The organism is Flavobacterium sp. FG139, from assembly GCF_057809695.1.
In genome coordinates this window covers 1-57,671 of the sequence record NZ_JBMDKL010000014.1, presented here as the reverse complement: position 1 = coordinate 57,671, position 57,671 = coordinate 1, and the positions used below count along the sequence as shown (strand labels likewise).

At 34.9% G+C, this 57,671-nt stretch carries 43 protein-coding genes (1 of these 43 running past the window's edge); 22 read left to right on the top strand and 21 right to left on the bottom strand.

Features of this window, described 5'->3' with window-relative positions; genetic code table 11:
• The 4 genes in view from ccoG to ACODSI_RS12215 are tightly spaced (at most 26 nt apart) and all read left to right on the top strand, a layout consistent with a single transcriptional unit that may run on beyond the window.
• A protein-coding gene (gene ccoG, locus ACODSI_RS12230; RefSeq protein WP_488917142.1) for a cytochrome c oxidase accessory protein CcoG crosses the window boundary here: on the top strand, positions 1 to 803 show its 3' portion. Its footprint begins 616 nt before the window's first position; 803 of the gene's 1,419 nt are visible here — the last part of the coding sequence; its start codon lies beyond the left edge, outside the window; it ends in the stop codon at positions 801 to 803.
• Between the two features lie 13 nt (positions 804 to 816).
• Positions 817 to 1,269: a FixH family protein gene (locus ACODSI_RS12225; RefSeq protein ID WP_488917141.1), complete on the top strand. Its 453-nt coding sequence runs from the start codon at positions 817 to 819 to the stop codon at positions 1,267 to 1,269.
• Positions 1,270 to 1,283: 14 nt separating this feature from the next.
• Positions 1,284 to 1,985, top strand: coding sequence for a sulfite exporter TauE/SafE family protein (locus tag ACODSI_RS12220; protein ID WP_488917140.1), 702 nt, complete (start codon positions 1,284 to 1,286; stop codon positions 1,983 to 1,985).
• 26 nt (positions 1,986 to 2,011) lie between these two features.
• Entirely contained in the window at positions 2,012 to 2,245 is a 234-nt protein-coding gene (locus ACODSI_RS12215) for an HP1242/YdcH family protein (RefSeq protein WP_488917139.1), read from the top strand.
• A 97-nt stretch (positions 2,246 to 2,342) separates the two neighbouring features.
• Here ACODSI_RS12215 and hemN read toward each other — a convergent pair whose 3' ends face one another.
• The 6 genes from hemN to ACODSI_RS12185 all read right to left on the bottom strand — a co-directional run bounded on the left by hemN (position 2,343) and on the right by ACODSI_RS12185 (position 11,345).
• Complete coding sequence (gene hemN / locus ACODSI_RS12210) at positions 2,343 to 3,707, bottom strand: oxygen-independent coproporphyrinogen III oxidase (protein WP_488917138.1); 1,365 nt, start codon at positions 3,705 to 3,707, stop codon at positions 2,343 to 2,345.
• 100 nt (positions 3,708 to 3,807) lie between these two features.
• Positions 3,808 to 5,961, bottom strand: a complete 2,154-nt coding sequence (locus tag ACODSI_RS12205; RefSeq protein WP_488917137.1) for a DUF349 domain-containing protein — start codon at positions 5,959 to 5,961, stop codon at positions 3,808 to 3,810.
• Between the two features lie 148 nt (positions 5,962 to 6,109).
• Positions 6,110 to 6,892: a shikimate dehydrogenase family protein gene (locus tag ACODSI_RS12200; RefSeq protein ID WP_488917136.1), complete on the bottom strand. Its 783-nt coding sequence runs from the start codon at positions 6,890 to 6,892 to the stop codon at positions 6,110 to 6,112.
• Positions 6,893 to 6,978: 86 nt separating this feature from the next.
• Positions 6,979 to 8,373, bottom strand: a complete 1,395-nt coding sequence (locus ACODSI_RS12195; RefSeq protein ID WP_488917135.1) for a tetratricopeptide repeat protein — start codon at positions 8,371 to 8,373, stop codon at positions 6,979 to 6,981.
• A gap of 105 nt (positions 8,374 to 8,478) precedes the next feature.
• On the bottom strand, positions 8,479 to 9,678 hold the full coding sequence (locus tag ACODSI_RS12190) for an aspartate aminotransferase family protein (protein ID WP_488917134.1): 1,200 nt from the start codon (positions 9,676 to 9,678) through the stop codon (positions 8,479 to 8,481).
• A 35-nt stretch (positions 9,679 to 9,713) separates the two neighbouring features.
• Positions 9,714 to 11,345 carry an OstA-like protein gene (locus ACODSI_RS12185; RefSeq protein ID WP_488917133.1) on the bottom strand — a complete coding sequence of 544 codons (1,632 nt, stop codon included), beginning with the start codon at positions 11,343 to 11,345 and terminating at the stop codon, positions 9,714 to 9,716.
• Positions 11,346 to 11,476: 131 nt separating this feature from the next.
• On the opposite strand from ACODSI_RS12185, the gene ACODSI_RS12180 reads away from it, so the two are divergent.
• Complete coding sequence (locus ACODSI_RS12180; RefSeq protein WP_488917132.1) at positions 11,477 to 13,345, top strand: alpha-amylase family protein; 1,869 nt, start codon at positions 11,477 to 11,479, stop codon at positions 13,343 to 13,345.
• A 45-nt stretch (positions 13,346 to 13,390) separates the two neighbouring features.
• On the opposite strand, the gene ACODSI_RS12175 is transcribed toward ACODSI_RS12180, so the two are convergent.
• From ACODSI_RS12175 to ACODSI_RS12145, 7 genes are all read right to left on the bottom strand, one after another.
• Positions 13,391 to 14,113, bottom strand: coding sequence for a PA3715 family protein (locus tag ACODSI_RS12175; protein WP_488917131.1), 723 nt, complete (start codon positions 14,111 to 14,113; stop codon positions 13,391 to 13,393).
• 45 nt (positions 14,114 to 14,158) lie between these two features.
• Complete coding sequence (locus tag ACODSI_RS12170) at positions 14,159 to 15,430, bottom strand: adenylosuccinate synthase (RefSeq protein ID WP_488917130.1); 1,272 nt, start codon at positions 15,428 to 15,430, stop codon at positions 14,159 to 14,161.
• Between the two features lie 27 nt (positions 15,431 to 15,457).
• On the bottom strand, positions 15,458 to 15,913 hold the full coding sequence (locus tag ACODSI_RS12165; RefSeq protein ID WP_488917129.1) for a Fur family transcriptional regulator: 456 nt from the start codon (positions 15,911 to 15,913) through the stop codon (positions 15,458 to 15,460).
• A 107-nt stretch (positions 15,914 to 16,020) separates the two neighbouring features.
• Positions 16,021 to 18,240 (bottom strand): RelA/SpoT family protein, encoded by a 2,220-nt coding sequence (locus ACODSI_RS12160; protein WP_488917128.1) that lies wholly within the window; start codon positions 18,238 to 18,240, stop codon positions 16,021 to 16,023.
• A gap of 117 nt (positions 18,241 to 18,357) precedes the next feature.
• The gene (locus ACODSI_RS12155; RefSeq protein WP_488917127.1) at positions 18,358 to 19,911 is read right to left on the bottom strand and encodes a serine hydrolase; all 1,554 of its coding nucleotides are present in this window, start codon (positions 19,909 to 19,911) and stop codon (positions 18,358 to 18,360) included.
• A 19-nt stretch (positions 19,912 to 19,930) separates the two neighbouring features.
• On the bottom strand, positions 19,931 to 20,719 hold the full coding sequence (locus tag ACODSI_RS12150; RefSeq protein WP_488917126.1) for a TrmH family RNA methyltransferase: 789 nt from the start codon (positions 20,717 to 20,719) through the stop codon (positions 19,931 to 19,933).
• 53 nt (positions 20,720 to 20,772) lie between these two features.
• Positions 20,773 to 22,584, bottom strand: coding sequence for a T9SS type B sorting domain-containing protein (locus ACODSI_RS12145; RefSeq protein WP_488917125.1), 1,812 nt, complete (start codon positions 22,582 to 22,584; stop codon positions 20,773 to 20,775).
• A gap of 114 nt (positions 22,585 to 22,698) precedes the next feature.
• Here ACODSI_RS12145 and ACODSI_RS12140 point away from each other — a divergent pair, with 114 nt between their 5' ends.
• Genes ACODSI_RS12140 through ACODSI_RS12130 form a run of 3 tightly spaced genes read left to right on the top strand, consistent with a single transcriptional unit; the run spans position 22,699 to position 26,044 of the window.
• Complete coding sequence (locus ACODSI_RS12140; RefSeq protein ID WP_488917124.1) at positions 22,699 to 23,667, top strand: GNAT family N-acetyltransferase; 969 nt, start codon at positions 22,699 to 22,701, stop codon at positions 23,665 to 23,667.
• A 1-nt stretch (position 23,668) separates the two neighbouring features.
• Positions 23,669 to 24,769, top strand: a complete 1,101-nt coding sequence (locus ACODSI_RS12135) for a DegT/DnrJ/EryC1/StrS family aminotransferase (RefSeq protein WP_488917123.1) — start codon at positions 23,669 to 23,671, stop codon at positions 24,767 to 24,769.
• Positions 24,770 to 26,044, top strand: a complete 1,275-nt coding sequence (locus tag ACODSI_RS12130) for an O-antigen translocase (protein WP_488917122.1) — start codon at positions 24,770 to 24,772, stop codon at positions 26,042 to 26,044. It abuts the gene before it with no gap.
• An 8-nt stretch (positions 26,045 to 26,052) separates the two neighbouring features.
• Here the strand turns inward: ACODSI_RS12130 and ACODSI_RS12125 are convergent, their stop codons facing one another.
• Together ACODSI_RS12125 and ACODSI_RS12120 are read right to left on the bottom strand one after the other, a co-directional pair.
• Positions 26,053 to 27,468 (bottom strand): DUF6056 family protein, encoded by a 1,416-nt coding sequence (locus tag ACODSI_RS12125; protein WP_488917121.1) that lies wholly within the window; start codon positions 27,466 to 27,468, stop codon positions 26,053 to 26,055.
• An 8-nt stretch (positions 27,469 to 27,476) separates the two neighbouring features.
• Positions 27,477 to 28,616, bottom strand: coding sequence for a glycosyltransferase (locus ACODSI_RS12120; protein WP_488917120.1), 1,140 nt, complete (start codon positions 28,614 to 28,616; stop codon positions 27,477 to 27,479).
• Between the two features lie 37 nt (positions 28,617 to 28,653).
• Here ACODSI_RS12120 and ACODSI_RS12115 point away from each other — a divergent pair, with 37 nt between their 5' ends.
• The 4 genes from ACODSI_RS12115 to ACODSI_RS12100 are packed head-to-tail and all read left to right on the top strand — an operon-like array spanning position 28,654 to position 32,203.
• Positions 28,654 to 29,766, top strand: coding sequence for a glycosyltransferase (locus ACODSI_RS12115; RefSeq protein WP_488917119.1), 1,113 nt, complete (start codon positions 28,654 to 28,656; stop codon positions 29,764 to 29,766).
• On the top strand, positions 29,756 to 30,148 hold the full coding sequence (locus ACODSI_RS12110) for a sugar 3,4-ketoisomerase (protein ID WP_488917118.1): 393 nt from the start codon (positions 29,756 to 29,758) through the stop codon (positions 30,146 to 30,148). Before ACODSI_RS12115 ends, ACODSI_RS12110 begins: the two co-directional genes overlap by 11 nt.
• Complete coding sequence (locus ACODSI_RS12105; protein ID WP_488917117.1) at positions 30,145 to 31,224, top strand: glycosyltransferase family 4 protein; 1,080 nt, start codon at positions 30,145 to 30,147, stop codon at positions 31,222 to 31,224. Before ACODSI_RS12110 ends, ACODSI_RS12105 begins: the two co-directional genes overlap by 4 nt.
• A gap of 1 nt (position 31,225) precedes the next feature.
• A complete protein-coding gene (locus tag ACODSI_RS12100; protein ID WP_488917116.1) occupies positions 31,226 to 32,203 on the top strand; it encodes a class I SAM-dependent methyltransferase in 978 nt (325 codons plus the stop codon).
• A 1-nt stretch (position 32,204) separates the two neighbouring features.
• Here ACODSI_RS12100 and ACODSI_RS12095 read toward each other — a convergent pair whose 3' ends face one another.
• Both ACODSI_RS12095 and ACODSI_RS12090 read right to left on the bottom strand, forming a co-directional pair.
• The gene (locus tag ACODSI_RS12095; protein ID WP_488917115.1) at positions 32,205 to 33,098 is read right to left on the bottom strand and encodes a glycosyltransferase family 2 protein; all 894 of its coding nucleotides are present in this window, start codon (positions 33,096 to 33,098) and stop codon (positions 32,205 to 32,207) included.
• The gene (locus ACODSI_RS12090) at positions 33,098 to 33,781 is read right to left on the bottom strand and encodes a cell division ATP-binding protein FtsE (protein WP_488917114.1); all 684 of its coding nucleotides are present in this window, start codon (positions 33,779 to 33,781) and stop codon (positions 33,098 to 33,100) included. The genes ACODSI_RS12095 and ACODSI_RS12090 overlap by 1 nt, the downstream gene beginning before the upstream one ends.
• Before the next feature lie 257 nt (positions 33,782 to 34,038).
• Between ACODSI_RS12090 and ACODSI_RS12085 the strand changes: the two genes are divergently transcribed.
• The 9 genes from ACODSI_RS12085 to secDF all read left to right on the top strand — a co-directional run bounded on the left by ACODSI_RS12085 (position 34,039) and on the right by secDF (position 49,108).
• Positions 34,039 to 37,053: a tetratricopeptide repeat protein gene (locus tag ACODSI_RS12085; RefSeq protein ID WP_488917113.1), complete on the top strand. Its 3,015-nt coding sequence runs from the start codon at positions 34,039 to 34,041 to the stop codon at positions 37,051 to 37,053.
• A 56-nt stretch (positions 37,054 to 37,109) separates the two neighbouring features.
• Complete coding sequence (locus tag ACODSI_RS12080) at positions 37,110 to 37,472, top strand: four helix bundle protein (protein ID WP_488917112.1); 363 nt, start codon at positions 37,110 to 37,112, stop codon at positions 37,470 to 37,472.
• 6 nt (positions 37,473 to 37,478) lie between these two features.
• The gene (locus ACODSI_RS12075) at positions 37,479 to 39,296 is read left to right on the top strand and encodes a TonB-dependent receptor (RefSeq protein ID WP_488917111.1); all 1,818 of its coding nucleotides are present in this window, start codon (positions 37,479 to 37,481) and stop codon (positions 39,294 to 39,296) included.
• Between the two features lie 67 nt (positions 39,297 to 39,363).
• Complete coding sequence (locus ACODSI_RS12070; RefSeq protein WP_488917110.1) at positions 39,364 to 39,807, top strand: hypothetical protein; 444 nt, start codon at positions 39,364 to 39,366, stop codon at positions 39,805 to 39,807.
• Between the two features lie 185 nt (positions 39,808 to 39,992).
• Entirely contained in the window at positions 39,993 to 41,666 is a 1,674-nt protein-coding gene (gene asnB, locus ACODSI_RS12065; RefSeq protein WP_488917109.1) for an asparagine synthase B, read from the top strand.
• A 320-nt stretch (positions 41,667 to 41,986) separates the two neighbouring features.
• Entirely contained in the window at positions 41,987 to 43,927 is a 1,941-nt protein-coding gene (gene gyrB / locus ACODSI_RS12060; RefSeq protein ID WP_488917108.1) for a DNA topoisomerase (ATP-hydrolyzing) subunit B, read from the top strand.
• Positions 43,908 to 44,930, top strand: coding sequence for a DUF6588 family protein (locus ACODSI_RS12055; RefSeq protein ID WP_488917107.1), 1,023 nt, complete (start codon positions 43,908 to 43,910; stop codon positions 44,928 to 44,930). Before gyrB ends, ACODSI_RS12055 begins: the two co-directional genes overlap by 20 nt.
• A 27-nt stretch (positions 44,931 to 44,957) precedes the next feature.
• Entirely contained in the window at positions 44,958 to 45,893 is a 936-nt protein-coding gene (mdh, locus tag ACODSI_RS12050) for a malate dehydrogenase (RefSeq protein WP_488917106.1), read from the top strand.
• Positions 45,894 to 46,114: 221 nt separating this feature from the next.
• On the top strand, positions 46,115 to 49,108 hold the full coding sequence (gene secDF, locus ACODSI_RS12045; protein WP_488917105.1) for a protein translocase subunit SecDF: 2,994 nt from the start codon (positions 46,115 to 46,117) through the stop codon (positions 49,106 to 49,108).
• 339 nt (positions 49,109 to 49,447) lie between these two features.
• Here the strand turns inward: secDF and lgt are convergent, their stop codons facing one another.
• The 4 genes from lgt to folE all read right to left on the bottom strand — a co-directional run bounded on the left by lgt (position 49,448) and on the right by folE (position 52,880).
• Positions 49,448 to 50,371, bottom strand: a complete 924-nt coding sequence (gene lgt / locus ACODSI_RS12040) for a prolipoprotein diacylglyceryl transferase (RefSeq protein WP_488917104.1) — start codon at positions 50,369 to 50,371, stop codon at positions 49,448 to 49,450.
• A 72-nt stretch (positions 50,372 to 50,443) separates the two neighbouring features.
• Positions 50,444 to 50,689 (bottom strand): membrane protein insertion efficiency factor YidD, encoded by a 246-nt coding sequence (gene yidD / locus ACODSI_RS12035; protein WP_488917103.1) that lies wholly within the window; start codon positions 50,687 to 50,689, stop codon positions 50,444 to 50,446.
• Between the two features lie 10 nt (positions 50,690 to 50,699).
• Entirely contained in the window at positions 50,700 to 52,181 is a 1,482-nt protein-coding gene (gene cysS / locus ACODSI_RS12030; RefSeq protein ID WP_488917102.1) for a cysteine--tRNA ligase, read from the bottom strand.
• A gap of 27 nt (positions 52,182 to 52,208) precedes the next feature.
• Complete coding sequence (gene folE / locus ACODSI_RS12025; RefSeq protein ID WP_488917101.1) at positions 52,209 to 52,880, bottom strand: GTP cyclohydrolase I FolE; 672 nt, start codon at positions 52,878 to 52,880, stop codon at positions 52,209 to 52,211.
• A gap of 158 nt (positions 52,881 to 53,038) precedes the next feature.
• Between folE and ACODSI_RS12020 the strand changes: the two genes are divergently transcribed.
• On the top strand, positions 53,039 to 57,671 hold a 4,633-nt coding region (locus ACODSI_RS12020), incomplete at its 3' end, for a beta strand repeat-containing protein (RefSeq protein ID WP_488917100.1).

Here is a 57,671-nt window from a genome sequence, read left to right as displayed (position 1 = left end):
TATTCTATTTTATATATGCATGGTTTAGAGAACAAGTGTGTATAATAGCTTGCCCTTACGGAAGAATGCAAGGAGTGTTGTTGGATAATAAAACCATCAATGTTGCCTACGATTATGTTAGAGGTGAAAAAGAATTGGGTCGCGCTAAATTCAACAAACAAGAAGACAGAGCCGCTTCAGGTAAAGGCGATTGCATCGATTGTAAGTTGTGCGTTCATGTTTGTCCAACCGGAATTGACATTCGAAATGGTGTTCAATTAGAATGTGTTAATTGTACCGCCTGTATCGATGAATGCGATTCTATAATGGAAAGTGTTGGGTTGCCAAAAGGATTGATTCGTTATGCTAGTGAAGATGAGATTGCCAAAAAAGAAAAATTTGTTTTCACAACCAGAATGAAAGGTTATGCTTCTGTTTTATTAATCCTGACAGGTGTATTTATCGGAATGTTATTTTTAAGAAATGATGTAGAAACCACTATTTTACATCTTCCTGGGCAATTGTTTGAGCATAAAGGCAATAAAATCAGTAACGTTTATACTTTTAAAGTAGTCAATAAAACATCAAAAGATTTTGATAATCTGCATTTCAAATTAGTTTCACCTCAAGGAGAAATCAAGTTGGTGGGTGAAAAATTTGTCAAAGTAAAAAAAGATGCTTTGTCGGAAGGAACTATGTTTGTTGAAATCAATTCTTCACAAGTTGAAGGCGATAAAATCAAATTGAAAATTGAAGTTTATAACGGCAACGAATTAATCGATACCGAAACAACCAACTTTTTAGGACCAATACGTTTTAACTAAAAAAAATACTATTATGAAAATTAATTGGGGAACAGGAATTGTAATTGCGTTTACACTATTTATGAGTTTTATTTTATACTTCATCATAAGAGTGCAAACCAATACTAAATACGATAACGAATTTGTAGTGACCGAATATTACAAAAAAGAATTGCTGGCACAACAAGATTTAGATAAAGAACAAAATGCTTACGATTTAACAAATAAAGTCGTTGTTAAAGCCGTTGCAGAAGGAATCACGATAGATTTTCCATCTGATTTTGATTGTAAAAATATAAAAGGAATAGTGTCCCTATATAGACCGTCCAACCAGAAGTTAGATTTTGAAGTCCCTATTTCATTGTCTAACCCACATTTGCTCATACCTAAAAGTAACCTGGTTGGCGGTCGTTGGGGCATTACTATCGATTGGAACTATCAAGGGAAAAAATACCTGAACAAAGAAGAAGTTTATTTTAACCAATAAATTACAACTTTAAAATGCTTTATTCTGCTTTTATATTTGGCTTGATTAGTAGTTTGCACTGCATTGGTATGTGCGGACCCATTGCTATGATGTTGCCTGTAGATAGAAGCAATCCAGCTAAAAAAGTGATCCAGATTTTGTTGTACCATTTGGGTAGATTGTCTGCTTATGCTTCGTTAGGATTGGTATTTGGTATTTTAGGAAGAGGATTTTTTATGGCTGGAATGCAACAGCAACTTTCCATTATCGTCGGAATTTTGATGATTATCATTGCTATTGTTCCCGAAAAAATCTTTATGAAATACAATTTTTCTAAACCAGTATATAAAGCCATTTCTAAAGTGAAAAGTAGTTTGGGAAGCCAATTCAAACGCAAATCTCCTGATGCTTTGTTTACCATTGGTTTGCTTAATGGGTTTTTACCTTGCGGATTGGTTTATGCCGCTTTGTTTGGCGCTATTGCGATGCAAAACATTACTTTGAGTGTAACGTATATGGTGTTGTACGGATTAGGAACCATTCCGATGATGAGTGCTGTGGTGTATATTTCCAATGTATTGTCCCTTCCTATTCGAAGTAAATTGCAAAAAATGATACCAGTTGTGGCCGTTTTTATTGGAGTTCTCTTTATTATCCGCGGACTCGGATTGGGCATTCCGTATCTGTCTCCGAACACAATGAGCTTATTTGTAAAAGCCAATGCCACTTGTCATTAAATTTAATTAATCAAAAACTAAATAGCATGGAAAAACACAATTTACTCCACGAGTTTCCTGAATATCAGGAAAAAATAGCTTATCTAAAACAACACGATGCTCATTTTAAATTATTAGTTGACGATTACCATCAAACAGAACAACATGTTCATAAAATTAATTCGGGTGTAGAGGTAGTTATAGACGAATTTGCTCACGAGTTGAAAGCAAAATTACTTCATTTAAAAGATGCCATTTATACCTATTTGAATAAGGAGTAATTTTAATTTTGGGTTTAGAGAAAAGCACGTTTTTAAACGTGCTTTTTTGTATTAAAAAAACCAACTAAAGTAAGTCGGGATTATGTTTGATCGTGTTTTATACGGTCATCGAAAACAGTTCGGTTTGTGGTGCATTGCGTTTCAATCGCAAGTCAAATGCCATGCACAAATTGCGCACAAACGGTTTTCCTTTCTCGGTTACTTTAATTTTCGTACTCGAAATTTCTAGTAAACCATCGACTTCCATTTCGTGTAATTGATTGATAATATCGGGTAATTCTTTGAAAAATTGAGTATCATTTTCCCAAGATGTTTCAAATTGGCACATCAAATTTAGAATGTGTTTTCTGATGATTAAATCTTCATCGGTTAATATATGCCCACGAAAAACAGGCAATTCATTTTGTTCTAATTTTTTATAATAAGCTTCGATGGTTTTTTCATTTTGAGCAAAACTGTACCAGCTATCGCTAATGGATGAAACCCCTAAACCAATCATCAATTGCGTTTTAGATGCCGTATATCCCATAAAGTTGCGGTGTAATGTACCTTTTTTAAATGCATCATACATACTATCAGTTTCTAAGGCAAAATGATCCATACCAATTTCATGATACTGGTTGGCCGCTAAACGTTTTTTGCCTTCTTCATATAATTTTCGTTTTTCATCATCTTTAGGCACATCTTCACCTTTAAATCCGCGTTGTCCGTTGCCCTTGATCCAAGGTACATGGGCATAACTGTAAAATGCCAATCGGTCGGGTTGTAGCGAATTGGTTTTGTCGATAGTATCAAAAACATCTTCTAACGTTTGAAACGGCAATCCGAAGATTAAATCGTGTCCAACTGATGTGTAGCCAATTTCTTTAGCCCAAAACGTTACTTTCGCCACATTGTGAAACGGCTGAATGCGATGAATGGCGGTTTGTACCTTTTCTGAATAATCTTGAACACCAAAACTGACGCGTCTAAATCCTAAGTCGAATAGCGTTTGTAAATGTCTTCGGGATGTATTATTCGGATGCCCTTCAAAACTAAATTCGTGTTCTTTGGCTTTTGTGGCTCGAGTAAAAATTCCGTTGATTAATCGTTCTAAGTTTTCAGGTGAAAAGAAGGTTGGCGTACCACCACCTAAATGGATTTCTTTAATTATGGGTGTATCTGGAAAAGCATCACAATACAAATTCCATTCTTTCAAAACGGCATTGATATAGGGATGCTCTACTTCGTGGTTTTTGGTAATGCGTTTGTTGCATCCGCAAAAAGTACACATACTTTCGCAAAAAGGCAAATGAATGTACACACTAATTCCTTCGGAAGCATTACTTTCATTGAAGGATTGAACAAAGGTTTGTTTCCATTTTTCGACAGAAAATAAATCTTCTTCCCAATAAGGTACGGTTGGATAACTCGTGTATCTTGGACCGGGAACATTGTATTTTTGAATTAATGAAAGTGACATGACAATATATCTTTAAGTTCCAAAAGTAGTTTGTGATACTTGTAAAAAAAATGATAATTATCATAATTAAAAAAGCCTACGGTTAAGTAGGCTTTTGTATTTATTTATTCAGATTTCGAATCTGTTTAAGCTTTTCTTTCCAAGAAATTAATTCTTCTTTATGTCGCTCGATAGTTTTTCTAACTTCGGTTACAATAGAATTTTCTTTCTTAGCATTTTTGGTGTTTTGGAAAAACTGAATGTTGTTTTCTAATTGGAAAATTTCATTTTGAACTTCATCAATCTTGCGCATGATAAAGATTTTCTCGTTGTCTAATTTTCTACTGTCTTCAGAGCCAGCTAGATTATCTAACTTGTTGGCAAATCGCAATTGCTCGCTTTCTTTTTTGCTAGAACTTAATTTTTCAAACAAGGCATCCAAAATTTTATTGAATTTACCTTCAATATGTCTTCTGTTAAAAGGAACTTTGCCAATGGCTTTCCACGCTTCAATATGCGCTTTTATAGCGTCTAAGTCGGTTTTGTGTTCTCCAATTAATTCAAAAGAGCGCAACGTTTCTAAATATTCTTTTTTCTTTTCAAAAGCAGCAACTTCTTCTGAGTTTTCTTCTTTTTTACTGTCTTTTAAACGCTCAAAATAATGATTACAAGCGGCTTTAAATTCTTTCCACAATTCGTCTGAAAATTTTCTTGGCACATGACCTACCAATTTCCAATCTTCCTGAATTTGCTTCATTAATGGAGTAGTGGCAGCAAAGTCTTCGCTTTCTTTCAACTCGTTTGCTTTTGCTACTAACGCTTGTTTTTTACTTAAATTATCGTTTTGATCTTTCTTAATTTCTTTGTAAAAAGAGTTTTTAAGTACATTAAAGTTTCTTACGGCTGATTTAAAAGCGGCCCATGTTGCTTCGTTTACGTCATTCGGAACTTTGCCTGTAGCAAAGAATTCGTTACGTAATGCTTCCACTTTGGTAATCTGATTCAACCACGCTTGGTGTGCATCTACTTTCTGTTGAGCTAATACTTCAAGTTGTGCAATAATGTTGTGTTTCTTTTCAAGATTTTCAGATTCTTTGGCTCTAAATCCTTCGTAAAACGATTCGCGTTTGTCGTGTAATTGTTTGGTCAATTCACTAAATTGTTTCCAAAGTTCTTCACGGTGTTCTCTTGAAACCGGACCAATATCTTCTTTCCAGATTTTATGTAAATCTTGCAATTCACGGAACGCTTTATTGATGTCTGATTCGTTTACCAATTCGGCAACACGTGCTATAATTTTTTGTTTGTGTTCTAGATTATTTTTGAACTCAATATCACGCGCTTCTCTGTCTAAATGCAAGAAATCGTAGAAGTTTTCGATGTGAAAATGATAATTGTTCCATACGTGATTGTATTTGTCTTTCGGAATTGGGCCTGCATTTTTCCAACGCTCACGAATGTCGTTCAACTGTTTTAAAGCATTGGCGATATTAGCACCTGGATTGTGAACCAAATTTTTCAATTCTTCCACAATAGCCATTCGGTTTTCTAAATTCGCTTTTAAACTATTTTGAAGCGATTTAAAGTGTGTATTTTTCTTATCTCGATATTGATTGTATAAGGTGTCAAATTTTGTTTTTAATGGAAAACTGTAATGAAAATCTTCGGTTGTATCTGGATTTTCAGCATGAAATTCGTCTTTTTTCTCATCCAAAAAATGATAAAATTTAGACAAAAAGGCTTTTTTAATTTCTTCAACATGTTCTCTAACCGACATGACTTGCTCAGTAGCCACAAGAGTTTCTAGTTCGGCAACCAATTGTTCCATAGGTAACGCTTCATAATCTTGAAGCGGAATATCATGTCGTCCTTTAAGGGTTTCGTCTTCGCTTTCTTCGGCATTGGCATCAGCAATGGCATTCATAGCAACATCACTTTCTGTAGCAATTACAGGACTTTCATCAGCCACTTGTGCATCAGTAAGTTCAATTACATTCTCTGATTCAACGGTTTCATCATCAGTTTCAACAACATTCACTTCCGTTTCAGGAGCTTCATTGGAAATTTCTTCACCCACTAAATCTTCTACTTCCAATACTTTTTCTTGTTCGGCTTCAGCTACTAATGGCGCTTCTACTTCCGTATCAGGCACTAAATCAGTTACGGCTTCAACTTCTTGACTTTCAGCTTGAACCGCTTCTTGCGATTCGTTGTTTACGTTTCCATCTGCCGCGTTTTCGTTAACTGACAGGTTATCATTCAATTCTTCTGACATTTTTAAATGTGTAAGGTTATACAATTTTGAGGGCGAAAGATACTAAAGTACAGCCAAAAAACCAAGAAAATCAATGGTTTCTGTTAATTTTATTTACCTAAAAAGAATTGAAAATATATTGTTGGAAAAAGTTTAGGAAAGAAATGATTTATTTATTCCAAATTTTCCAAGCCTTTTCCGCTTGAAAAACCAGCATTTCATAACCGTTTTTAATCACAGCACCTTTTTTCTTTGCTTTTTTCAAAAATTGGGTTTCTTCAGGATTGTAAATCAAATCGAAAGCGATATGTTTTGGAGTAAAAAATGCATACGGAATAGGCGGAAATTCTTTTATATTTGGGCTTGTACCCAATGGAGTACAGTTGATTATAATTTGAAAATTATCAAAAGTAGTTGCGTTAATTCGATGGTAATCAATACTATTTTGTTTCGCCTGTTCGCTATCGCTCGGGTCAGTAGCTTCTCTAGAAACATAAGTATAAAAAATACCCAATTGTTCTAAGGCAAATGCTACTGCTTTGGCGGCACCACCAGTTCCTAAAATTAATGCTTTTTTGTGATGTGATTGCAGTAAGGGTTCGAGTGCTTTTTTAAATCCGTACCAATCGGAATTGTACCCTTTTAAATTCCCTTTTTTAGTAAAACGAATCACATTAACAGCACCAATTCGATAGGCTTTATCCGACAAAGTATCCATGTAGGGTATGATGGCTTCTTTGAAGGGAATTGTAACGTTTAGTCCTTTTAAATCGGGATTATTTTTTAAAATAGTTGGAAATTCTTCAATGTTTTGAATGTCAAAATTTTCATAAACACAATCGTCGAATAAATCTTGAGAGAATTTTTCAGTGAAATATTTTTTAGAAAACGAATAGGAAATATTTTTACCTATTAAGCCGTATTTTTTTTGTGATTCCAATGTGGTATTCATTTAAAAAACCATTAAGATACGGATTAAATTAAGATAATTCTTAATGTATCACAGGTCTTAATGGTTTATTTTATTTAATAAAAATGTTATTTTTTGTGTTTTGCAATGAATTTTTGAACGTTAGGTTTTTCCCAAACGGTAGGAAAAAATTCTTGAATTAAAGTGTGGTGTTTAAAGTTCAATCGCAAGCCATTGCTTAAATGAAATGTTCCTTTTTCTTCTTCATTTAAAGTGAAATACAAACCTGCTAAACGGTATTCTACTTCATATTCTTCTGGGAAATATTCGGCTGCTTGTAATAAGGTCATAATAGCATTGTCAAATTCTCCTAAGAATTGTAAAATATCTACCCAAAACAACCAAGTATCCAATTGATAGTCACCAAATTCAACGGCTTTTCTATAACCTTGTTCTGCCTCTTCATAGAAGTTCATGGCTTTGTTAATGGTAGCATAACGTTTCCAATAGGCGCGATTTTGATTGTCTATGGCTAAGGCGCGGTTAACATAATACAACGCTTTTTGGTAGTTTTTTAAGCGAACATAAAAATCGGTTATGGCGATCCATCCTTTATCCAATAACGGATCTTCATGAACCGTTTTGTTGAAATATTTTAAGGCCTCGGCTTTGTTGCCTAGTTTTTCATGACATTTACCAATGCGCAACAACGCATACGAGGTTGGATCATCCAATTCGATGGTTCTTTGATAACTTTCTATAGCATCTTCATAACGTTTTAAACGCTCTAATGCTTTTCCTTTTTCCATAAAGGCACCTACAAAATCATCGTCAATATAAGTAGCAAATTCAAAGGCTCGAACAGCATTTTCATAATCTTTCAACCCATAATATAAACGCCCTTTTTGGTGCCATGCAATTTCACTGTATGGGTTTTTATCAATATAGGTTTTTAAAAATTCAATAGCATCGGCATTTTGATCTAAAAATTCATAACAATAGACCACATTATAGAGTGCCGATTGATCTTCAATTTCTTCTTCCAAACATTTGATGAAGTTTTCTTTGGCTTTTTCTAAATTGTCCATGAAAAGATATTCCATGCCAATTAAGTTGTAAACATCACTATAATCTTCGGTATATTGAAGAGCTTCTTCTAGTAGTTGAACCGCTTTTTCGTGGTTGTCTCGTTTGGAGTAAATATTTGCTTTTTGGATAAAAATTTCTTCGTTGGTAGGCTCTAAGTCATACAGCTCATTGAGCATTTTTTCGGCAATCTCCAACTTGTCTTCATAAATCAACATCTCCACCTGAACTAGTTTTAAACCAATAGATTTAGGATGTTGTTCTAATCCTAGTTTTAAAGCTTTTTTGGCCAAACTTGCCTTGCCCATATCAAGGTAATGAAGAATGATTTCTTCAAATTCCTCTGAATCGAAAAAGAAAACTTTATTGGTTTTTAGCATCGATTCAAATTTTGATAAGGATAAATTGTAGTCTTCTTCGTCGTGTTCCAAATGCATAGCTTTTTATTTAAAATTATCCTTAATAAAAGTAATTAACTCTTATCGAATTGAGAGGAATTTCGTTTTTTGTTTTGAACAATTTAATTAACAGAAAATCAATTGTTATTTTGAATTACGCATTGTCATTTGTACTTCGTCCATTACGTCGAGTATAATTTGACAGCCTTCACGAATTTCATCTTCGGAAATCGTTAATGGTGGTGTAATTCGAATGGCTTTTCCTTCAAATAAGAGCCAAAACAAGATTAATCCTTTCTCTTGACAACGCAAAATAACTTCATTTGTTATTTCGGCATCTGCTGTCATGGCAGCAAGCATCAATCCTTTTCCTCTAATTTCATGTATCAAAGGATGTACCAAAAGTTCGCGGAATAATTTTTCTTTTACTAAAGATTGAGAAGCGTAGTCTTTTTCTAACACTTCTTGTAGTGTCGCTAAACATGCTGCCGCAATGACAGGATGTCCGCCAAAAGTTGTGATGTGTCCTAATTTAGGATCGTGACTCAATAAATCCATGTACTTTTCATTGGCAATGAATCCACCAACTGGCATTCCGCCAGCCATTCCTTTACCAATAATCACCACATCGGGAACCACATTGTAGTTTTCAAATCCGAATAATTTTCCAGTTCTACCAAAGCCTGGTTGTATTTCATCTACAATCAATAAAGCACCTACTGCTTCACAACGCTTTTTTACTTTGGCTAAAAAATCGTTTTGTGGTTGAATAAAACCAGCACCACCTTGAATACTTTCCAAAATGATTCCGGCTGTTTTAGTCGTGATTTTTTGAATGTCTTCTTCGTTGTTAAACGTAATGAAATCGACATCTGGAATTAATGGGCGAAAGATTTGCTTCCGTTCTTCAAATCCCATGACGCTCATCGAACCCATCGTATTACCGTGGTAGGCATTATGACACGAGATCAACTGACTTCTTCCAGTAACGCGTCGCACTAATTTTAAGGCACCTTCACAAGCTTCGGTACCCGAATTAACCAAGTAAACTTTGTTCAATTCTTTAGGTAGGTTTTCCACTAATAATTTACAATATTGAACCGCCGGACTTTGCGAATATTCGCCATACACCATCACATGGGAATACTTGTCTAATTGGTCTTTAATCGCTTGATTTACTCTGGGATGTTGATGCCCAAGCGAACAAGCCGAAACACCAGCTACAAAATCGAGGTATTTTTTGTTATTAGTGTCGTATATGTAAGAACCAATAGCATGTGACACCTCCATTCCGAGTGGGTAAGGAGAAGTTTGCGCTTGGTATTTTATAAAATCGTTATTCATTGTTTGGTCAATTGTTTGTACTTCGTACTTTCAATTTATTTCTTTCCTCTTTTCTTTTTATCGTAATTCAGTGTTTCTTTCCTAACTTTCATAGGAACGTTAGGTTTGGCATTATCGATTTTAGTTTGTTCCTGAATTTTTTGTTCTTCGGCTTCTTCTTCTGGTGGAAAAATTTCTTCTTTCGATTTTATTCGTTCGTCACCACGCCAAACAAAGCCTCTGAGTTTCCGAGCGTTTTCGGGTAAATCTTTGTCAGGATAGATATCACCATCCACTTCATTAAAAAAAGTTATGGTGTCAATTTTACTTTTATCATCCATCAACATGTTAATGCGACTGCTTACATTTTTGTTAATTCCGATGAGTTCGTTTTTGTCATTCCGCATGTAATACACTACTTCTGTGTTTTTTACAACATCGGCTTCATACATTTTGTTATCCTTAAATTTACCATACAAATTGAGTCCTTTAACTTGATTGTAACCTGTTCCGATGGTGTCTTTTGAGATGATAAATGTATTGTTGAGTACTTTTAAAGAATCGAGTTTTTCGGTGGTATTATTGCCAATAAGATGCATCACATCTCCAGTAATTTGGTTTTCGAAATTCCACAGTATGGGTTTGCCGATGAGTTGTGTGAGTGCTTTCTTTTGGTCCGAATGAATCGAATCACATTTGCCACTCATATCACTTTTAAAAAACCTCACGTTTGGAAAACCACGAACTATTCGTTCTCCTTGCTTACCTGTTACAATTAGTTTTTTGGCATGAACAAACATCGAATCTTTTTCCATCATGTAGCGAACCGAAGCGCGTTTGGTAATAAAAAGCGAGTCTTTTGCTTTATACACTTCGCCATAATGCCCACGAATAATGGCTTTATTTACAGAATCGGTGATTTTGACATTTCGAGTTCCTGATGAGAATTCTTTTTTTCGATCAAAATACAAACTGTCGCCTTCTATGAGTCGATCTTTGTATTTGATGTAGGATTTTTTGAGAAAATGGCCTACATTGTTTTTGGTGTTGTAAAATCCGTTTTCGGTATAAATAAAATTGTCTTTTCCTACAATGGTTGACGGTCCGAATAAATAGGAATGTCCCGAATTGGTATAATAATCTAAATGATTCGATTTAATGGTATATTCAGGATTGGTCAATACTACAGAAGTCAAAAATTGATATTTTTTTTGTTGTACAAAATAACGTCCCGATTTACTTTTTAGGGTATTGTCTCTATTGGTAATGGTTCCACCCGAATTGTAATAGGCTTCTTGTTTGACGCGATCAAAATAAATAGTATCGGTTACCATATTGGATTCTGGCGAACGCATCACCACATTTCCAGTGGCAAAAGCTTGCTTTACATTGCCATTGTACTCGGCATATTTGCTATTCAAATACAACGTGTCGCCTTGAACCATTTGTACATCACCAAAAGCTTTGATGTAATTTTCAGTTTTAAAATAATAGGCTTTATTGCACGTCATGATTACACCGTCATGATTAACACGAACGTTACCAGTAAGCAATAAAGCACCGGGAAGTTCGTATTCATTTACGTCTTGATAATCGGCGTGTTCAACAAAAATTTTACTTGTTTTCTGGCCGAAAGACGATGTGAAACTCAACAATAATAAAAGGATATAAAAACTATATTTTTTCAAGGATTGTAATTTTGAAGCAAATTTATGAAAATAGAACCAACACAAATCTTTATTAAGATTTTTTTATTACATAAGAAAAATGACAGTCAAATTTTTATATTTGTTGACTCGTGTTATTAAACATACTCATCATGAAAAAAGTACTACTACTTGCAGTTCTAGGATTGTCATTAACGGCATCTGCTCAGGTCAAAAAACATAAGTCTAACGCCAAAAATAAAAAAGTTACCGTTGTGGAAAAGAAGAAAGTGGTTTATCAAGTTTTTACCAGATTGTTTGGAAATACAAATACAACGAATAAACCTTGGGGAACCATCGCCGAAAATGGAGTAGGGAAGTTTAACGATTTTACGGATAAAGCTTTAACTGAAATAAAAAAATTAGGCGTTACTCACATTTGGTATACTGGTGTTCCACATCATGCTTTGGTGAATGATTATACGAAATACGGAATTTCTAATGACGATCCAGAAGTGGTTAAAGGTCGCGCTGGTTCACCATATGCTGTAAAAGATTATTACAATGTAAATCCCGATTTAGCGGTTGATCCAACCAAGCGTTTGGAAGAATTTGAAGCGCTTATTGCTCGAACACACAAAAACGGATTGAAAGTAATAATTGATATTGTTCCCAATCATATTGCTCGAAAGTATGTGAGTTTGTCAAATCCTAAAGGCGTTCGTGATTTTGGAGCTGACGATAATGTTAATGTAGAATATGACCGAAATAATAATTTCTATTACATTCCGGGACAACGTTTTGAAGTACCAACATCCGATAGTTACAAACCCTTAAATGGAGAAGCAAATCCTTTAATCGACGGTAAATTTGATGAATATCCTGCAAAATGGACAGGAAATGGGTCGCGATTAGCAAAGCCAGACATCAACGATTGGTATGAAACGGTAAAAGTAAATTACGGAATTAGACCAGATGGTTCTAAAGATTTTCCGGAGCTACCAGAAGATTTCGGACACAAATCGTATCAAGAGCATTTTGCTTTTTGGAAAGATAAGAACGTACCAAGTTCGTGGGTAAAATTCAGAGATATTGCCTTGTATTGGACGGCCAAAGGTGTGGATGGTTTTCGTTATGATATGGCCGAAATGGTACCTTACGAATTTTGGAGTTATATGAATTCGGCTATCAAAATGAAAAATCCAGATGCGTTTTTGATGGCAGAAGTGTATAATCCAAACGAATATAGAAACTATATTTTTAAAGGTAAAATGGATTATTTGTATGATAAAGTTGAAACGTATGACCATTTAAAAGCGGTAATACAAGGAAAAACAGTGCCCGATGGACTATCTGATATTCAATACAGAAATGCCGATATTTCTAAAAATATGCTTCACTTTTTAGACAATCACGACGAACAACGTTTGGCTAGTCCAGAATTTGCAGGAAGCGGTGAAAAAGGAAAACCCTTAATGGTTGTTTCTACCACCATTAGTGCGGCACCAACGATGGTTTATTTCGGACAAGAAGTTGGTGAAGCTGGAAATGAAGACGCTGGTTTTGGTAGACGTTCTAGAACCTCAATTTTCGATTATGTGGGCGTGCCCAATCACCAACGCTGGATGAATGGAGGCAAATTTGACGGCGGTCAATTGTCGCAAAGCGAAAAAGAATTGCGTGATTTCTACCAACGTTTGTTGAATTTTTCATTGAAAAGTGATGCGTTGATGGGACAATTTCAAGAAATTCAAGGCATTAACCGACACGAAACCGCTAATTATGATGAGAAAGTATATTCGTATGTACGTTGGTCGGATACTGAAAAACTAGTAATTGTAGCTAATTTTTCACCCGATCACAATAGCACTTTCGATTTGAAATTACCCTCCGATTTAATTGCAAAATGGCATTTAAAAGAGGGTGTCTATACCGTTAAAGATAAATTGTATGGAAGCACTACCCAATTACGAGTTGAACATGGAGTTGGTTTCATGAAAGTGAGTATCAAAGGAAGTGAGAGTTTTATTTTTAAATTATAATGCATAAAAAAAAGCCCTTTCATGACGAAAGGGCTTTTTTTTATTCTATTTTTTTATACTGTATTTTCCGTTTTTATAAATCAATGTTTTATAGGTTGGCTTTAGTTCTGTTTTAGTTTCTATACAATCATCTTCATCTGTTTTAGAAGGCACCGATTTAATAATGGTTACTTTTGTTTTAACCGAAATATTATAAAATTCATTGGTTTTTTCTTTTTGTAACATGAATACCGAATTAGATTCTCTAGTATTAGAGTGGCATCTTAAATCAGTTTCACCATTATTTAATTTTGCTTCAAAATTGTCTAATATTTTTTCAATATGATTATTTTGAATCATGAATAGTGAGAGATTCTCAGATTCATAGGGATTAACTGCTGAACTTCCTATATAGTGACTTCTAATTCCAAAAGCTCTAATTCCTTCTTTTAGTTTATAGTTTGCCATATCTAAAGATACATTTGTAAGTGTAATGGCATCTGACCCATATTCATTTTTAAATACCATTTTTTGAAGTGTTTTACCAGATGAAACTTCAACTAATAGTAAAATTAGATCACAATCAAAACCATCACTTTCATGAACACCATTATATTTTACAAGTGCAACAATGGCATTTGAAGGATTATTTGGTAGTGTTTTGATTTCAAAACTAAAATAATCATCTTCGTTGTATTTGATTTCTTTTTTAATTTTTTCTTCTAATTGATTTTCTTGTGAAAAGACCGATGCAGTTAAGAACAGGAAAATAAAAATAAGGTATTTCATAATGCGGTTAAATAGAAAAGGCTGTCGTTACGACAGCCTTAATTTTTATCTTGTTATCGTCTGTTTTCGATCAGGACCAACAGAAACAATTTGTATCGGAACTTCGACTTCTTTTTCGATGAATTCGATGTACTCTTTCAATTCTATTGGCAAACTATCAAAAGTGGTTAAACCTGTTAAATCGGCTTTCCAACCTTTAAATTCGGTATAAATTGGTGTTACATTTTCCTCTTCAATGTTGTAAGGTAAATGATGAATAACTTCTCCTTTGTAGTTGTAAGCGGTGCACACTTTTAATGTTTCAAATCCAGACAAAACATCACCTTTCATCATCATCAATTGCGTAACCCCATTCACTTGGATAGCATATTTCAAGGCCACTAAATCCAACCACCCACAACGTCTTTTACGTCCAGTTACCGAACCAAATTCGTTGCCAACTTTGGCCATAACATCGCCATCATTTCCAAAATCTTCCGTAGGAAACGGACCTGAGCCTACACGAGTAGTGTACGCTTTGAAAATCCCTAAAACTTCTTTAATTTTGTTAGGTGCAATTCCTAATCCAGTACAAGCACCAGCAGCAGTGGTGTTAGAAGAAGTTACAAAAGGATATGTTCCGAAATCAACATCCAATAAAGAACCTTGAGCGCCTTCGCAAAGAATTGATTTTCCTGCTTTTTGGGCTTGTGCCAAATATTCTTCACTGTCGATAAAAGTCAATTTTTTCAAATCTTCAATAGCATCAAAGAATTCTTTTTCCAATTCGGATAGATTGTATTGAATATCAACATTGTAAAAAGCAATCATCGCTTCATGTTTGTCGGCTAGTGAGCGGTAACGTTCTTTAAAATCAGCTAATTCAATGTCGCCTACACGAAGACCATTTCTACCGGTTTTGTCCATGTAAGTTGGGCCAATTCCCTTTAACGTTGAACCAATTTTGGCTTTTCCTTTTGAGGCTTCTGAAGCTGCATCCAACAATCGATGTGTTGGTAAAATTAGATGTGCTTTTCTAGAGATGATCAATTTCGATTTGATATCCAAGTTGAATTTGGCCAAACCATCAATTTCGCTTTTAAAAACAACCGGGTCAATTACGACTCCATTTCCAATAATATTGATGTTGTTTTTGTGAAAAATTCCAGAAGGAATAGTTCTTAAAACGTGCTTGATTCCGTCAAATTCTAAAGTATGTCCTGCGTTTGGGCCGCCTTGAAAACGAGCGATGATGTCGTATTTTGAAGTAAGAACATCTACAATTTTTCCTTTTCCTTCGTCACCCCATTGTAATCCGAGTAGTAAATCTACGGTCATTGTGTTGTTGTTTATAGTGTAGTTAGTTTATTCTTTTTTCTTATTGGCATAAAAATACAAGGAGTGATTGCTGATTTCAATTCCGAAGATTTCTTCCATGGTTTTTTTGATGGTTTGTATTCTTGGATCACAAAATTCAATTACTTCGCCAGTATCGGTCATGATGATATGGTCGTGTTGCTTATCGAAATACGACTTTTCATAATGTGCTTGATTTTGACCAAATTGATGTTTACGCACCAATCCGCAATCTAAAAGCAATTCAATCGTATTGTAAAGTGTAGCACGAGAAACACGGTAGTTTTTGTTTTTCATTTTGATATACAAGTTTTCAATATCAAAATGCTCTTGACTGTCATAGATTTCCTGAAGTATAGCATAGCGTTCAGGGGTTTTACGATGTCCTTTATTTTCAAGATACGCAGTAAAAACACCTTTTACAGTTTCTTGATTTTTAGTATTATCTGATGCGATTTGTGTCATAAGGTGCAAAGATAATTTTTTTGTTTAAGGTTTAAAAGTTTATAGACAAAACTTCCCTATAAAGTTATAAACCCGATGTTAATAATCTCGATTTCAAATCAATACTGTTAATTAGTATACACGCGAGATACTTTCTCAATACCATCAATTTTTTTGATGTTGTCCATTAGTTTTTTCAAAATGGTATTGTTTTGCACAATTACGGCAACTTGTCCGTTAAAAATTCCGGCATCACCACTCAATGAAATGCTCTGAATGTTAACGTGCATTTGGTTGGAAATAACTTTGGTAAGTTCGTTAGTAAGTCCCAAAGTATCCATTCCTGTGATTTTTAAAATGGCTTTAAATTCTTGTTGTGACGAATCAATCCATTTGGCTTGCATAATTCGGTAGGCGTAGTTGGATTGCAATGAAATGGCATTCGGGCAGTCTTTTTTATGCACTTTAATACCTTCGTTGATGGTTACAAAACCAAAAACGTCATCTCCAGGAATAGGGTTGCAGCAAGTGGACAATTTGTAATCCAATCGGTCTTGTTCTTTTCCAAAAACTAATAGATCGTAATTGCTGGTTAATTCTTGTTTGTGAATATCATCAGGTGCTGAACTCGGCGAACGTTTGATCTTATTCTTGAAGAAATTAATCAGCGTATTGCTTTTTTGAGCCGCATAATCTTTCAATTGTTGGTTTTCAATGGCTCCAATTCCGATTCTGTAAAACAAATCCAAACTGGTTTTAAGTTTGAAGAAAATAACCAATTCGTTTACAACACTTTCATTTAACGTAATTTTTAAATGTTTTAGCTTTCTGGTAAGCAATTCTTTTCCTTCTTCGGCTATTTTCTTGGTATCTTCGTTAAGAACATTTCTAATTTTATTTTTAGCACGAGAAGTTGTTACGTAATCGAGCCAATGCATGGTTGGTTTTTGATTGGGAGACGTTATCACTTCAATTTGATCACCACTTTTCAATTCGTGATTCAACTGGACTAACTTTCCGTTTACTCGAGTTCCACGGGTTTTAATGCCGATTTCTGAGTGAATGCTAAAAGCAAAATCTAAGGATGTAGCGCCTTTGGGCAACGATTTAATTTCGCCTTTTGGGGTAAAAACAAAGATTTCTTTGGCATACAAATTCATTTTGAAATCTTCTACGAAATCAACGGCATTGGTTTCCGAGTTTTCTAAAGCTTCTTTCAGAAGATTCAACCATACGTCTAAACCATTTTCTTCCGTGGCACCTTGTTTGTATTTGTAGTGCGCAGCATAGCCTTTTTCGGCAATTTCATCCATGCGTTCACTGCGAACTTGAATTTCTACCCAGCGTCCTTTGGGTCCCATTACAGTAATGTGTAGCGCTTCATATCCAGTAGATTTTGGTGATGAAATCCAATCGCGCAAACGACTCGGACTCGGGCGGTAATGATCGGTTACAATCGAATAGATTTTCCAAGCTAAAAATTTCTCATCATGCATGTTGGATTTGTAGATGATGCGCAAGGCAAATTTGTCGTACACTTCATCAAAACTTACATTTTGAGCCAACATTTTTCTTCGAATGGAATAAATAGATTTTGGACGCCCTTTTATAGTATATTCAACACTTTCATCATCAAGCGATTTTTTCAAAACATCCGAAACCAGTTTGATGTAGGCGTCTTGTTCTTCTTTTGTTTCTTTTATCTTACTTACAATGTCATTGTAAACCGCCGGTTCGGTATATTTTAAACCTAAATCTTCTAATTTAGTTTTGATATTGTACAACCCCAATCGATGGGCGAGTGGTGCATAAATGTATAAGGTTTCGGATGCAATTTTTACTTGTTTGTAATCGGGCATCGAATCCATGGTTTGCATGTTATGCAAACGATCGGCTATTTTGATCAAAATTACACGAACATCATCGTTTAACGTCAACAGCATTTTACGGAAATTTTCCGCTTGCATGGAGATGTTCATGTCTTTTTTAACTTGAGAGATTTTTGTTAAACCTTCTACCAGTTGGGCAATTTTTGGATTGAATTGTTTTTCTAAATCTTCCACCGTAATGGGAGTATCTTCAACTACATCATGTAGTAGTGCAGCAGCAATAGCAGTAGGGCCAAGGCCAATTTCGGAAGCTACGATTTTAGCTACACCAATGGGATGGAAAATATAGGCTTCACCCGATTTTCTTCGTTGGTCTTTGTGAGCATCAACGGCTACGTCAAACGCTTTACGAATAAGCTTTTTATCTTCAGGTGTAAGTGTTTGATAACTAATGCGCAGCAATTCCTTGTATTCGCGTGCTAGTGCTTTCTTTTCTTCTTCTAAATCAATCTCTGTCATAGCAAATTCTTCAATTAGCTAAAAATAGGAAAAAATTTTGAAAGTGCAATAAAAAAAATCCAAATTTCGAGTAAAATAGTTCGGAATTTGGATTTGTTATTTTGGATTTGAAACGAACTATTCGCTCACTTTACTAAAATCTAAATCGTGGAAGTCGTAACTAAAATCGGTCAGCGGAGAGATGGCTTTCATTTTAAAATGAACCGCAGATCCGTTGGGGTTTAGGTCAAAATACACAAAAGCATCCGCATGAAAACTTCTGTTGTCCCATTTAACTGCAAAAGTATTGTCTTTATAAAAAAACAACGAACCAGTAAGTCGAGGCGAACGCAGAGAAGTAAAACGTAACGCACCTTTTCTATAATTGATAATGATGTCACCAAACCAAGGATCTCTATACAATCCGCTAAATTTTTGCGGATCTACTTTAGTTCGTCGCATCATGTTCTCGTCAACGGTAGCCCAAACTTCATCAGTAATTTTGTCGGCATTATTCTCTTTGGCTTTGCGTTCGTTGAATAAGGTTTCGACATGATCGGGATAATTAAAATGGTAATAACTATCTTTAATGGTGTTAGAAATCGAGTTAAAAGCCGCACCAGATTGTTGATTGGTTAACACAATAATTCCCAATTTTATATCGGGAAATAATATGGTTTGGGTTACAATTCCATCCAAACCACCGGTATGATGCACTTGCAAATGCCCATTAATATCGGATAATTGCCAGCCCAAACCGTAGCTTTTGAAATTACAACTGTAAGGATTCATTCCATAAATTGGTAAAATGGTTTGTGGCGTCCACATGTCTTCATGAACCGTTTCACTAAACAATTGATTTTGGTTGTTCTCACCATATTTTCCATTGTTCAATTGGGCGATTACCCATTTACTCAAATCGTTGGTGCTCGCATAAATTCCAGCCGCAGCATCAAAAATTGGATTCGTATATCGTTTGATAACTTCTAATTTTCCGTTGGTTGGCACATGCGGACTAATTACATTGGTGGTATCCTTCACTCTTTTAAAAGACGCCGCACTGTTGTCCATTTGGAGCGGTTTCATAATGCGAGTTTCTATAAAGTCGCACCATGTTTTGCCCGAAACACGTTCGATGACTTCACCTGCAATGACATATAACAAATTGTCGTAATCGTATTCGGCTCTGAAACCTGAAACGGGTTTTAAATATTGAATGTTTTTGATAATGTCTTTTGGTGTAAAATTATGTCCGTCGGGCCAAATCATTAAATCGCCTGCGCCTAAACCTAATCCGCTTCGGTGTGTTAGTAAATCTCGAATGGTAAATTCGTTGGTGACATAATCGTTATACATTTTAAACTCCGGAATGTATTTGATGACTTTGTCGTCCCAATTCAGTTTTTTTTCATCAACCAGCATTCCTAAAGCAGCTGTAGTAAAGGCTTTACTGTTGGAAGCAATTCCGAATAGCGTATTGCCATCTACTTTTTTTTGCGTATAGATGTCGGTAACGCCATATCCTTTTGAAATAACAACTTTTCCGTCTTTTACAATGGCAACAGCAATTCCGGGAACATTAAAAGTTTTCATAGCTCTAGTCACCACATCATCGAGTTTTGATTCTGATATTTGACCAAAAGAAAGGGTATAAGCCCAAAAGGTAATTGTAGTAAAAAGTAATTTTTTCATAAGTATAATGTTGTTATAATCAAAAGCCACGTTGTCTTTTTGCTTCAAATAATAAAATGGCTGCAGCTACCGAGACATTCATAGAATCGATTTCGCCTTGCATCGGTATGATGATGTTTTGGGTAGCATTATCGCGCCAAGCTTGTGTCAAACCTGTTGCTTCGGTGCCAACCACTAAGGCTGTAGGAACCGTATAATTTTGTGTATGGTAGGCGTTGGAGTTTTGTAAGGTAGCGCCAAATATAGCAATGTTGTGTTTTTTTAGAAAGGCAATCACATCCTCGGTAGTACCAGTTGCTATTTGATTGGTGAAAAGACACCCTACACTGGAACGCACAATGTTAGGGTTGTACAAGTCGGTTTTGGGATTAGCAATAATCACGGCATCAATATTAGCGGCATCACAGGTGCGAAGCATGGCTCCAATATTCCCTGGTTTTTCAATCGATTCCAAGACTAAAATCAATGGGTTTTCAGGCAGTTTTAAATCGGATAATGTTAGCGATTTGGTTTTGGCTACTGCCAGAATTCCTTCAGTAGTATCGCGATAAGCTAATTTTTGATAGACTTCTTTGTTGATTTCGATGAGGTCAATTTGCTTATTTGATACTTTGGAAATGTATTCTTCTGAAATTAATTCGGGTACAAACAAAATCGTTTCCAAATCGTATTTCCCTTTGATAGCCAATTCGATTTCGCGTTTGCCTTCTATTAAGAAAGTCCCTGTTTGCTTGCGAACTTTGGCTTTTTCCTGAAGTTGGACTAACGATTTAATCAACGGATTTTGTATAGAAGTGATTTGTTTCAAAGGAAAAAAAAGTTTTAGGTGGCTAATTTACAGAGATTTTTATGAATTCCAATTTACTTTATCAAATACAGCCATCCCACCAAAGGTTCTGGATAGTCGTTGTCGTTTAAATTGAGAATGTAATAATAGGTTCCATCGGAAGAAATGGAATTGTCAAATCGGGTGCCTTTTGTGGCAAATCCGTCCCAATCGCTAGTGTTGTTGTTGCCTGTCCAAATTAATCTTCCCCAACGGTTGTAGATTCCAATTTCAAAATTTATGAAAATATTTCGCAATCCATCAATAAAGAAAGTGTCGTTTATTCCGTCACCATTGGCCGAAACAAAATTGTACACGGTTGGAGGACAATTTCTAACCTTCAATAAAAAGGAAGTAATTGCTTCACAATGAGCATTTTCTAATCGGACAAAAATTTCTTGAGGCGTACTAGTTGCAAGAAAATTGGTTGTGTTTGTAATGGCATTTACCTGGTTTTGAGCATCTGTTAGTGTCAAATAAAAGGCGACTACATCACTTGGATTTACTTTTACTAAATCGGCATAATTAGAGAAATCAAATGTTCCTTTGGTGAATCCTTCATTACACGAAATTAAAGGTTCTAGCACATTGTATTCGGGAGAAATCCATTGTGAAATGGCTTGTGAAAAAGTATTGTTATTTTCTATTATTTCTGTAACAGTGCCAGTTCCTGTGCCGTTGTCGTCCACTACAAATGTTAAGGTGTAATTGTTCGGAATTGACGTTGGCAGTGTGATGGTAATTTGACCGTTTTCAGTTCCATTAATAGGAATAACTGTTGCAGTTTGTGTCAGTCCGATGAGTTGTCCATCGGCATAAATAGCGATTGGAGTTCCGGATGGAAGCGGATTGGTGCAGTTTAAATTTGAAACGGTATAATCTACTACAATCACTTTTGAATTACAACTTTGAGAAACTGTATTAGTAACAATTGTAGCATCGGGTAATTGACTGTTCAATTTGGTCACAACCACATTAATCAGCACCACATCTTGCCCCGATGTAAGCTGAATTTGTGCCGATGTGTCGCCAATATTAATGTTATTTTGAATGTTATATACATCCAAATCCATATTGTATAAAGTGGAACTGCCTGTGAAACTATTGGTGCCGTTAAAAGCATTGTTCGCTGGGTTTAAAGGCGGATTGCTTAAGATATTTCCATTAATAGTCAAAGTTTCATTTACGGATAAAATGGAATCACCTTCCCAAGCCACAAAACCTATTTGAGCTCCAGCATTATCTATAACATTTAGGCTACTTAATGTAATTGTTATGTTGTTTGGAATGCTTTCTAAGCCATCATAAATATTAATTTGATTGAGAGGCAAACTACTGTCTTCATATACAATAACCAATGCCCAACCAGCAAAATTAGTACGGTTGTCGCAATAACCGGGTTCGTCAATTAGGGTTTGATACACATCCAAATCGGAAAGGGTATAATTACCATTTCCAGTGGCTAAAATTTGATTGGTAACATCTGCAAAAGCACTAAAATAAGGAAGTCCTGAACTTAATGAGATGTTTGAAAAGGTGCGTTGTGCTGTGATGTTAACCGCATTTAAATTAACGTTAAAATCACCCAAACCCGAACCGGCCCAATACAAATAGGCACTTTGAATCACTTGATTGGGATTTAAATTTAAATTTGCCGAAGACGAAGTGACTAATAAAGTACCGCAACCCGGTGTGATGTTATTTTCTCCTAAATTCATCGTATTTCCTAAAAAAACAAAATCATACCGACCGTTAAATTGCTGGTATAACGAAACGTTTTGCCCAAAAATCGAACAAACTGAACACAGAAATATACCTAAAAATAGAAAAGAGAATTTTAATTTCACTTCAAATAGCAATTTGGATGTCTAAATTAGACATTTATTTTTAATTATGCCTATTTTTGAAATTGGAAATACTATTAAATAATTGTGTAATTTTCCGAAGTTTTATAAATAAGAGTGAAAAACTACCAAGTTAGACGATATCAACCACATGATTTTGAGGTTTGGAATGCTTTTATAAGTGTTGCCAAAAATGTTACTTTTTTATTTCATAGAAATTTTATGGAATACCATGCCGATCGTTTTGAAGATTATTCGTTACTCGTTTTTGAGGAGGATAAAGTAATAGCGGTTGTGCCTGCCAATAGGGTTGGAGCTGCTGTTTTATCGCATCAAGGCTTGAGTTATGGCGGTGTAATTGTTAAAAATGATATTCGAATTAAAGAATACGTTTCTGTTTTTAAAGTGCTCATGCAGTTTTTAGAGTCAAATGGTATTGCGACTTTTGAAATGAAAATGCTGCCTAAAATTTACAATCAAACTTTGGCAGACGAAATTGATTATGTGTCTTTTTTAATGCAATCACAACTTTTTAGAACGGATGTGTATTTAGCCATTGACATGCAAAAAGATTATGAACCCAATCGAAATCGAAAAAGAGCCTTAAAAGTAGCTTCCGAATTGGGAATTGAAATTAGAGAAGAAAAGGATTATTCAGGTTTTTGGAACACCATTTTAACACCAAATTTAAACGAACGTTTTCACGTAAATCCGGTGCACACGCTTGATGAAATTCAGCAATTAGCAGCATCATTTCCTGAAAATATCACTCTTTTTAATGCCTATCAAAATAACGATTTGAAAGCCGGAGTAGTGATGTTTATATCCGAAACTACGGCTCATTTTCAATACAGCTCGGGTGGAAATGATCGTAATGACACCGCAGCTTTAGATGTTTTGTTTGATTGTATTATCAAAAAATATGCTCACAAAAAATACGTTAGTTTTGGAAGTTCTTCTGAAGAAAACGGTTTAAAATTAAACGAAGGATTGGCTTATTGGAAAGAAAGTTTTGGAGCTACCACGACGGTTCAAAATTTCCTCCGATTTAAAACCTCTAACCATCATTTACTAGAATCCCTATAACATGATAAAATTCCTCGATTTACAAAAAATAAATGCGCCTTACCAAGAGCAATTTCAAGATAAAATGAAATTAGTTTTGGATAAAGGTTGGTTTATTTTAGGTGATGAGGTAAAAGCATTTGAACGTGATTATGCCCAATATTGCGGCACCAATTATTGTATTGGAGTTGGAAACGGTTTGGATGCCTTGGTGTTGATTTTTAAAGCCTACATGCAATTAGGAAAACTTCAAAAAGGCGACGAAGTGATTGTTCCAGCGAATACGTATATTGCTAGTATTTTAGCAGTTTTACAAGCAGATTTGGTTCCGGTTTTAGTAGAACCTGAATTGGAAACCTACAACCTCAATCCCAATTTGATTACGGCTAAAATCACATCAAAAACCAAAGCCGTTTTAGCGGTTCATTTGTATGGTCAATTGGCCCAAATGAGTGCTATAAATACAATTGCAAATCAACATCATTTATTGGTTATTGAAGACGCTGCTCAAGCGCATGGAGCCATTTCAAAGGCAAAATTAAAAGCTGGAAATTTTTCTAATGCTGCGGCATTTAGTTTTTATCCGGGTAAAAATTTAGGCGCTTTAGGCGATGCTGGTGCTGTGACTACCAATGATGAAGCTTTGGCCAAAGTTATTTTTTCGCTTCGAAATTATGGCTCTGAAAAGAAATACCACAACGAATATATCGGAATTAATTCGCGTTTAGACGAACTTCAAGCAGCTTTTTTAAATGTGAAATTACCCAATTTAGATTTCGAAAATGATCGAAGAAAAGCAATTGCAAAACGGTATCTATCTGAAATTAAAAACAACAAAATCGTACTTCCTTCTTGGGATTTGTCTGATAACCATGTATTTCATTTGTTTGTGATTAGAACCGAAAACAGATTGGAATTGCAAGACTATTTATTGAAAAATACTATTGAAACGATGATTCATTATCCCATTCCGCCGCATCAACAGAAAGCGTTGGCTTCTTGGAATGCTCTTTCATTTCCTATTACCGAAAAAATACACAAAGAAGTGTTGAGTTTGCCTATGAGTCCAGTGATGACAGAAGAAGAAGTTAGTTTCGTAATCCAAATTTTAAATAACTACTAATTGAGCTTTTTAAAAGAAATACGTTCTAAACCTTTATTCAAAGCAATTTCTTTGAATGGGATTAGTATTTTGATTAAAATTTTGATTGGGTTTATCACCTCAAAAATCATAGCTATTTTTGTGGGTCCAAGTGGCATGGCTTTGGTCGGAAATTTGCGTAATTTTCTAACGTCAACCGAGGCATTTGCTACATTAGGTTTTGAAAATGGCGTCGTGAAATATGTTGCCGAACACAAAAAAGACGATGATAAACTCAAGCAGACATTGTCTACGATTTTCATTTCGGTTTTGGTAGTTTGCGTATTATTGAGTTTGGTTTTATTTTTCTTTTCCGAGTATTTTAATCAATCGGTTTTTGGAAAGCAATACTCATACGTCTTTATTTTCAAAGCATTAGCTGTTGGCTTGCCATTTTATATTGGAAATGTTTTCCTAATAGCCACGATCAATGGTTTGGGTGAATTTAAAAAAGTGATATACATCAATATCATTGGCAATTGCATCGGATTATTCGTTTCAGCGGTATTAATTTGGCAATTGAAAACCGAAGGCGCTTTGTTGGCAATCATCACAACACCATCATTGTTGTTTTTAGTTTCTTTTTTGTCCATCAACAAGGAAATTAAATTTTTTAAAGCTGTTAACAGGAAGTTTTATAAACTACTTTTTTTAAAAGATTTATCATCTTATTCCTTGATGGCATTGGTTTCGGCAGTTTTCGGACCTATGGTGTTTCTAGCCATAAGAAAAAATATTATTGCTACTATCGGAATTGATCAAGCTGGTTTTTGGGAAGCCATTACCCGAATTTCATCCTATAATTTTCTTTTTATAACCTCGCTTATTGGGATTTACTTTCTTCCTAAATTGGCCGTAGCCAAAGGGCATCAGGAAACAAAATCGCTTTTTTGGGAGTATTACAAAGGAATTCTACCACTTTTTGTAGTTGCTATGATGGTGCTTTATTTACTTCGTGATTTTGTGGTTCAGATTCTTTTTACCAAAGAATTCATGCCTGTTTCTAAATTGTTTTTTTGGCAATTGATAGGTGATACTTTTAAAGCAGCATCCTTCATTTTGGGATATCAGTTTTATGCCAAAAAACTAACAAAGGCTTTTATTTTTTTCGAATTGTTTTCCTTAACCATACTCTATTTTTCTAGCATTTATTTTGTTTCAATCTATGCTATTGAAGGTGTTGTTATGGCACATGCCTTAACCTACAGCATTTATTTTGCCGTGTTGAGTATGTACTTTAGAAAATCTTTGTTTTAGAAAATCGATTATTCGGTAAAAACTGAATCGGTGGGTTGTACTACAATTTCTTTATTGAAATAATCGGAAGTTTCTTGGTTTTTCCAATCGTTTTTATTGGTCGTTAATCCCATTATGATGGGTTTAAAAATGCTTTCTGGTTGGCTTTTCAATGCAGGTACTACTACTGTTTTATCTTTTGATGTTTCAATGATGTTTATACGATGAACCATTTCTTGGTTGTAATGGTATGCTTTTTTATTAACTAAATCATAATAGGCTTTGTATATAGGCGTGTTGGAAAACATAATCAATACAATGATACAGCCCATGGCATATTTTGTAGGTAGATTTAATTCGATAATAAAATGGTATTTTTCTTTCAAATAATGAAGTAGACATACCATCCAATAGCCAACACTCAAGATAAAATAAAAGTAAATGGTATTTATAGCTCGATCGGGTAAAATGTCGTGGTTGACCCAAAAACCTGGGAAAAGTTCCAAAACAAGTATGGAAAACAGCATTAAAAAAGCAAGTATTGGGTGAATGAATACTGATTTGTTGGTGGTAAGTTTAATTTTTTTATAAATTGTTTGTACAAAAAATAAACTAACAATCATTACAAGAGGCAACCATTTGAACCAATAATTGATACTAGCAATAATGGCATGTGATAACGAATATAACAAATCGTGTTGCACCGGAATGGCTTTTCCACGTACCACATTTCCGGGCGCCAGGATTTCGAATGCTCCAAAAGCAGTTACAAATAAGCACAAAACTAGCATGGTAATATCGATTTTTTTTAAAGCAAAGAATCTATAAAAAATGATGAAATAAAAGAATAACAAATTGAAAATTACGGTTATTTCGTTACAACCTATACAAGAGAATAGTGCTATTATAGCCATTAAAAGAAAAACTACTTTTTTGGAAGTATAAAACCGAATTATGAGTGCAAAGGCCAAAAGATTTAAAGATATCGGAAGTTGGTAGGTAATGGAACCAGGCATCCAATAAAAAGCCGAACAAGCATCGGGTAATTGAAAAAGAAAAAGAGACAACAACAATCCTACAATTGCTGTTTTTTTTCTGAATGACATCGTTTCAAAAAAGCTTGAAACAAATGTATATAGAGAGAAACAGAATAGCGAAAGTAAAAGAATAGGGATTATTTTATACCAATAAGTACAACCAAAATAAATGGGACTAAAACTCAGCAAAGTATTCGAAAAGTAGCGGCCACCTAAGTTGTTGTAAAACCAAAATGGTGCTTCATGGATAGAATAAAGTTTTACATAATATGCATAAAAAAAATCATCAGTGGCTGGATTGTTAAAAAAAGACAAAGTGAAAAAAGGGACTAGTGCTATTATTCCAATGAGAATAAAAAGGTTGTAATCCTTTACATGGCTGAAGAGTTTTTGTATTTGTAATTTCATTTTTATGTTTAACTAGTTTGCCAAATTGCACAATATTTGGTTGCAATTTTAATATAATCGTGTTCTTGTTCTACAAAGTTTCGAGCACGAGCTCCAATCGCATGTATCCAACTCGGATTTTCTATTAAATGAGAAAGTTCGGTTACTAAATAATCGACATTGGGTAATGCATTTACAGCGACTTTTTCGGTTAATTTATAATATTCCTCAAATTCTTTTTCAGCGCCAGTAAAAACCACTTTTTCTTTTGCCATTGCTTCTAAGGCATTGTACCCTTGGTCAAAACCATAGATTTGGTCCAAAACAATATGGGCCTGATTATACTTTTTGATATAGGTATCATAAGGAAGATTTTCGGCAATGATAATTTCTACGTTATCTGGATATTTCTGTTGAATAATGTCTAATGCTTTTTCAAAAAATGAAATGCCTTTGGTGAAATACGTGCCGCGATTGATGCCTAAAAAAATGACAATTCTGTCCAAATTTTCTATTGGTATATTATTGATTTTAGTCGCATTTATTGGATTTGGAATTAACCCTAAAAACTTCGGATTTCCTTTCAGAGGCAAGACATAATCCATGTCAGAAGCGATAACTCCAACTATGTTTTGATACACCAATTCGTGAGTTTTGATGTGGTTTGGAGACAAATAATCCAAAATAAAAGCATATTCTTTTTTCGAATTTGGATTTTCAAAAAACGGATTCATAATCGAATACCGTTCTTTTTTTTCCATTAAATGCTTGGCCACGATATAATCAACGCCGCAACACAAAAGAAACGTTTTTTGGTTTTGTTTGAAGATTTTTTTTAACAGATATCGTTCTAATTTTGGTGTAGTTTGAATGGGTGCCTCATTAATCAATTGCACCACGTCAAATCCTTTTAACTGTTTTAAATGAAAATAAAAACGAATCCCAAATTCCAATTGTGCGATGTCTAATTTAGTCACTCGATGAATAACTTTTCGAAAAAAAGTTCCAATGGTGCTTTCGCTCCATGTGGCTTTGGTTGATAAATCAACTGGAAAATTCTTGAAACCGTCGCCGTTTCCAACAAGGGTTACTTCATGACCAATCGACACTAATCCTTCTTTTAAGGAATTGTGCAACCGACTGTATTCTCCAATTAATAAAATTCTCACTTATTGCTTATATTTGTTGCTAAAATAGTCAAAATTAGTGAACTCTTCTTCCGAGAAATATAAAATTTGTATCGTATCCGATCAGTTAGCAGGTGGTGGCGCAGAGCGTTGTTCGGCATTATTATCTCAGTTTTTCGAGAAGAATAATGGCTCAGTTCATCATGTTTTGGTTATGGATAAAATCGAATATGATTATGCTGGCGAAGTTTTAAATTTAGGTAAACTCAAGAAAGGTGGTTTTAATTTAGACGACCGATTCAACCGGTTTTTTACACTGTATAAATTCTTCCGAAAGAATCAATTTGATTTCATTATTGATACGCGAGCCAAGAACAAACAATGGCAAGAACTCATTATCACAAAATTCATTTACACAGCACCATCAATATTTGTAGTACACAGTTATTTAACCGAATTGTACTTTCCAAAATGGCACTATTTAGCCAAATGTATGTACCGAAATAGCTACAAAATCATTGCGGTTTCTAATAAAATTAAAGGTAAAATACTTTCAGATTATCATTACAATCAGGTGCAAACCATTTACAATCCTATTGATTTAGAAGCTATTGAAAAGCAATCCAATGAGGCTTTGGATGTTGATTTTAAGTACATTCTCGCCGTTGGAAACATGCACATTGATGTAAAACAATTTGATAAACTAATTGCAGTTTACGCCAAATCAGATTTACCCAATCAAAACATCAAACTAGTAATAATTGGTGAAGGCATCTTGCTTCCGAATTTGAAACAATTGGCAAAAGACTTGAATTTGGAAGATAAAGTAATTTTTAAAGGAAGTATCGCCAATCCGTTTCCCTATTACAAAAAAGCACTTTTCACCGTTTTATCGAGTAAAAACGAAGGCTTTCCAACGGTGTTATTAGAATCATTAGCCTGTGAAACACCAGTGGTTTCCTATGATTGTTTGTCGGGTCCTAGCGAAATTATTACCGATAGACACAATGGTTTATTAGTCGAAAATCAAAATGAAAACCAACTCACTTTGGCTTTGAATGAAATGGTTTCAAATAATGAATTATATTTACAATGTAAAAATAACGCCAAATCGAGTGTAACAAAATTTGCATTGAACACCATCGGAGCAACCTGGTTGCAACTTTTTAAATCTCATACTAATGAACATTGAAATTATTTCGATACCTAAAATAGAAGATTACCGCGGTAATTTAGCCATAATTGAAAAAGATGTAGTGCCTTTTGACATTAAAAGGGTGTATTATTTGTTTGATGTTCCAAGTTCTGCACATCGTGGTGGTCATTCGCATATTGAACAGTTGGAGCTTTTGGTGGCCTTGTCGGGAAGTTTCGATGTAGTATTGAAAGACGGCACTTCCGAGCAAACGGTCACTTTAAACAAACCCGATAAAGGATTGCTTATTCATAAAAATATTTGGAGAGAATTGGAAAACTTTTCCTCTGGAGCGGTTTGTTTGGTTTTGGCTTCCGATGTTTTTATCGAAGAAGATTATATTCGAGATTACAACGACTTTTTAGCCAGTGTACAATGAGAATTCTCTATGTAACTCCACGAATAATTGGTGAAGGTGGTTTGGTTCGAGTACTATCAATCAAAGCCAATTACCTTGCTGATGTATTCGGAAATGAAGTACATATTCTGACGCAAAATGACAATCATATTGATCCATTTTATCATTTTAGTGATGCCATTACCTTACATAACATGACTTTAAATGGCAATCGAGTTACATTTCTAAAACAATACATTCAATCGGTCAAAGCTTTAATTTCCAAAATTCAACCCGATGTAATTATTGTCTGCGATGGATTGAAAGGGTTCTTTATTCCTATTTTTATCAAGACAGAAATTCCTATTTTATTTGAATCGCACGGTTCAATTTACAATACTGAAAATAAACCAAAATCATCTTTGGTATATAAACTCGGAATAAAATTTAAAAAATATGCCGCTTCCAAATTTGATAAATTCATCGTTTTATCCGAAGAAAGTAGAAACGAATGGCAGGTTTCGAATAGTGCTGTCATTCCCAACCCGAATTGGTTGCAAAATATAACGGTTTCTAATTTGTCAAACAAAAAAGCCATTGCCGTAGCGCGTCATAGTTATGAAAAAGGTATCGACCGATTGTTACAAGTTTGGAACTTGGTCTCTGAAAAACATCCTGATTGGTCGTTAGAAGTGTACGGTTCTTTTTTAACTAATTTCTATCAAAATCAGGCATCACAATTGGGGTTGACTTCGATTCATTTTCACCAACCTATTCCCAACATTGAAGCGCAATACAGCCAATCCTCGATGCTATTAATGACTTCTCGTTACGAAGGTTTTCCCATGGTTTTGATTGAAGCCATGACGTTTGGATTACCTTGTGTCGCGTTTGATTGTCCGTGCGGACCACGAGCTATAATTACTCACAACGAAACCGGTTTTTTAGTTGAAGATAATGACATTCAATTGTATTCGGAAAAAGTAATCCAACTTATAGAAGACCAAAATTTATCCAAAAAAATGAGTGCGAATGCTATAGCGGCGGCCTCTGCATTTGATTTAGAAACCATTATGACCACTTGGAATGAACTTCTAAAATCGCTAATTAAAACGTAATATGGCCAAAGAAATGAGCTACATCACCATCGGAGATTTTTTAGATGTGTATCATAAAATTAAAGAAAAAGGCATCTCTTTTTTGCTTTCAAAACTCAAAGTATTACCAAAGTCTAGAGTGGAAGCAAAGTGGGATTCGTATGCATCAACCTCTGATTTTTGGTTAGTTCCCGAGATTACCGAATTGTGGAATGAAATTATTTCTGGTGATAAGAATACCATTTACGAAGATTATGTGGTGGCCAACTATTTGAAAGGAAAATCGAATTTGAAAATGATTTCTATCGGTTGTGGTGAAGGATTACACGATCGCAATTTTGCAAAACATTCCTGTTTTTCTCATATTGATGCTGTCGATGTCTCCGGCGATAGTATTGCCAATGCTAGAGTTTTGGCAGATAAGGAAAATTTGAATATTCACTACCATCAAGGTGATTTTAAAAAGCTGAATTTCGAATTGGGTTCGTATGATATTGTTTTGTTTTCTTCCAGTTTGCATCATTTTGAAAACGTAGAAAATACGTTATCCGATTTTGTGAAACCACTTTTAAAAGACGATGGATTACTCGTGATTTTTGAATATTGCGGACCCAATCGCTTGCAATGGACAAATGCTCAATTGCAAAAATCGAACGAATTATTACAAATGTTACCGCAATCGTACAAGCAATTGTATCGAAGTACTTCTGTAAAAACAAAAGTATACCGACCTGGAATATGGCGCATGTTGCTGGTGGATCCATCCGAAGCGGTAGATTCTGAAGCGATTGTTCCAAGCTTGGCCAAGCATTTTCAAATTGTAGAACAAAAAGAATTGGGCTGGAACATTTTACATCTGTTACTCAAAGGAATTGCCCATAATTTTGTGAATGACACACCAGAAACCAAAGCGCTTATCTCCGATTTATTGAAAGAAGAACTAGATTTTGTACAATCTCAAAAAACTTCGGATGCTATTTTTGGAGTGTATAAAAAGTAACTTAGTGTTGCTGTTTTTTTGCTAAAACATAACACCCTAATTTATATAAATCAAATAGAAACAATGATGGTTTTTTAGAAACTAATTGCTGTTTGATTTTAGGTTCAAATAATTGAAATATAAATCGATAAAGTCTAGTTAATCGATAAAAGTTTAGTTTTGAATAGGCTTTTAGAATCTTGTTTTCATATACCAGTTCTGGATTTTTTTGAGCTATCCAAACCAAGTTTTCTGTAGCAATTTTTGTTTTGTCTAAAAACTGTTTTGAGGTTTCCAATCCTAGATGAATGACTGCATTTTCAATGTGTATAACTGGAATAGTATGCTTTTTTAAATTCAAAAAAAACAAATAATCTTCATAACCATAAGCTACTATTGCTGAATCAAACGAATGGGAAAGGAATACCTCTTTTTTAATCAATAAATTAGACGTTAAAGCGGTTTGAGTTGGATTTTTTTGCCGTTCTTGTAACGAAAGTGCTTCTCGTTTTTTACCATACATCCAGCGTAATATTTCGTCTCGCTGTGGTGGTTCAACTTGGTAAGTCAAGCCACCAAAAATAACATCAGCCAAAGGTGTAGCTTTGATGTAATTTTCTATAAATGTATCTGAAGTAGGAGTAATATCACAATCTAAAAACAACAACCACGGATAATTGGATTGGTAGGCTAACGAATTCCGATTGTTACCACGACCTAAATTGGTAGGATTGATGATAAAACGGCAATTTTCTAAAGCATTTATTTTTTGGTTTTCCAAATTATAGTCCGAGTTGGAAGCATCGTCTTGAGCAATAATTTCAAAGGCTATTTCCAATTGACTACATTGTTTTTGCAATTCACAAACTAAGTTGTAAATGTTGTAGTGATAAGTAGGAATTAAGATGGAAAGCATTACACTGATCTCTGAACCACTTCAAAAATAGCGCCATCCTCACATTTTAATGTTTTGGATGGGAATTTCATCAATAAGGCATAATCGTGTGTGGCCATAACAATAGTTTTACCTAACGCATTGATGTTTTTCAATACTTCTAACACTTCAACACTGGTTTGTGGATCCAGATTTCCAGTAGGTTCGTCGGCAAGAATTAATTCAGGATCGTTCAATAAGGCTCTAGCAATGGCAACACGTTGTTGCTCACCGCCCGACAATTGGTGGGGCATCTTAGAAGCAAAACCTTTCATGCCTACTTTATCCAAAACTTCATCAATTTTATGTTGCATTTCGTCAGTATCGGTCCAACCAGTAGCTTTCAATACAAAAAGCATGTTGTCGCTTACATTACGATCGGGTAGTAATTTAAAATCTTGAAAAACAATTCCGATTTTTCGTCTCAAATACGGAATATCTTTTTCTTGAAGTGTAGCCAAATCGTATTCCACAATATGGCCTTCGCCTTGTGTTAACGGCAAATCGCCATACAACGTTTTCATAAAACTACTTTTTCCAGTACCTGTTTTTCCAATAATATAAAGGAATTCACCATGATTTACTTCTAGATTGACTTGTGATAAAATCACTCTATTTTCTTGATAAATTGTAACGTCTTTTAAAGATAATACAGGTTGTGACATAGGAAATTTTGTTTATCGGGTAAAAGTAATAAATTTTAGATATTAGATATTAGATTTTAGAAATATAAATTTTTGAGCTTGTTTTTAAATAACCTAACATATTGATTTTTATTGTTTACTAACGTTTTTATATCTGATATTTAAAATCTGACATCTAAAATTAAATTGTTAAGAAAAATGTTTATAATAAAACCTGACAATGTCTCGTTATACTTAGTAGAATGATAATTTTGAATGATTATAAAAAACACCAGACAATGCGAAAAATAGCAGCTTTTTTACTCTTAAATGTATTGGCTTCGGGCGCAACACTTTCGGCGCAACAATCGGCAATTTATACCAACCAACTTTCTGAATTTGACAGAGCGGTTGCCTTGTATAATGACAAACAATATTTAGCGGCTCAAATTCTATTTGACAAAGTACAACAAAGCAATAAGGAGCAAGACGTTCAAGCAGATTGTGCCTATTATATTGCCAATTGCGCCATTCGTTTGAATCAATCGGGTGCCGATAAATTGATGGAAGATTTTGTAACCAATTATCCCACCAGTACAAAGCAAAATCAAGCCTATTTAGGCGTTGCCACGTATTATTTTGAAAATGGAAATTATCCTTTTGCTTTAGAATATTTCAGTAAAGTGGATGAAAGTGCCTTGGCGTATGACGAATTGGAAAAATATAATTTTCAAAAAGGGTATGCGTTTTTCTCTGCCAAAAATAAAAAAGAAGCGACAACCTACTTGAATAAAGTGGCTAATTCTAAAGAATACGGTTCGCAAGCCAAGTATTATTTAGGGTTTATGGCTTACGAAGGCGACGATTATAAAGAAGCAACTAAGTATTTTGACCAAGTTTCGGGTGAAGAAAAATATAAAGAAAAGTTGTCGTATTTTCAAGCGGATATGAATTTCAAATTGGGGAATTTCCAAAAAGCCATCGATTTAGGGAAAGCTGCTATGGCAAAATCATCAGCATTGGAAAAATCAGAATTGAATAAAATTATCGGAGAAAGTTATTTTAATTTAAAAAAATACGACGAAGCTTTGCCTTATTTGAAAGCCTATAACGGTAAAAAAGGCAAATGGAGCAATACCGATTTTTACCAATTGGGATATACCTATTACCAACAAAAAGATTATGAAAATGCCATTTCGCAATTCAATAAAATTATTGACGGAAAAGACTTTGTAGCTCAAAATGCCTATTATCATTTGGGCGAAAGTTATATGAAAACCGATCTGAAACAACAAGCATTAAATGCGTTTAAGAATGCTTCGGAGATGGATTTTGATAAGAAAATACAAGAAGATGCCAATTTGAATTATGCCAAAATCAGTTATGAAATTGGGAATTCCTATCAATCGGTTCCCGATGTGTTGTCGTCTTTTTTAAATAAATATCCGAATTCGCCAAGTAAAGGTGAGATTGAAGGCTTGTTGATCAATTCGTACATCACGTCTAAAAATTACAAAGAAGCCTTAACGTTATTAGAGAAAAATAAAAGTCCGGAAAATAAGCTAGCGTACCAAAAAGTGACGTTTTACCGTGGATTAGAATTGTATACCGATGGGAATTATCAAGAAGCTCAAAAAATGTTTAAAACATCTATTGGAGTTCAAAAAGATGCTAAGTTCTCAGCTCGTGCTACCTTTTGGAAAGCTGAAACCGAATATACGTTAGACAACTTTAATGAGGCGTTGTTGAGTTTCAAGCAATTTGAAGGCATGGCGGAAGCTAAGAACACACCAGAATACAAAAACATCAATTACAACATTGCGTATTGCTATTTCAAACAAAAAGAATACGACCAAGCCGGTAATTATTTCCAAAGTCAGATTGATGCGGTGAAAGACGATAAAATTCGTTTGAATGATGCCTATTTGCGTTTGGGTGACAGCCGTTTTGTTACGTCAAAATATTGGCCCGCAATGGATGCCTACAATAAAGCTATCGAATTAAAAAGTGTGGATGCCGATTATGCAGCGTTTCAAAAAGCCATCAGCTATGGATTTGTAAGCAAAAACGATAAGAAAATAGAAGATTTTAATAAATTTTTGCAAACGTTTAAAACATCGCAATATCGTGATGATGCTCTGTTTGAATTAGGAAATACGTATGTTGCCGATAACAAACCCGATTTGGCAATTAAAACCTACGACCAATTGTTGAGTGAATTCAAGAATGGATCGTATTCGTCCAAAGCTGTGTTGCGTCAAGGTTTGATTTATTATAATGCGAATAAAGATGAATTGGCGATTGCTAAATTCAAAAAAGTCGCTTCAGAATACCCAAGAAGTCCAGAAGCCTTAGAAGCTGTTTCTACCGCTCGATTGATTTATGTGGATAATGGAAAAGTAGACGAATATGCTACGTGGGTTAGAACTCTAGATTTCGTTGAAGTTTCGGATGCCGATTTGGATAACGATACGTATGAAGCTGCCGAAAAGCAATATTTGCAAAACAATACCAAACAAGCGATTTCAACTTTGAGTGGTTATGTGGCTAAGTTTCCTAAAGGACTTCATGCGTTGAAAGCCAATTTTTATTTGGCACAATCGTATTACGCCGATGGTTTAGAGCAAAATGCTATTCCGAATTATGAATATGTAATTGGGCAATCTAAAAGCGAGTTTACCGAACAAGCTTTGGCGCGTTTGTGTGAAATCCATTTGAAAAAAGACAATTTCTCTAAAGCGATTCCCGTTTTAAAACGATTAGAAACCGAAGCCGATTTTCCGCAAAACATCACTTTTGCGCAAGCCAATTTGATGCGTGCGTATTACGATCAAAAAGATTATCCAAATGCCGTAGTATATGCTGATAAAGTACTAAGTAATCCCAAAACGGATAACAAAATTAAAAGTGATGCGCAAATCATTGTAGCACGTTCGGCTATAAAAGCGAATGACGAAGCGAAAGCTCGTGTAGCCTACGCTAATTTATTAAAAATTGCTAAAGGTGAACTAGCCGCCGAAGCCTTATATTATGATGCTTATTTCAAAAATAAAGACGGAAAATTTGCCGATTCTAACAAAGCGGTTCAGAAGTTAGCTAAAGATTATTCGGGGTATAAATATTTTGGTGCACGTGGATTAATTGTGATGGCGAAAAACTATTACGGATTGAAAGACAGTTTCCAAGCTACTTCAATTTTGGATAGTGTAATCGAAAACTTTACTGATTTTCCCGACGTAGTTCAAGAAGCACAAACCGAATTGGACACCATTAAAACCGAAGAAAGTAAAACGAATTCGTCGATTACTAAATAGATTTTAAATTATAGACAAATAGAAAATAGACGAATAGATGATAGACTTTAAATACTATGAATGATTTTAAAAGACATAATTTTAAGAAACTTAAAGTTTGGCAAATGTCAATGGAAATTGCAAAAATGATTTTTGAATTAACATCAAATTTTCCAAGTATAGAAAAGTATGGGTTAATTAGTCAAATGAATCGATGTTCTGTATCAATGTCATCAAATATCGCTGAGGGTTCTAGCAGAACGAATAAATCATTTAGTCATTTTTTAGACATCGCATTAGGTTCATCTTTTGAACTTCAAACACAATTATTAATAGCTAACTCGTGTAACTTTATTTCTGATGATGTTACCCACAATATAGAATCTAAATTAGAGGAATTCCAAAAAGCAACCATGACGTTTCAAAATACTTTAAACTAAAAGAAAATGAATTTTATAAAAAATATATCTCAATTCACAATATTCGAAAGTCTATCATCTATTCGTCTATTATCTATTTGTCTAATAGTAACCACTCAAATTTCATTTGCGCAAAAGCAAGATGGTGATATCGGTACCGAAGTGGTTAATGTGGTTAAACCCTACACACCAACCATTTCGGATGCATTTAAAGTAAAAGAAACCCCATCTTTAGACGACGACGAAAACTCTAAAAAAGAAAATATTCAATACAATATATTTTCTTTTCCTGTGGCGTCCACTTTTACACCTTCTAAAGGAAAAGCCGCTGGTGTAGAAAATGGAGCGAAAGAAAAATTGTTCAACAATTATGCGACATTAGCCGCTGGAAATTATGGTAACATCAACGCCGAATTGTTTGTAACTCAAACCTTAGAAAGTGGTGATTATGTAGGTGCTATGTTGCGTCATTTGTCATCGCAAGGCGGTATCAAAAATGTAGCATTGGATAATAATTATTCTAATTCTGCTTTGGATGTAACGTACGGCAGTAGAACTCAAAAACTGGCTTGGAATGGTGATATTGGTTACCAACGTCAAACGTATAACTGGTATGGTTTGAACCCAATTTTGTATGAAGGTTTATCACCGTCAGATAAAGACTTATTTTTAAACGGAATCAATCCAAAACAAACGTATCAAAATATTTATTTAGGCGGAAGATTGTCAGTTAACGAGAGTGCTTTTAAAGAAGCAACATTCCGTTTCAATCATTTTTCAGATGGTTTTTCTTCTGGTGAAAATCGCTTTGTTGCTAAGCCTTCATTACAGTTTGATGTGATGGATGTAAAATTAAAAACCGATTTTGTGTTGGATTATATTAATGGTAAATTTCAAAAAGACTATTATGATATTTCGGGCTTGAAATATGGTTATACCAATGTTGGTGTTGCGCCAAGTTTCCAAATCAATAAAGATGATTTTTCGGTCAATGTTGGAGTAGGTATTTTCTATAGTATGGCAACTGAAACAGGAACAACTACGGCAAAAAATAAATTATTTGTCTATCCAAACATAACCGGTTCTTATAAAGTGGTTGGTGATTTGATGGTGGCTTATGCTGGAGCCGAAGGAACGTTAAAACAAAATTCGTATCAAGAATTTGCACAAGAAAATTTCTTTGTTTCACCAACTCTAGCTGTTGCGCCAACCGACCAAAAGTTTGATGTGTATGTCGGTTTAAAAGGAAAATTAGCCAATACAATTGGGTATAACATTCGTGGTTCGGTGATGAATGAAGATAATAAAGCATTGTTTTTAAGTAATATTTTTTCAAATTATAATACAAATAAGGAAGGATATACTCATGGAAACTCGTTTAATGTAGTTTATGATAATGTAAAAACAGTGAGTTTCTTTGGGGAATTAAAAGCCGATTTTTCTAAGAATGTTTCTTTTGGAATCAACGGAACTTTTAATAGTTATTCTACTAAAAATGAGCAAGAAGCATGGAATTTACCAGGAATAAAATTAGGTTCTACTATTGATTTTAATATAACTCCAAAATGGTATGCAGGAGCAAATGTTTTCTTTGTAGGTGAACGAAAAGAACTTAAGTTTGTTCAAACCGCATTAGCTATTTTTCCACCAACGTATTCTACAGAAACAACTAATCTAGACAGTTATTTTGATTTGAATGCCCATTTAGGTTACAAACACAATGATCGACTGACTTTTTTCTTGAAAGGAAATAACTTAGCCAATCAAAACTACCAACGTTGGATGAATTATCCCGTACAAGGAATTCAGGTATTAGTCGGCGCTAATTATAAATTTGATTTCTAGAAAATTAGACTTAAAGATTATTAGATTGTTAGAAATCTAACTAGTCTAACTGTCTAATAATCCAATTATGAAAGATAAAATTCTATATCAACACCAGCAGTTACTTCAAGACAAAATCGATGTTTTTCGTGATATGATTTCGGGTTTAACCGAAGATGCTCAAAATGACGCCAAAGGTTCGGCTGGCGATAAGCACGAAACGGCATTGTCTATGATGCATCTTGAGCAAGAAAAACTCAATCATAAGCTCAAAGAAATCCTTGATCAAAAAGCAATTCTAGATAAAATTGATGCTACCGCAAATCATACTAAAATTGCTTTGGGAAGTTTGGTACAAGCCAATGGAATGTTGTTATTTATAAGTGCTGCATTACCAAAAATAACAGTTGATAATAAAACCATTATAGCAGTTTCTCCACAATCGCCTTTAGGAAGTAAATTGATGGGAAATGAAGTGGGTTATGAGTTTGAAATTAATGGGACGAAGTATACTATTCAAACCATTCAATAAGAAATCAGAATTCTTAAATAACAATCTCAAATCCAAAACCTCAATTTAAAACAGATTTACTTTAAAATTATATTTTAAATCTTATTTTTAGTTGTAATTTATAACTAATTATTCTTTTTTGGTTTTAATAGTAGAAGTAATACTGCAATTTTGCTTCATCAAATAAATAATTAAAGAAGAAGATTATGTGCGGAATTGTATGCGCCTTCGATTTAAAACAAAAATCAGAAGTATTAAGACCTCAAGTGTTAGAAATGTCAAAAATCATCCGTCACCGCGGACCCGATTGGAGCGGTATTTTTAGTAATGATAAAGCAATTTTAGCCCACGAAAGATTAGCAATTGTCGATCCAGCTTCTGGAAAGCAACCGCTGTTTAGTGAAGATAAAAGTTTGGTGCTAGCCGCCAACGGTGAAATCTACAATCATAGAGCATTACGCAAACAATTTGAAGGAAAATATACATTTCAAACGGAAAGTGACTGTGAAGTTATTCTAGCCTTATACCAAGAAAAAGGTGTTCATTTTATAGATGAATTAAACGGAATCTTCGGATTTGCCATTTATGATGTTGAGAAAGACGAGTATTTTGTAGCTCGCGACCACATGGGGATTATTCCGTTATATATCGGTTGGGACCAACACGGCACCTTTTATGTCGCTTCCGAATTGAAAGCTTTAGAAGGATTCTGTACTAAAATAGAATTGTTTCCACCCGGACATTATTTATCCAGTAAAGATGGTGAGTTTGTAAAATGGTACCACAGAGAATGGACTGAATATGACGCCGTAAAAGATAATGAAACGAGTATTGCGGCCATTAAAACTGCATTGGAAGCTGCGGTACACAGACAATTAATGAGTGATGTGCCTTATGGTGTTTTACTTTCAGGTGGTTTAGATTCGTCTATTACTTCGGCTGTAGCCAAAAAATATGCCCAAAAACGAATTGAATCGGGCGATACAAAAGACGCTTGGTATCCACAATTACACTCCTTTGCCGTTGGTTTAGAAGGTTCACCCGATTTGGCAGCTGCTCAAGTGGTAGCCGATCATTTAGGAACCATTCACCACGAAATAAAATTTACCATTCAAGAAGGGTTGGATGCCGTTCGTGATGTAATTTATAATTTAGAAACCTATGATGTAACGACCATTAGAGCTTCAACGCCAATGTATTTAATGGCTCGAGTTATCAAATCGATGGGAATCAAAATGGTACTTTCAGGCGAAGGTTCCGACGAATTGTTTGGCGGCTATTTGTATTTTCACAAGGCTCCTAATGCTCGAGAATTTCACGAAGAAACTGTTCGAAAATTAAGCAAACTGCACATGTACGATTGTTTACGTGCCAATAAAAGTTTGGCGGCATGGGGAATTGAAGGACGCGTACCGTTTTTAGACAAAGAATTCATGGATGTTGCTATGCGCATCAATCCACAAGATAAAATGATTAACGGCGAACGCACGGAAAAATGGGTGCTTCGCAAAGCATTTGAAGATATGTTGCCAGCCAGTGTCGCTTGGAGACAAAAAGAACAATTTAGTGATGGTGTTGGCTACAGTTGGATTGATACCTTGAAAGAAATGGTAGCCGTAGAAATTTCTGATGAGCAATTGGCTAATGCCAAATACAAGTTTCCACTTCAAACGCCAACGTCTAAAGAAGAATATTATTACCGTTCCCTATTTACAGAACATTTCCCAAGTGATGCTGCTGCATTGTGCGTGCCACAGGAAGCTAGTGTGGCTTGCAGTACCAAAATTGCTTTAGAATGGGATGAAGCTTTTAAGAACTTAAATGATCCATCAGGTAGAGCAGTGGCCCATGTGCACGACGATGCTTATGTTAAAATATAAATATCATTTGATAAAATGATGTTGAACGATTAGAATCAAGAGTAGTTTACTTGATTTTAAATTGAAGTTTAGTTTGTTTGTTTTAAAAACGCCTTTCTCTTTTGATTGGCGTTTTTTTTATGTGTAAAGAATAACCAGTCAGCTAGTTAAGGTTTTTATATCTTTTAATTATCTAAAAAACGGCTTTAAATCAATTAAAATTTATTAAAACATAAATGTTGATAACTTGTGCTATAAATTGCTTAAAATCGCTTTAAAATCGTCTTTGCTTTTGTATATTTGCGTGTTAGACAAAAATCATATATACGATATAATTTATTATGAGCGACGAAATTAAAAAAAATAGCTATTCAGCCGACAGTATTCAGGCGTTAGAAGGAATGGAGCACGTAAGAATGCGTCCATCCATGTACATTGGAGATACTGGCGTTAGAGGTTTACACCATTTAGTTTATGAAGTTGTAGATAACTCCATTGATGAGGCATTGGCAGGTCATTGTGATACCATCAGTGTATTTATTAACGAAGATAATTCGGTTTCTGTAGAAGATAACGGTCGTGGTATTCCAGTGGATATGCACAAAAAAGAAGGTGTTTCTGCACTTGAAGTGGTAATGACTAAAATTGGTGCTGGAGGTAAATTCGATAAAGATTCCTATAAAGTTTCGGGAGGACTTCACGGTGTTGGGGTTTCGTGTGTGAATGCACTTTCAGATCATTTAAAAGCAACTGTTTTTAGAGACGGAAAAATATACGAACAAGAATACGAAAAAGGAAAAGCAATGTACCCAGTAAAGCAAGTTGGTGAGACAACAAAGCGTGGTACAATGGTTACGTTCCATCCTGATAAAACTATTTTTACACAAACAATAGAATATTCTTATGATACTCTTGCAGCTCGTATGCGTGAGTTGTCGTTTTTGAACAAAGGAATTAGCATTACTCTTACCGACAAAAGAGATGTGAATGATAAAGGGGAATTTAATTCGGAAATCTTCCATTCTAAAGAAGGTTTAAAAGAATTCGTTCGCTTTTTAGATGGTGGTCGTGAGCCAATTATCTCGCATGTAATTAGCATGGAGCACGAAAAAGGTGAGATACCTGTAGAAGTGGCGCTGGTGTATAATACGAGCTATTCTGAAAATATTTTTTCGTATGTAAATAATATCAATACACACGAAGGAGGTACGCATTTACAAGGATTCCGTATGGGATTAACTCGTACGCTGAAAAAATATGCGGATGCTTCAGGGTTGTTAGACAAATTGAAATTTGAAATTTCAGGTGATGATTTCCGTGAAGGTTTAACGGCTATTATTTCAGTAAAAGTATCCGAACCACAATTTGAAGGACAAACCAAGACCAAATTAGGAAACAGAGAAGTCGTTTCTCCAGTTTCACAAGCAGTTTCTGAAATGCTAGAAAATTATTTGGAAGAAAATCCAAACGATGCCAAAATCATTGTTCAAAAAGTAATTCTTGCGGCTCAAGCCCGTCATGCGGCTAAGAAAGCACGTGAAATGGTACAGCGTAAAACCGTTTTAGGCGGTGGAGGTTTACCAGGAAAATTGTCTGATTGTTCAGAACAAGATCCAGCAAAATGTGAAGTTTATTTAGTTGAGGGAGATTCGGCTGGTGGAACCGCTAAACAAGGTCGTGATCGAAATTTTCAAGCTATTTTACCATTAAGAGGTAAGATTTTGAATGTGGAAAAAGCGATGCACCACAAGGTGTTTGAAAACGAAGAAATTCGAAATATCTTTACAGCACTTGGAGTAACCATCGGAACTGAAGAAGATTCTAAAGCGTTAAATTTAGAAAAATTGCGCTACCATAAAGTAATTATTATGTGTGATGCCGATGTCGATGGTAGTCACATTGCTACTTTAATTCTGACATTCTTCTTCCGATTTATGAGAGAATTAATCGAAGGCGGACACATTTATATTGCAGCGCCACCGTTGTATTTGGTTAAAAAAGGGAATAAAAAAGAATACGCTTGGACTGATGATCAACGTGATTTAGCCAATGAAAGAATGGGCGGAAGCGCTGCTATTCAACGTTATAAAGGTCTTGGAGAAATGAATGCAGAACAATTATGGGAAACTACCATGGATCCAAGTTTTAGAACTTTACGTCAGGTAACCATCGAAAGTTTAGCTGAAGCAGATCGCGTATTCTCAATGTTAATGGGTGATGAGGTTCCGCCTCGTAGAGAATTTATCGAGAAAAATGCCGTTTATGCTAATATCGATGCATAATAGGTTTTGTAAATATACCATTTTAGGGATTTGCTTGTTTTTTACAGGCAGATCCTTTTCTCAAACCGCTCAAACCTTTGAAGAAATTGGTAGGTTTTTAAACGATGCCACTCTGTACTCAGAAAAATATATTACACCTGCCACTGATGCTGCGGTTTATCAGGCTTCTGCAGGTTGGATGACTTCTCCTAAAAAGAGAAAATTATATGACGTTACGTTGGGATTACACGGTAACGTTTTTTTTGTGCCCAAAAGAGATCGAAGTTTTGTAATTAATAATTCTGATTTTTCGTTTTTTACTATTGAAAATCAAACCTCTGCAACAGTTCCGACTGCTTTGGGAAGTGATACACAATATTATTTGGTAGGTCAAATTGACAACAATCAAATCAGAATGGCTGCGCCTAATGGAGTGAATCAGGAAAGTATTTTTTATCCTTATTTACAAGGCTCTATTTCGCTTTGGAAAGGTTTTGAAGTAGTAGGTAAATATTCGGCAAAGGTCAAGCTAAAAAGAGGCAATTACCAAGTGTATGGATTTGGATTGAAACACAATTTCAGTCAGTATTTTAAGTCACTCGAAAAACATAAAATCAATTTAGCCGCACTTTTAGCATATTCTAAAGAAGATATTAGTTTCGACTTTTTAGACACCTATACATCCTATGGTAATTTAGGGATTAATAGAATTACTGGTAAAGTCGATACTTGGCAATTTCAAGTCAGTGCATCTAAAGAATGGAAGCGATTTGAATTAATGGCGAGTGCTATTTCTAACCGAAGCGACTTCAAATATATGTTTACTGGCGAACGCGGTCAAATTGAAGATGTGATTCCTGTTCAGTACATTTTAAATGAAAAATTACGTGATATTTACAAAACCAAATTCAATTATATAGGAGAAATTTCAGGTAGATATCAATTTAGCAAATTTTATGTACAAAGTACCGTAGCATTTGGTAAATTTGTAAACACAAACCTATCGGTTCAATACGAATTTTAATTTATTATCAATATAACACACAATACAATGAAAGTTACCATAGTAGGAGCAGGAAATGTTGGTGCCACTTGTGCTGACGCTATTGCTTACAGAAGAATTGCGAGTGAAATCGTACTATTAGACATTAGAGAAGGATTTGCAGAAGGAAAAGCTTTGGACATTATGCAAACACAAACCACTTTAGGATTCAATACTAAAATGGTGGGAAGTACCAACGATTATTCGAAAACGGCAGGAAGTGATGTCGTAGTAATTACCTCTGGAATTCCAAGAAAACCAGGAATGACTCGTGAAGAATTAATTGGAATCAATGCTGGTATTGTAAAAGGAGTAGCCGAAAATTTATTAGCACATTCTCCAAATGCCATCGTTGTGGTAGTTTCTAATCCAATGGATACCATGACGTATTTAACCTTAAAAGCGACAGGTTTACCAAAGAATAGAATCATTGGAATGGGAGGTACATTAGACAGTTCTCGCTTCAAAACGTATTTATCATTAGCATTGGACAAACCAGCTAACGATATTCAAGGAATGGTTGTAGGTGGACATGGTGATACCACTATGATTCCATTAACGCGTTTAGCATCCTATAACGGAGTGCCAGTTTCACAATTCCTTTCAGAAGAAGAGTTGGCTAAAGTTGCTGCAGATACTATGGTTGGTGGAGCAACGCTTACGGCTTTACTGGGTACTTCGGCTTGGTATGCGCCAGGTGCGTCAGTGGCCTTTTTAGTGGACGCTATTTTAAACGATCAAAAGAAAATGATTCCTTGTTCAGTGATGTTGGATGGTGAATATGGTCAAAGTGATATCTGTATCGGAGTACCTTGTATTATTGGGAAAAATGGTGTGGAAAAAATTGTTGACATCAATTTGAACGAAGAAGAAAAAGCAAAATTTGCTAAAAGTGCCGAAGCAGTTAGAGCAATGAATGCCGATTTGAAATCGGTTTTAGCATAACATTTCAGTAAATAAATTAAAAAGACTGCATTTTTGCAGTCTTTTTTTTGATATTAATGTGTAAATAATTTGTTAATCTTTAGGTTAATTATATATTTGCACGTTTCAAAAAACGTGTAGTCGGGTATTTCTTTTGATTTAACTTGAAAATCAATAGTTTACTTGATATTAACTTGTTTTTTGAAATCCAACAAACAAAAATTAATTAATTTTTAGTAATAATGCAGAATAAAGGACTTATTAAATTTTTCGCAATTCTATTTGCATTGGTAAGTATTTACCAACTTTCTTTCACCTTCGTTTCTAACAGCGTAAAAAATGACGCTAAAGCTTTTGCAAAAGGGAATCAGCAAAAGGAAGTGGACTATTTGAATGATCTTAAAAACAAAAAAGTATTTAGCTTATTTGGGTTAGTAGATTATACTTATGCTGATGTAAGTGCCAAACAAATTAACAAAGGTCTTGACCTTGAAGGAGGTATTAACGTAATCCTTCAAATTTCGGTTAAAGATGTTTTGAAAGGTCTTGCAAACGATTCTAAAAATGCAGTTTTCAATAAAGCATTGGCGGATGCTAAAACAAATCAAAGAGGAAATCAATCGTATCTAGATGCGTTTTTTGAAGCTTTTGATACCAATTCAAAAGGTACAGTAAAATTAGCTTCTCCAGATATTTTTGCTAACAAAAATTTAGCAGATGAAATCAACTTCAAAATGACTGATGACCAAGTTAAAAAGGTAATCAGAAGAAAAGTTGACGAGTCTGTAGAAAGTGCTTTTGGAGTACTTAGAAAACGTATCGATAAATTTGGTGTAACACAGCCAAACATTGCTAAATTAGGGCAAACAGGAAGAATTTTAGTTGAATTACCAGGAGCTAAAGATGTAGATCGTATCAAAAAATTATTGCAATCTACAGCGCAATTGGAGTTTTGGGAAACCTATAAAATTGATGAAATCGGACCATTTTTAATGTCGGCTAATGAGGCGTTGAAAAGTTCTGAAAAAGCGGTTGTAACCAAAGAAGTTAAAACTGCTGCTCAAGATTCATTAACGGCTATGTTAACGAATAATAAATCTAAAGACTCAGTTGCTGCCAGTAAAAAAGGAGGTAACCCATTGTTAGACAAATTTGTTTCTCAAGGTGGAGGACCAGTTTTAGGGGTTGTTTCGGTAAAAGATACTGCTAAAATAAATGCTTATTTCAAAAGACCAGAAATTCGTGCTTTAATACCAGCGGATAAACGTTTCGTTAAATTTGTTTGGGGAAAACCAAATACGGTTAAAAATGACGTTACCAAAAAGGACGAAGAAACTTTTGAATTATACGCTTTAAAAGGAAATAAAGATAACAAAGCGCCTTTGAGTGGTGGTGTTATTACTGACGCAAGAGATACTTTTGACCAATTAGGAAAACCAGCTGTTTCAATGCAAATGAACGGTATTGGTGCTAAAAAATGGGAAGAGTTGACAGGAAATGCTTTTACTACAAAAGGCTATATTGCAATTGCACTCGATAATGTAGTGTATTCAGCTCCAGGTGTTTCTTCAGGACCAATTGCTGGTGGTAGATCTGAAATTTCTGGAAATTTTGATGTTTCAGAAACTAAAGATTTAGCAAACGTATTAAGAGCTGGTAAATTGCCTGCTGCTGCAGAAATTGTACAATCAGAAGTGGTTGGGCCATCTTTAGGACAAAAAGCTATTGATGCTGGTACCACCTCTTCAATCGTAGGTTTCTTGTTAGTATGTTTATGGATGGTTTTCTATTATGGAAAAGCGGGTTGGTATGCAAACATAGCATTATTAGTTAACTTACTTTTCTTATTCGGAATATTGGCTAGCTTAGGTGCTGTATTAACATTACCAGGTATTGCAGGTATCGTATTAACATTGGGTACTGCGGTAGATGCGAACATTATTATTTATGAAAGAGCAAAAGAAGAATTGCGTGATGGTAAAACTTTGGCCGATGCTGTGAAAACATCATACGGTTGGAAAGGTGCTATGCGTTCTATCATTGATGCAAACGTAACTCACGTATTAACTGGTGCGATTTTATTCATCTTCGGTACAGGACCAATTCAAGGTTTTGCAACAACATTGTTAATTGGTATTTTAACCTCATTATTTACGTCAATTTTTATCGCTAGAATTTTTATCGACAGAGATGTGGCTAACAATAAAAATTTAACATTCACTACACCTATCACTAAAAACTGGTTTACTGGTTTCCATTTTGATTTCGTTGGAGTTAAAAAATGGACTTATCTTTTCTCTTCAGTAGTGGTTATTGGAAGTTTAGTTTCTATTTTCTTCGTAAACGGACTTGATGAGGGTGTTGATTTTGTTGGAGGAAGAACGTTCCAAATTAAATTTGAAAAACCAGTTGATCCAACTGTAGTTTCAGACGAATTATCGAAAGCTTTTGGAACTTCTGTTGAAGCAAAAGTATTTGGTGATTCTGATCAATTAAAATTGACTACTAAATACAAAATAAAAGAGGAAGGTACCGCTGTTGATGCTGAAGTTAATAAAAAATTACACGATGCATTAGGGAAATACTTTAACAATATTTCGTATGATAAATTTGTGAATTTATACCAAGGTAAAGTTTACGGAATTTTACAAGGTTCTAAAGTAAGTGCAACCATTTCTGCAGATATTAAAACCAATTCGTTTTGGGCTGTAATCGGAGCTATGTTGGTTGTTGGATTGTACCTAGTAGTTTCATTCCGTAAATGGCAATATTCTTTAGGAGCTATTGCTGCGGTATTCCATGATGTTATTTTCGTATTAGGAATCTACTCTTTATTGTATAAAGTAATGCCATTCCACATGGAAATGGATCAACATTTCATTGCAGCTATCTTAACTGTAATTGGTTACTCTATGAATGATACTGTAATTGTATTTGATAGAATTCGTGAGTTCTTGGCAGGTAACAAAAAAGGGCATTTTAAAGATGTTGTAAATGCTTCTATTAATACTACTTTATCTAGAACGTTAAATACGTCATTGATGATGATTTTAGTGTTATTAACGATGTTCTTATTTGGAGGTGAATCAATCAGAGGATTTATCTTTGCAATGCTTGTGGGTATCGTTGTTGGAACCTATTCATCGTTATTCATTGCAACTCCAGTATTGGTAGACACAATGGGTAAATCAGATTTAGAAGATATTGAAAAACGTCACTTTACTGATCAAGAATAATATTTAAAATTAGTTCATATAAAAACTACTTCAGCAATGAAGTAGTTTTTTTTTGCTTGAATAGCGTGAGATTCCTTTAATATTAAAACGTATTGGTTTGATAAAAAGTTCTTACTGTTAATTACTAAGTTGAAGTTTTGTTATTTGTCAATAGAATGCTTTTTCTTATTTTAAAAATGACAGTACTAGCTTGAAAAGAGTGGTTATTTTAGCTTTAAATCACTTCTTAAATGCTAAACTTGCTATAGTTACTTCACGATTTCTTATTATATAAAAATTCCTGAAATTTAGATAAAAAAAGAGAGCCATTTCGGCTCTCTCTATTTTTTAAGTTGTTGATTAAAAATCGATGTCTTCTGGTAAGGGTTTCTCTGCCATAAATAAGAAGTAAACACCAATCATAATAAATGGTATACTGAGCCATTGTCCGGTTGTAAAAAGCCCTAATAGATTTTCAATACCACCTTGACTTCCTTTTACATATTCTACGGCAAAACGAACCGACCATAGTAAGATTAAGAATATCCCAAAAAGTAATCCGTGTTTTTCAGCCGTTTGTGTTTTCCAATATAAAAATAATAGTATAAAAAAGACAAAGATATAACAGAACGATTCGTATAACTGTGCAGGATGTTTAAGAGGTACTTGCGCTAATAACTCAGCAAATTTTGGATTGTTGACAATTGCGTTGTATGCTTTTTCTGGATCCGCTATTTGTGTTTTATCCATAGCATCTTGAGGCGAAAAAGAATCTCTTACAAATCGAACTCCAAAAGTGGTATTGTCTGTTACTTTACCTACAATCTCCGAGTTAAAAAAATTACCAATTCGAACAAAAATAGCACCACATGCCACAGGAATTACTACTCTATCTAAAACCCACAACATAGGTCTTTTGATTACGTTTTTGCTGTAAAAATACATCACTAAAATAATAGCTATAGCTGCACCATGACTGGCTAATCCTGCAAAACCAGTAAATTGAAATTCGGGTTCAAATTTGAAAGGCAATAATATTTCAAGCGGATGATTTCTGAAGTATTCCCAATCGTAAAAGAAAACGTGACCCAATCGAGCACCAAGCAAAGTAGCTAAAACAGTCCAAATAAATAAAGTGTCGAGTTTGTCTATGGATTCTTTTTCGTTTATGAAAATTCGTTTCATAATGTAATAGCCAAGTCCAAAAGCTATTACAAACATTAAGCTGTAGATTCTTAAGTTAATAGGCCCTAAGTGCATTCCTTCTGATGGGTTCCAAATCATTTTTTTTGGGGTTTTATTGTTTGAAATTTATCAAAAATAGTAATTAAAAGTGTATTACTTTTTAAAATTATGTTATTTGTGAGAACATTTTTTTTCGGGTACAGGGTCGTATCCGCTTTTGCCCCATGGATGGCAGCTGGCTATTCTTTTGATACCGAGATAGGATCCTTTCCATAAACCGTGAACTTTAAGTGCTTCTAAAAAATAATAGGAACATGTAGGCTCAAACCGGCAAGTTGCTGGTGTAAATGGTGAAATGGCACTTTGGTAAAAGCGAATGATCATCACTAATGGAAAAATCAATATTCGTTTTACCATGGTACGTTTGTTAAATAATGAAAGAAGTACCTTCTTTGCCGTCTTTTAATTGAATGCCAAGTGCTAGTAGTCGGTCTCTAATTTCGTCAGAAAGTCCCCAGTTTTTATTGGCTCTTGCTTCATTTCGCATTTCAATTAGCATTTCAATAACACCTTCTAGTTTTTCAGTGCTATTATCACTAGCTTTCTCATTTTTAATACCTAAAACATCAAAAATAAAGGTTTCTAACGTAGTTTTTAAAACTTCTAAATCGAAAGCCGTAATTTGTTCTCTTTTGTCATTCAATAGATTTACAAAACGAATTCCTTCAAATAAATGAGCAATAAGTATTGGTGTGTTGAAATCGTCGTCCATTGCCTCATAGCAATTTTGTTTCCACTCTTCAATATTTAATGTTGAAGTTGAACCAGTTTCCAATTGGTCTATAAGTGCCAATCCTTCCATCAATCGATTGTATCCTTTTTCGCTGGCTACCATAGCTTCGTTAGAAATATCTAAAACACTTCTATAGTGTGCTTGTAGGAAACAAAAACGGACAATATTTGAATTGAACGGTTTCTCAAAAAAAGTATTATTTCCAGTTATTAATTCTAAAGGAAGAATGTAATTTCCAGTTGATTTACTCATGCGAAGCCCATTCATAGTTAGCATGTTGGTGTGCATCCAATAATTTACAGGAGTGGTTCCGTTACATGCTTTTCCTTGTGCAATTTCACATTCGTGGTGCGGAAATTTCAAATCCATTCCACCACCATGAATATCAAATTTTTCACCAAGATATTTTGTACTCATTGCTGTACATTCAAGATGCCAACCCGGAAAACCTTCACCCCAAGGTGAATTCCAACGCATGATATGAGCTGGAGAAGCATTTTTCCAAAGAGCAAAATCTTGTGGATTTTTCTTTTCATTTTGGCCATCTAAATCGCGCGTGTTGGACATGAGTTCTTCAACATTTCTATTGTTCAATTCGCCATAATTTAGACCTCTTTTGTTGTATTCTAAAACATCAAAATATACCGAACCCTGACTTTCATAGGCAAATCCATCGTGTATCAACTTTTCTGTCAACTCAATTTGCTCCAAAATGTGGCCCGTTGCAGTTGGCTCGATGCTAGGCGGTAGAAAATTGAACAAATCTAGGACCTTGTGAAAGTCGACAGTATATTTTTGAACCACTTCCATAGGCTCTAATTTTTCAAGTCGCGATTGTTTTACAAATCGATCATTATCTACATCGCCATCATCGGTTAAATGCCCAGCATCAGTGATGTTTCTAACATAACGTACTTTGTATTCTAAATGCAAAAGATACCTGTAAATTACATCAAAACTCATAAAAGTCCTCACATTTCCTAGATGTACATTGCTGTAAACAGTAGGGCCACAAACATACATTCCAATAGTACCTTCGTGTAATGGTTGGAACGTTTCTTTTTCGCTTGAAAGAGAATTGTATATTTTTAATGTATGATTTTTATAGAGATTCATGCTGTAAGTGTAATGTCAGTAGGTTTATTAAAAAGTAGTTTCCAATTTGATGTATTCTAAGAACTCTTTGCGGGTATTTTCATTTTTGAATTTACCACCAAATTCAGCAGTAACAGTGCTGCTTTCAATGTCTCTAATTCCACGAGAATTTACACATAAATGTTTGGCATCAATAATGCATGCAACATCCTCAGTATTGAGAACTTTTTGCAATTCTTTTACAATTTGTATGGTCAATCGCTCTTGAACTTGTGGTCTTTTAGCGTAATAATCGACTATTCGATTCATTTTGGATAAACCAACTACAGTACCATTAGAAATATAGGCAACATGAGCTCTGCCTACTATCGGCAAAAGGTGATGTTCGCAAGTAGAATACACAGTAATGTTTTTCTCCACCAACATTTCATTGTATTTGTATTTGTTGTCAAATGTTGAAGAACTTGGTTTTTTATTGGGGTTTAATCCACCAAAAATCTCTTTAACAAACATTTTGGCCACTCTGTTAGGAGTTCCTTTTAGACTATCGTCTGTTAAATCCATTCCTAGCGTGGTTAAAATACTTTCAACATCTTTTTTTATAAGTTCAATTTTTTCTTCATCGGTTTTGTCAAAAGCATCTTTTCTCAATGGAGTTTGCTCACTTGAAGCGATGTGATTGTTTCCTATTTCGTCTGTAAAATCTTCGTTGTTACTCATTTTTTTTGATAAGAAATTTTTTAGCAATTTTTTAAATGCAAAGATAAATATTATTGATTTATAAATAGCATATGGGACTTTTATTTTAAAAATTGGAAATTTTAAGATATTTTTCAGTTAAATATATGTATATTTCGCTCCTTAAAATATATTGCATAATGAGAAAAAATACACTTTTAATATTATTAACGAGTCTATTTATCAATTGTTTGTATTCTCAAAATCTTCTCGTAAACGGAGATTTTGAATCGGGAGGAGTAGGATCCGGGTTTAATATTAACAATACAGGATATAACTTCATTGCTTCAGCAACTGGCTCAACCTCTGCTGGAGATTATGCATTCGGAGTCAATCCACAGCCTTATAATTCGTCCAATTTTATATCTGGTTTTGATCATACCACAGGAACTGGAACCGGTAAAATGATGATTGTAGATGGTAGTACTGACGGCGGAAATCCAAGTTTTTGGAAAGCCGGTAATACAGGAGGCGGTGTTTGTGGATTAATCGTAGGAACCACTTATACTTTTAGTTATTGGGTAAAATCAATTTCAAATACGGTTACAGGTGCAACAACACAAGCCGATATAAGAGCAAGTTTCAACAATGCTACTGTTGTAACATCGCCAGCAAGTACACTTGCACCCTTGCCTGCAACAGGATGGCAAATTAGAACTTATACTTTTACTCCAACTAATGCCTGTGTTAATATTGAACTTAAGAATTTTAATGTTAATTCGGTAGGTAATGATTTTGCAATAGATGATTTATCAGTAACACCACCATTGCAACCTTTACAGATAACCTATTCAAGTATTAATACTTCTTGTCCAGGTTCTAATGATGGATCTATTGTGGCTTATGGTATAAATGGGTCGCTAACATACACTTCATATTCATTGTCTGGTACTTCCAGTCAAACCAATACCACTGGAATTTTTACAGGATTGGTAGCAGGAGTATATACTGTTTCGGTGACTGACTCTGCTGGTAATACAACAACTCAAGCTGGTATAACCATTTCTGGACCAACTAATCCATTAACGGTAAATCCAAACGCTGCTGTTTGTGTTGGAACTAGTGTTACATTGTCTGTTGCAGGAGGAACTGGTTACACTTGGACGGCTACTCCTTTGGATGCTTCGTTGACGAGTGTTAATAGTCCAACGCCAACAGTTACGCCACTTGTTACTACAACTTATACGGTATCTTCTTCAGTTTCTGTCAATAAAAATTTAGTAACTAATGGTGGATTTGAATCAGGAAATGCTGGTTTTACTAGTAATTATCAATATTACAATCCAACAAATACAGCTCTAGTTCAAAGAGCGTATGGAGTTGTAGCCAACCCAAATTCATGGGAAACAGGATTTTCTACTTGTGGAGATCATACTTCTGGAACAGGAAAAATGTTAGTTGTAGATGGGTCAATCTTTAATAGCGGTAATGATAAGTTTTGGACACAAATTATTCCAGTTACTGCAGGTCAAAGCTATAGTTTTAGTTATTGGGTTCAGTCATTATCTACTCAAAACCCTGCTTCGATAGATGTATTGATTAATGGTACTTCAATAGGAATTGCTTCTGCTCCAGCAGTAGTAACTTGTGGAAACTGGACACAATATACCTATTCATGGAATTCAGGAGCAAGTACTGTTGCTACTATTTCAATGATTGATAGAATTTTTTCAGCTACAGGTAATGATTTTGCCATAGATGATATTTCTTTTAATACTTCTGTTACGTGTACTTTTACAAAATCAACAGTAATAACTGTAAATCAAAACCCTAGTGTAGTAGTAAACAATGGTATTCTTTGTAGTGCTGTTGGTTCTACAGTTCAAATGAATGCTACGGTTACTCCGGCTGGAGGTCCATACACTTATTCATGGACAGTTCCTGCAACTGCAGTAAATCCTGGAAATGTTTCTACATTTAATGCTTCAGTAATCGGAAATTATACTGTTGTAGTTACTAACACGGCTACGGGTTGTGTAAGTAATACGGCAACAGGAACCGTTTCTGCTACCTTGCCATCATCCAATTGTGCCAGTGCAACTCAAGTTTGTCCTGGTGGTGGAATTCGCTATTGTAATACTACTGGTGTTGCGAGTGCAGGGCCTAGAGGATGTCTAGGGTCAACGCCAAACCCAGCATGGTTTTACATGCAGGTGGGTACTAGTGGCCCAATTGTATTGACTATTTCACAAGGGACAACTCCTACATCCAATAACTTAGATGTTGATTTTATTTGTTACGGACCATTTACAGGCCCAACATGTACTGGCTTAGGTGCTTCAAATACTATTGATTGTAATTACAGTACTTCACCAGTAGAAACTTGTACAATACCAAATGCACAGGCAGGTCAAGTATATATGGTCTTGATTACTAATTTTGCCAATCAAGCAGGAACCATCTTATTTAATCAAACCAATTCAACAAATCCTGGTGCAGGAGCTTTAACTTGTATTGTAAATTGTCCACTAACTATCACTGGTGATAATCAAATTTGTCAAGGAACATCTACAACTTTAACGGCCTCTATTTCGGGAGCTACAACTTATACTTGGACTTCCAATGTACCTGGCTTTACCGCAGGAAATACTCAAGTTATCAATGTTACTGAACCTGGTACCTACAATTTAACGGTAGTTAAACCAGGTTGTAATATTTTGCCAGCTACTTTTACGCTTACTAATTTTCCAATACCAAATACGGCACCAGGTAATGATTTAACTGTCTGTAATTCGACTTTTAATTTGAATTTGAATACGCCAGTAATAAGTAATGGTGTTCCCAGTTTAACAATTTCCTATTATGCTTCTATTAATGATTTGAATAATGGGATTCCAATACCAAATCCGGGGACTTATGCTGGTGTTGATGGTGAAGTTATTTATACGCAAATACAAGACGATGCTACTTTCTGTACTTATAATGGGTTGCCATTTACGTTACATATTGTATGTACTACAACTTGTGACGCAATAACAAATCCATCATCAAATCAAACCATTTGTTTGAATTCTGATCCAGCACCTTTTAGTGTTTCAACAAATTTTACAGGTTCAGATGTGTCTTTTGTTTACTTCAATAGTATTCAAACAGGTTCTAATATGTATACTGGAGGGCTTCCGCTGTCAACGGTAACACCAGCAGCAGGAACAGCTACTTATGATCCTCCAATTTTAGGAAATACAGGGTCACTTCCGAATATCGCAGGAACTTATTATGTATATGCCATAGAAAATCCAACACCAACAGATCCTTTGTGTAGACCTTTTCAAATGATTCAGGTTATTGTTAGTCCTTTGGCTGTAATAAACTTGACTTCTGCGGCTTCAACTACTAATCAAACTGTTTGTGAAGGCACAGCTATTACCAATATTACTTATACTTTTGGAGGTTCAGCGACTGGTGCAACGGTTACTGGTTTACCAACAGGTGTTTCTGCTACTGTTAGTGGAAATACTGTTACTATTAGCGGTACACCATCTCCAGCTTCAGCAACTCCTTATAATTATACTATAACAACTACAGGTGGAAATTGTGGGACACCATCGTTAACAGGAAGTATTACGGTTAATCCGGGTGTTGTATTAACACTTACTTCTCCAACAGCTACCACCAATCAAACAGTTTGTATCAACTCCCCAATCACAAATATTACATATACATTTGGAGGTACTGCGACCAATGCAACCGTTGTGGGTTTACCAACTGGTGTTACAGCTACAGTTTCGGGTACTACAGTAACCATCAGTGGAACACCTACCGTCTCGTCGGCTACACCTTATTCTTATACTGTAACAACAACAGGAGGTAGTTGTGGTACACTTTCTTTAGGAGGTACTATTACTGTGAACCCACTAGCAACAGTTACATTAATTTCTGCACCTGCAACCACTAATCAAACGGTTTGTTCAGGTTCACCAATTACTAATATCGTTTATACCTTTGGTGGTTCTGCCACTGGAGCTACAGTAACAGGGTTGCCAACAGGAGTGACATTTACAACATCGGGAACTACGGTTACTATCAGTGGATCACCTACTGCAACGGGTATTTTCCCTTATACAATAACGACTACAGGTGGAAATTGTGGAACACCTTCTTTAACAGGTACTATTACGGTAAATCCAGTAAGTACTTTGACTCTTACTTCAACAGTTCCTACCACAAGTCAGTCTATTTGTATTAACTCTCCAATAACTAATATTGTATATACCTTTGGAGGTTCAGCGATTGGAGCTACTATAACAGGTTTACCAGCCGGGGTTATTGCAACTATTTCAGGTAATGTGGTTACTATTAGTGGAACACCTACTGTTTCTTCTGCAACTCCATATACTTATACTGTAACTGCAGCAGGAGGAAACTGTGGATTCCCATCTTTGTCTGGAACTATAACAGTTAGTCCTGTTGCTACTTTAACGCTAACTTCTTCACCAGCCACTACTACCCAAACGGTTTGTGCTAATGCAGCTATTACCAATATCACGTACACTTTTGGAGGATCAGCTACAGGAGCTACAGTAACGGGATTACCAACAGGCATTACAGCCAGTACTACTGGAACAACAGTAACTATTTCGGGCAGCTCTAGTGCTGCAGGAACGTATCCTTATACCATTGCCACTACAGGAGGCGCTTGTGGCGCTCCAACATTAACAGGAACTATTACGATACAACCATTAGCGACGTTAACGCTAACCTCTACACCAGCTACCACTTCACAAACGGTGTGTTTGAATGCGCCAATTACTAGTATTACGTATGATTTTGGAG

Bases quoted from the DNA above. Each gene is read 5' to 3' on its own strand.
- ACODSI_RS12225 (WP_488917141.1), top strand. From the start codon at position 817: ATGAAAATTAATTGGGGAACAGGAATTGTAATTGCGTTTACACTATTT.
- ACODSI_RS12220 (WP_488917140.1), top strand. From the start codon at position 1,284: ATGCTTTATTCTGCTTTTATATTTGGCTTGATTAGTAGTTTGCACTGC.
- ACODSI_RS12215 (WP_488917139.1), top strand. From the start codon at position 2,012: ATGGAAAAACACAATTTACTCCACGAGTTTCCTGAATATCAGGAAAAA.
- hemN (WP_488917138.1), bottom strand. From the start codon at position 3,707: ATGTCACTTTCATTAATTCAAAAATACAATGTTCCCGGTCCAAGATAC.
- ACODSI_RS12205 (WP_488917137.1), bottom strand. From the start codon at position 5,961: ATGTCAGAAGAATTGAATGATAACCTGTCAGTTAACGAAAACGCGGCA.
- ACODSI_RS12200 (WP_488917136.1), bottom strand. From the start codon at position 6,892: ATGAATACCACATTGGAATCACAAAAAAAATACGGCTTAATAGGTAAA.
- ACODSI_RS12195 (WP_488917135.1), bottom strand. From the start codon at position 8,373: ATGCATTTGGAACACGACGAAGAAGACTACAATTTATCCTTATCAAAA.
- ACODSI_RS12190 (WP_488917134.1), bottom strand. From the start codon at position 9,678: ATGAATAACGATTTTATAAAATACCAAGCGCAAACTTCTCCTTACCCA.
- ACODSI_RS12180 (WP_488917132.1), top strand. From the start codon at position 11,477: ATGAAAAAAGTACTACTACTTGCAGTTCTAGGATTGTCATTAACGGCA.
- ACODSI_RS12175 (WP_488917131.1), bottom strand. From the start codon at position 14,113: ATGAAATACCTTATTTTTATTTTCCTGTTCTTAACTGCATCGGTCTTT.
- ACODSI_RS12170 (WP_488917130.1), bottom strand. From the start codon at position 15,430: ATGACCGTAGATTTACTACTCGGATTACAATGGGGTGACGAAGGAAAA.
- ACODSI_RS12165 (WP_488917129.1), bottom strand. From the start codon at position 15,913: ATGACACAAATCGCATCAGATAATACTAAAAATCAAGAAACTGTAAAA.
- ACODSI_RS12160 (WP_488917128.1), bottom strand. From the start codon at position 18,240: ATGACAGAGATTGATTTAGAAGAAGAAAAGAAAGCACTAGCACGCGAA.
- ACODSI_RS12155 (WP_488917127.1), bottom strand. From the start codon at position 19,911: ATGAAAAAATTACTTTTTACTACAATTACCTTTTGGGCTTATACCCTT.
- ACODSI_RS12135 (WP_488917123.1), top strand. From the start codon at position 23,669: ATGATAAAATTCCTCGATTTACAAAAAATAAATGCGCCTTACCAAGAG.
- ACODSI_RS12125 (WP_488917121.1), bottom strand. From the start codon at position 27,468: ATGAAATTACAAATACAAAAACTCTTCAGCCATGTAAAGGATTACAAC.
- ACODSI_RS12110 (WP_488917118.1), top strand. From the start codon at position 29,756: ATGAACATTGAAATTATTTCGATACCTAAAATAGAAGATTACCGCGGT.
- ACODSI_RS12105 (WP_488917117.1), top strand. From the start codon at position 30,145: ATGAGAATTCTCTATGTAACTCCACGAATAATTGGTGAAGGTGGTTTG.
- ACODSI_RS12100 (WP_488917116.1), top strand. From the start codon at position 31,226: ATGGCCAAAGAAATGAGCTACATCACCATCGGAGATTTTTTAGATGTG.
- ACODSI_RS12095 (WP_488917115.1), bottom strand. From the start codon at position 33,098: ATGCTTTCCATCTTAATTCCTACTTATCACTACAACATTTACAACTTA.
- ACODSI_RS12090 (WP_488917114.1), bottom strand. From the start codon at position 33,781: ATGTCACAACCTGTATTATCTTTAAAAGACGTTACAATTTATCAAGAA.
- ACODSI_RS12085 (WP_488917113.1), top strand. From the start codon at position 34,039: ATGCGAAAAATAGCAGCTTTTTTACTCTTAAATGTATTGGCTTCGGGC.
- ACODSI_RS12080 (WP_488917112.1), top strand. From the start codon at position 37,110: ATGAATGATTTTAAAAGACATAATTTTAAGAAACTTAAAGTTTGGCAA.
- ACODSI_RS12075 (WP_488917111.1), top strand. From the start codon at position 37,479: ATGAATTTTATAAAAAATATATCTCAATTCACAATATTCGAAAGTCTA.
- ACODSI_RS12070 (WP_488917110.1), top strand. From the start codon at position 39,364: ATGAAAGATAAAATTCTATATCAACACCAGCAGTTACTTCAAGACAAA.
- asnB (WP_488917109.1), top strand. From the start codon at position 39,993: ATGTGCGGAATTGTATGCGCCTTCGATTTAAAACAAAAATCAGAAGTA.
- gyrB (WP_488917108.1), top strand. From the start codon at position 41,987: ATGAGCGACGAAATTAAAAAAAATAGCTATTCAGCCGACAGTATTCAG.
- ACODSI_RS12055 (WP_488917107.1), top strand. From the start codon at position 43,908: ATGCTAATATCGATGCATAATAGGTTTTGTAAATATACCATTTTAGGG.
- mdh (WP_488917106.1), top strand. From the start codon at position 44,958: ATGAAAGTTACCATAGTAGGAGCAGGAAATGTTGGTGCCACTTGTGCT.
- secDF (WP_488917105.1), top strand. From the start codon at position 46,115: ATGCAGAATAAAGGACTTATTAAATTTTTCGCAATTCTATTTGCATTG.
- lgt (WP_488917104.1), bottom strand. From the start codon at position 50,371: ATGATTTGGAACCCATCAGAAGGAATGCACTTAGGGCCTATTAACTTA.
- yidD (WP_488917103.1), bottom strand. From the start codon at position 50,689: ATGGTAAAACGAATATTGATTTTTCCATTAGTGATGATCATTCGCTTT.
- cysS (WP_488917102.1), bottom strand. From the start codon at position 52,181: ATGAATCTCTATAAAAATCATACATTAAAAATATACAATTCTCTTTCA.
- folE (WP_488917101.1), bottom strand. From the start codon at position 52,880: ATGAGTAACAACGAAGATTTTACAGACGAAATAGGAAACAATCACATC.